Consider the following 57,671-nt stretch of genomic DNA (forward strand, 5'->3'; position numbering starts at 1 on the left):
GTAGAAATGCAACTTCCTGTTTCTGTAGGAGATTATACCGATTTTTACGCAAGTAAAGAGCATGCAACCAATGTAGGAAGCTTATTTAGAGATCCTGAAAACGCTTTACTACCAAACTGGTTACAAATTCCTATTGGTTACCACGGAAGAAGTTCTTCTATTATACCATCTGGAACTCCAGTTCGTCGTCCTATCGGACAACAACGTCCTAGTGAGGGAGAAACTACACCTAACTTTGGTCCTTCAAAATTATTAGATTTTGAATTAGAAATGGCGTTCATTACTACCGTTGCTAACGATTTAGGAGACAGAATTCCTATTGAAGAAGCTGAAGAATATATTTTCGGATTAGTATTATTTAACGACTGGTCTGCTCGTGATATTCAAGCATGGGAATATGTTCCTTTAGGACCTTTCTTAGGAAAGAGTTTTGCTTCAACAATTTCACCTTGGATTGTTACTTTAGATGCTTTAGAGCCGTTTAGGGTAGATAACCCAGAACAAGTATATGAACCTTTACCTTATTTAAAGAAAGAAGGAAAAGACAGTTACGATATTAATTTACAAATGGCTATTCAACCTGAAGGTAAAGAGGAAACTGTAGTTTGTAACTCTAACTTTAAATATATGTACTGGACAATGGTACAACAATTAACACATCATACTGTAAACGGGTGTCCTATTAATGCAGGTGATATGATGGGTAGTGGTACTATTTCCGGGCCTACTCAAGACAGTTTTGGTTCTATGTTAGAATTAACTTGGAGAGGTCAAAACCCAATAAAAATGAATGATGGTAGCGAGCGTAAGTTTATCAATGATAACGATACCGTTATTATGCGTGGTTACTCTAAGAATGAAAAAGTTAGAATTGGTTTTGGTGAATGTTCAGGTAAGGTATTACCTGCTAAATAAACACTTTAATCAAATATAATTATAAAAAAATCCAGTTCGTACGAACTGGATTTTTATTTTATATCAATTTCTACTCTTCTTCTGGTGGTGGGTGACCGTGAATTTGTTCATACACTTCATCAAAATTACTTCGTAAATAACTGTTTAATTTTTTACGATAATCATCTTGCAACCAGTCAATAAAATTATGTGTGCTTTTTGATATACATTTTGAATATCTAAAAATTCTATCATCAATATCGCCTCCTAATTTTTTAGCTAAAATAAGCGCATCAAAAACATCTTCACTATTTTCAACACACATTTTAGCATGATGTTCTATTGATTTTTCTAATACTCTTTTTGATGATTCTCCTCCTTGTATGGTATCTCTATATACTTTTTTAACATCAAAGTATAGATCTTTAGAATTTGCAAACTCAGCTTTTACATCCGCGGGTAGTTCATATTTAAAGTCATTTTCTATTTCTTCATCAGATAATAAGTTATCTAAATAGAAGTTTGGAGCTCTAAACATTTTTTGCCAATCTAAATCAGCACCCCAAGGTCCAAAACGATGGAAGTTATTACCTAAATCAATTACATTAAATTCTGACTTCCCTGGTAAAATACGAGAACCACGACCAATCATCTGATAATACAGTGTTAAAGACTTCGTAGCTCTATTTAATATAATAGATCCTACTGTAGGCTCATCAAATCCTGTTGTTAAAATACTAACCGAAGTAATAATTGCATTGGGTGTTTTATGAAACCACTTTAAAATAAAATCACGTTCTTTTTTAGTATTCGTGTTATCTAAATGGGCAATTGGATATCCTGCTCTTTTAAAGGTATCATATACATGTAATGATGTATTAATACCATTATTAAAAATTAAAGTTTTAGTTCCTTTTGCTCGTTCTTCATAAGCTTGTAAAAGCTTAGAAAGCATATCGGTATTCGTATATAAATCTTCTGATGATTTTACTGTATAATCTCCATTTGCTCCTACTTCTAACGAAGTTAACCCTACATTGTAAGAGTAAATATTTGCTTTCGCTAAGTATTCATTTTGAATTAAGGCTCCAATACTTTCCCCATCAATAAGTTCGTCATAATTATCTTTCATAGGAAGCTTAATATTTGAACTTAAAGGAGTTGCTGTTACCCCTAGTATAAAAGATCTATCAAAAAACTTAAATAGTTTAGTAAATGAGTTATAGTGAGCCTCATCAATAATTACTAAACCAACGTCTGAAATATCTAACATATCGTCATTTAAACGATTGTTTAGGGTTTCAACCATGGCCACAAAGCAATCAAACTCATCTTGGTCCTCTAAACTTGCTTTGCTATCAATAATTTTATTAACTACACCAAATTCTTTAAGCATTTTCGCGGTCTGTTTGCACAGTTCTATTCGGTGCGTCATTATCAATACTTTCTTTTGATAATGCTTTAAGTATTGACGTGTAATTTCAGAGAAAATGACTGTTTTTCCTCCTCCAGTAGGTAGTTGATAAAGTAAATGGTAATTTTCGGGGGCATTCTCAAAACTTTTGAAAATCTTGTGCAATGCTTCTTTTTGATAATCGTATAAATTTTTTCCTTTCTTTGGTTGTGAAGTTGCTGTTTCGTTACTCAAATCTCTATAATTTTGAAATATGCAAAAATACGAGGTATTTAAGGAAATCCCATTAAAAATGGCATCTTTTTTAGATTTTTTTTAAATTAATACGAGCAATATCATAATGAGAAGCATGTGAAATCACTTCTCCATTTTTAACTACCAACAACTGAGGAGATTGATGTAAAACCTGAAAAGTATGCCCTATTTCATTAGAAATCTCTCTATAACTAAGCAAGTCAAGATAATACACTTTAAAGTCTTTTAACTCTTCATCAAAACTGTTTACAAAACGTTTAATTACCATACTGCTAATACCACATCTTGTTGAATGTTTAAAAATAGCTACGGGCTCTTTTTTTGATAATTCTTTTATCTCTTTTATTTGCTCTAATGAAGTTAATGATATCCAGTTGATAAACGATTTATCTTCTCCTCTATTTATCTCTTTTCTTCCAAAAATAGTACTTAATACTCCCATAAAATCCTTATTTTAATAACATATTTTACTCTTAACTATTACAATACCAGTCAAAAAGTCATGATAAATTCATTTTTAAAGACAAAATGTCTTTTTTCTCTTTAAAAAATCAATTGGTATTGAATTTGACTTTTATTTGAGAAAAATAAAAACGATATGAATTTTAACAATTATACAATAAAATCACAAGAAACCATACAGCAAGCGCAACAATTAGCGCAAAGCTATGGCAACAACCTTATAGAAAATGAACACATTTTCAAAGCTTTATTTTTAGTCGATGAAAATGTACTTCCTTTCATACTAAAGAAGTTAAACATTAATATTGATGTTGTACAACAGGTATTAGATAAACAATTAGAAAGTTTTTCTAAAGTTACTGGTGCTGATTTAATGCTTTCTCGCGAAGCTAACAAAACATTAAATGAGGCTTCCATCGTTGCTAAAAAAATGAACGATGAATACGTTTCTATTGAACATTTAATTTTAGCTATTTTCAACTCTAAAAGTCAAATAACACAAGTATTAAAAGACCAAGGTGTTACTGAGAAAAGTTTAAAAGCAGCTATTGAGGAGTTACGTAAAGGAAATCGTGTTACCTCCCAAAGTGCTGAAGATACTTACAACTCTTTGAATAAATATGCTAAAAACTTAAATCAATTAGCACAAGACGGAAAATTAGATCCCGTAATTGGTCGTGATGAAGAGATTAGACGTTTATTACAAATTTTATCGCGTAGAACAAAAAACAACCCTATTTTAGTTGGTGAGCCTGGTACTGGAAAAACAGCTATTGCAGAAGGATTGGCACACCGAATTATTCGTGGTGATGTTCCTGAAAACCTGAAAGAAAAGCAAATTTTCTCTTTAGATATGGGAGCGCTAATTGCTGGAGCCAAATATAAAGGTGAGTTTGAAGAACGTTTAAAATCTGTAGTAAAAGAAGTTACAAAGTCTGAAGGAGACATCGTACTATTCATTGACGAAATTCATACTTTAGTAGGCGCTGGAGGAGGTCAAGGAGCTATGGATGCTGCTAATATTTTAAAACCAGCTTTAGCTCGTGGAGAACTAAGAGCTATTGGAGCAACTACGCTAGATGAGTATCAAAAATATTTTGAGAAAGACAAAGCTTTAGAGCGTCGTTTTCAAAAAGTAATGGTAGATGAACCAGATACCGAGAGCGCTATTTCTATTTTACGTGGTATTAAAGATAAATACGAAGCACACCACAAAGTTCGTGTTAAAGATGAAGCTATTATTGGAGCTGTAGAGTTGTCTCAACGTTATATTACCAATCGCTTTTTACCTGATAAGGCTATTGATTTAATGGACGAAGCAGCTTCTAAATTACGTATGGAAATCAATTCTAAACCAGAAGAATTAGATGTGTTAGATCGCAAAATAATGCAATTGGAAATTGAAATTGAAGCAATTAAGCGTGAAAATGATGAAACGAAACTAAAATCATTGAATGCTGATTTAGCTAACTTAAAGGAAGAACGTAATGAAATCAATGCCAAATGGCAGTCAGAAAAAAGCGTCGTAGATACTGTTCAGAGTTTAAAAACTGACATTGAAAACTATAAACTTGAAGCTGAAAAAGCTGAACGTAATGGTGATTATGGTAAAGTAGCTGAGTTACGTTATGGTAAAATAAAGAATGCACATGAAGAACTTGACAAACAACAAGAAATTTTAGCCAATCAAAGTGAGAATGCATTGATTAAAGAGGAGGTTACTTATGATGATATCGCTGAAGTTGTAGCTAAATGGACGGGAGTTCCTGTGACTAAAATGTTACAATCAGAGCGTGAAAAATTATTAAAATTAGAAGATGAATTACATAACCGTGTAGTTGGTCAAGAAGAAGCTATTGAAGCAGTTTCTGATGCGGTACGTCGTTCTAGATCAGGATTACAGAACCCAAATAAACCTATTGGTTCGTTCTTATTCTTAGGAACAACTGGGGTTGGTAAAACAGAATTAGCAAAAGCTTTAGCTGAATATTTATTTGACGATGAAAATGCGATGACTCGTATTGATATGAGTGAATATCAAGAGCGTCATTCCGTAAGCAGATTGGTTGGAGCACCTCCAGGATACGTAGGTTATGACGAAGGTGGACAATTAACAGAAGCTGTTCGAAGAAAACCTTATTCAGTTGTGCTGTTAGATGAAATTGAAAAAGCGCACCCTGACACCTTTAATGTCTTACTACAAGTATTAGATGAAGGTAGGTTAACTGATAATAAGGGTCGCATTGCTGATTTTAAAAACACCATTATTATTATGACCTCTAATATGGGAAGTCATATTATCCAAGAAAAATTTGATACTATGAAAGGTGATATTCATACAACTATGGATTTAGCAAAAACAGAAGTTTTAGGTTTATTAAAACAATCGGTAAGACCTGAGTTTTTAAATAGAATTGATGATATTATTTTATTTACTCCGCTATCCGAAGAGAATATTAAAGAAATTGTAAAACTACAATTGAATAGTGTTAAAAAGATGATTGCGAAACAAAACATCATTTTTGATGCTACTGATGAAGCTATTGCTTATTTAGCTATAAAGGGATATCAACCAGAATTTGGTGCACGTCCTGTAAAGCGAGTGATTCAAAAAGAAGTTTTAAATCAATTATCTAAAGAAATTTTATCAGGTCAAGTAACTACTGATAGTGTTATTTTACTAGACGCTTTTGATAATGAATTGGTATTTAGAAATCAATCTGATTTAATAGAAAGCTAACTATTTATTTTATAGTTAGTTTATAGAGAGCGGTGTTTAAAAAAGCACCGCTTTTTATTTTTAACTATATTGGCTCTTCAAAACAATTACTTATCGTGAAAAAATATCTTTTAGCTTGTATTCTTGCCCTTGGTACATTAATTTCTTACTCACAAAAAGAAGTTAATACTACTTATTACTTAATTCGTCATGCTGAAAAAGATAGAACAGATCAAACAAATAAAAATCCGAACTTAAACGAAATTGGATTACAGCGAGCTGAAAAATGGAAAAATTATTTTGAAGACATTCATTTAGATGCTGTATATTCTACTAATTATAACAGAACAATACAAACTGTGACTCCAGTAGCAAAAAGTAAAAAATTAGACATCATTATCTACGATCCAAATAAGATGTACGATGATGGTTTTAAGAAAAACACAAAAGGAAAATCTGTTTTAATAGTTGGTCATAGTAACACTACTCCTTCTTTTACTAACAAAATTTTAAATCTAAAAAAATACAACCAAATGGATGATAATGACAATTCTAGTGTATTTGTTGTTTCAGTTAAAACTTCTTCTGACAAGAAAAAAACATCCTCAGAAAGATTAAAAATTGATTAGTTTAATTCAATATTATTTAAAATAATTTCAGAAAGTTTTTTCAGCTTACCTTCTTCATATAATTTATCAATAGTGTAAAAGTTAATATCCTTATCTAAAGGCTTATAATTGTTATAGTCTACAAAACGGATTCCGTTTACTATTTTTTCCTCTTTTACATCTCTAAAACGTACTCCTCCTCCATTTGTATGGTATTTATACGCTAAATAATCTACTTGAAAACTATCTTTTGCAAACCAATATATAAACACATCATCAAAATCTTCTCCTCCGCCCTCTTCTGCAAAAGTGACTCTAATTTTATAATACTCCTTTCCTTTTATAGTAACAGGTTCTAATAACTTTTTTTGAACTGCTTTATCATTTAACCCAAAAGGTAAGACAGAAAAATAATGAACCGAATTCACAGAATTGCTATAGCGATTTTTATCTTTTTCTGTTAGTTCAACTAAGCTATCATTTACAAAGCGTCTGAAATTCTCATTCGATAACACATCTTTTATTGTTACTGAGTCATTTTTTATAGTTCTAACTAATTTAAAAGTACCATTATTTCTAGTCGCTTTATAATGATTTTTTCTAAAGTTAAAGGAAATTGTAGCGTTTCCTATTTCATTTAATTTAGAATACTCTATTGACTTATCTATTATTTGTTGGGCAGTAAATTTTGGCTTGCATGAAACAACTAATAATAGTAGTGAAATGTATAAAAATCGCATAAAATTTTGTTTGTTTTGGTCGTTAAATCGTAAACAAATTTACAAGTATTCATTAATTTTACTTGTTAAGTTTAACATAAAAAAATAGAGCTACAATTACGTAGCTCTATACAAGGGGATTAAAACTTATTGGTTTAAAACCTCATACCTACTCCAAAACCAATTAGTAACGGGTTAATATCTACTTCAGCTGGTACTGTTGCTACACCTGCATTTACAGAAACATTAGTACTTAATCCAATATACTTACCATCTACGTTTAAAAACCAAGTATCGTCTAAATCATAATCGAAACCTAATTGAAGTGCATATCCAAAGCCATTTTCATAGTCTACATCAACCACTGCTCCTGGATCAGCATCATAAAAAATAGTATAATTTACACCAGCTCCTACATAAGGTTTAAAATCACTTATATTAAAATGATATTGCAACGTTAATGTTGGAGGTAACAACCAAACATCACCTAAATTAACATTTCCTAAAGCCGTGTTTACAGCTTTTACATCATGGTTAGTCGTTCCTAAAATTAATTCAGCTGCTATATTTTCAGTAAAATAGTAGGTAAAATCAAGCTCAGGAATAAAGTTTTTACCTATTTCAACATCACCACCAATAGTACCAATTGTTGCTGATTCATTAGGTAAAACAGTTACCCATCTAAAACGCGCTTGCCATTTTTTAAAATCATTTTTTTTAGAAGTCTCTTGTGCATTTACACTACTAAAAAACAATGTTCCTAATACAATACTTAATATAATTTTTCTCATGATTATAAATTTAAGTTTTGAGCAAAATTACACTCCACTCTTCTCTAAAAACATGACTTAAATCATAGCCTAATAATTTTATTTAACAACTTAAAATTATAGTTATATTTGTGTTCTATTTTATGCAAAAAAAAATTAACATACAGAATAAAAAGGCTCGTTTTGAATACGAGATACTTGATAGATACACAGCAGGAATTCAACTTACTGGTACTGAAATAAAATCAATACGACAAAGCAAAGCTCGAATTACTGAAAGTTTTTGTGAGTTTAATGATAAAGGTGAACTTTTTGTAGTAAACATGTACATTGAGGAATATGCCTTTGGACATCATTACAACCATAACCCTAAAAGTGAGCGCCGTTTATTGCTAAATAAACGTGAATTAAAAAAACTTGAAAGAGAGGTTGAAGCTAAAGGTAGTACAATTGTGCCTTTACGTTTATTCATTAATGAAAAAGGTTGGGCTAAATTAGATATTGCTCTTGCGAAAGGAAAGAAAACTCATGATAAGAGACAAAATATTAAAGACCGTGATAATAAACGTGATTTAGCCAGAATTAAAAAGGCTTATAATTAATGAATGATACTTTTTTAAATATCATACAGTGGAAGAAAATTGTATACTTTATTTTTATTTTATTCTTATTTAAGTTTTCTTTTTTACACGGTTATGGTTTTAAAACAACCCTTTCTTTTCTTGATTTAGGACTATTATCTATTTCTAGCGCTTTTTTATTAGCATCTGGTTATCTAACAAGTTTTTACTTCAGAAGTCCACAAAAAAAAACTAAATTCCCTTTACAAAAAGCAAAAAAAACATCTATCTACTTAATGTTTATAGGTATTATAATAGGTTTATTTTTATCTGTTAAAATAAGTAAGCCATGGTATGGTTTTATTTTTATTACTTGCCCCATCATTGTATACTTATATTCTAAAAATAATATTCAAAAAACTTTTTTCAGTAATATTGTCACTTCTTTCCTAAAGCCTTTTGCTTTACTAACACTTTTATGGTTTGATTTTCCTCTTAACTTATCTATAAAACAATGGGAGCTTTTTTACGACCTGCAACTAATAACTATTGGTTACGTAGTTATCTCTTTTTTGAGTAATATCGTTATTGAAATAATTATTGACATTATTAACGTAAATCAAGATAACTTAAACAAACAAAATACCTTACCAGTTTTACTAGGTAGAAAAAGAGCTAAAAATATAGCTTTGATGCTATCTGTGATAGGTTGTTTTTTTGTGTTTTCTATAGCAATTGCTTTTATTAAAAATAAATTCATTTTTTCAACCATTATGTTATTAGGAACAATTCCTGAGCTATACTTTATTTACCGTTTAATGGTAGCTTCTGAAACTAAAGATTACCAAATATTACATAAAATTAGTTACTTTAACTTCTTTTTTGCCCTCTTAAGTGTTCCTACCATAGCTTACTATATTAAATATGTTATCAACTAAACTATCAAAATACTCTATTATTCTTGCTTCAAACTCTCCTAGAAGACAAGAATTAATAAAAAGCTTAGATATTCCTTTTTCTATCAAAATAAAGGAGGTAGAAGAGATTTACCCAAAAGAGCTAAACCATACAGAAATAACTGACTTTTTAGCCAATTTAAAAGCTTCCCCTTTTAAAAAAGATTTAAAAGAAAATGAGTTATTAATAACATCGGACACTATCGTATGGATACATAGCAAAGCTTTAGGGAAACCTAAAAACTACGAGGAAGCATTTCAAATGCTCAAAGAACTATCCAATACTACACACGAAGTTATCACCTCTATATGCATTACTAGTAAATCATTTCAAAAAACTATAAATGACACTACCATTGTTAGCTTTAAAAAGTTATTAGACGAAGAAATTGACTACTATATAAACACTTATAAGCCTTTTGATAAAGCTGGAGCTTATGGAATTCAAGAATGGATTGGTAAAATAGGAATTACAAAAATTGAAGGAAGTTATTTTAATGTGATGGGATTTCCTGTTCATAAACTTTACAAAGAATTATCAAATTTGTAGCTTTACATCTATATAAAAGATTATTTTTGACGCGTATTTACACAACACAAACTGATGAAAAAATATACTTACACAGAAAAAAAAGATACCCGATCTGGGTTTGGTGATGGTTTAACCGAATTAGGGAAAAAAAATCCTAATGTTGTAGCTTTATGTGCAGATTTAACTGGTTCATTAAAAATGAATGAATTTGCCAAAAACCACCCTGAGCGTTTTTATCAAGTAGGAATTGCTGAAGCAAACATGATAGGAATTGCAGCTGGATTAGCTATTGGAGAAAAAATTCCTTTTACGGGTACATTCGCAAACTTTTCAACTGGTAGAGTTTATGACCAAATTCGTCAATCAGTTGCTTATTCTGATAAGAATGTAAAAATTTGTGCTTCTCACGCAGGATTAACTTTAGGTGAAGATGGAGCAACACACCAAATTTTAGAAGATATTGGATTAATGAAGATGTTGCCAGGAATGACTGTAATAAACACTTGTGATTACAGCCAAACAAAAGCTGCAACTTTGGCTATAGCAGAGCATAAAGGACCTGTATATTTACGTTTTGGTCGTCCAAAAGTACCAGTGTTTATGACCGATCAACCTTTTGAAATAGGAAAAGCTATCCAACTTACCGATGGTAACGATGTGACTATTGTTGCTACTGGTCATTTAGTATGGGAAGCTTTACAAGCTGCTGAGCAGTTAGAAGCTAAAGGTATTTCTGCTGAAGTAATAAACATCCATACTATTAAACCATTAGATGAAGAAACTATTTTAAAATCTGTTGCTAAAACAGGTTGTGTAGTTACTGCAGAAGAACATAACAAATATGGAGGTTTAGGAGAAAGTGTAGCCCGTTGTTTAACTACCAATGCCCCTACTCCACAAGAATTTGTTGCTGTAAATGATAGTTTTGGGGAATCTGCTACTCCAGATCAGTTAATGAAAAAATACGGTCTAAATGATGAAGCCATAGTAAAAGCAGTTAAAAAAGTTATTTCTAGAAAATAAAAAACATAAACAACTAAACAATAAATACATCACTTTTAAGGTTTAAAGTGGTGTATTTTTTTATGTAAAAGTAAATATTTAACCCAATTATAATAGTGTAAATTAATAACAAATGAAAAAAGCAATTTTTATCTTATGCCTTCTAGTTGGAGGCTCACAGTTAGCACAAAGCCAAATACAAGGCGGTATTAAAGGTGGTATTAACTACAATTCTGACTCTTTTTCTGATGTAAAAAATGATGTCTTTGATGGAGCAAAAAGCAAAACAGGTTTTCATGCTGGTGCTTGGTTACGTATAAAACTACCAGCTACTGGTTTATATATTAGACCTGAACTGGTATACACACAATTGAATAATAATGTTGTTTATTATCCAGAAGGAAAATCAATCAACTCAACAAATAATCAGAATGTCTCTTACGAGATTCAAAAAATAGATATTCCTGTTTTATTAGGTTTAAATTTTTTAAAAGTAGGACATGTTTTTGCAGGACCTTCTTTTCAGTATATTTTAGATTCTGATTTTGATATCGAAGATCTTAAACAAGTAAATTCTGATGGATTTTCTGTTGGTTTACAACTTGGTGCTGGTGTTGAACTTGGTAAACTAGGTTTAGATGTTCGTTGGGAAAGAGCTTTATCTGATACTGAGTCTAAATTTGTAGATAATAACATTAGTGAAAATGTGAATTTTGACACTCGTGTAAACCAAATTATTGTAGGTTTATCATACAGGTTTTAAACATCTAAAATTTTAAGCATAAAAAAAACCGAAGTTTAATAAACTTCGGTTTTTTTATATGTTTTTTTTAACTCTAAAAAATATCTCTGTTTAGATAATCTGGTATCGTAGGCTTATTTGGATCACTAAAATCGTTTGCTGGATTTCCATCCCCGTTTTTATCCTCATCTTTTGATAAGACTCCATCTTCATCATCATCTGTATCTAAATAATTAGGTACACCATCTCCATCTGTATCATCATTTTTAGGATCACCATCACCATCAGGATCTTCATCAATTGAAGCAACCCCATCTTGATCATCATCTGTACCAGGAACCAAATCCCATAATTCAATGTAAAATAATAAAATTGAATTCGGAGCTATAGAAGTAGTCCCTCCATTTGCATAAGCTAAACCTGAAGGAATAAACAAAATTCCTTTTCCACCATTTTCATAGTTAATAGGTCCCCCATTAGTTACATTATTCCCTCCCTTAAAATGGACAAAACTGTGAGTCCAGCCTCTAATAACTCTATTTAAAGAAAACCAAGCAATATTATTATCAAAATCGGGACTTAAACTATCTTTTCTAACTATTCTTTGTCCTCTATATTTAGCATAAACAGAATCCATTACTGTTGGAAAACCTTTATCTACATCAGGAGTACCAACGCTATTTACATAATAATACAACTTATAGTTAATATCATTTTCAGTTACTTCTTTAGTTACTAATTTATCATCATCAAATAATGGTGTTTCCCCACTAGTAATTGGCCTCACTGAGTCTAAAGCCTCATTATAATAGTTGTTCTTTAAAAATACAACTAAAGAGTCGTTATCAATTATAGCCTGTGCTTCATGGTCAAAATTGTCAACTACTGAGTTGCTATCACTTCCACAAGCATACAAAAGAGTACCTACAATGGCAGTATAAAATAGATGTTTAAATTTTATCATTTAATTCTGAAATTTTAACGTGCAATTTACCATTTTTATACCTTTGTAAAAAATGAAACGATAAAAATTAACTTTTTATATGAGAATTGACAAATATTTGTGGTGTATTCGCTTATTTAAAACCCGTAGTATTGCCACTGATGCTTGTAAAAAGGGACATGTTAAAATAGAGGGTACTAACCTAAAACCATCAAAAGAAATATTTGGTAATGAAGAAATAATTATTCGAAAAAACCAAATCAATTATAAAATAAGGGTTTTAGACCTTCCTCCTAGTCGTGTAGGTGCTAAATTGGTTAATTTATACAGAAAAGATGTAACTCCTAAAGAAGAGTTTGAAAAAACGGAATTACTAAAGTATTCCAAAGATTACTATCGTAAAAAAGGGACGGGACGTCCTACTAAAAAAGATCGCCGTGATATTGACGATTATTACGATGATTCTAATAAAAATGATGTTAATTTGTAATCCTAAAGTAAGTTTAAACCAGTGAATAAAATGACAGACGTAAATAATATCATCTTAAATAATACTCAAGTTGAACAAAAAATTCGTCGAATAGCTTTTCAAATTTATGAAAGTAATAGTAACGAAACAGAAATTATTATTGCTGGTATTGCTGATAATGGGTATTTTTTAGCAGAGAAAATTTCTACTGTCTTAAGTGAAGTTTCACCTATAAAAATAACTTTATGTAAGGTTTCAATAGACAAGAGAAACCCTATCAGCCCAATCACTACTTCTATTAATAATAAAGAGTACCAAAATAAAGCGTTAGTTTTAGTTGATGATGTTTTAAACTCAGGAACTACTTTAATATACGGTGTAAAGCATTTCTTAGAAGTTCCTTTAAAAAGATTTAAAACAGCGGTGTTAGTTAACAGAAATCATAAAAAATATCCTGTAAAAGCTGATTTTAAAGGTATTTCTCTATCCACTTCTATTAAAGAACATGTAGTTGTAGAATTTAAAACTAATGAAACAATAGCTTACTTAACCTAGTAACTCTTGTAGATCTCCTATTATTTCATAAACACTTTTATTATCAACTACTAATTTATATGTTGCTTGATTATAAAAATAACTTCTCTCAAATAAATGTTTAGCAACAAATTCAGCTAATTCTTCTTTATTTAAACGAGCTACTAGTGGACGTTGACTTTTTTCGTTCGTTAACCTGTCTACAATCGTATTTATACTTGTTTTTAAGTATACAGACTTCACATTTTTAAAGTTTAATAGCACATCCATATTTCCTGCGTAACAGGGAGTACCACCTCCCAGAGATAGTATAAAATCTTCTTTTTTTTCTAAAAGTTCTTTTAAAAATACATGTTCCTGTTTTCTAAAATAAATTTCTCCTTTCAACTCAAAAATCTCAGAAACCGTTTTTCCTTCCCTTTTTTCTATATATTCATCTAAATCAATAAACGGAATATGCTTCTTTTCTGCCAAAAACCGTCCAATTGTCGATTTACCGCTAGCCATATACCCTAATAATATAATTTTCATAAACTAGTAATTAAGCAGTTACAAATATGGGTAAAAAATATTACAAAAAAGCTTTTCAGATTTAAAGAACAGTTGTATATTTGCAACCGCTTTCACAAAGAAGCAATGACCGGGTAGCTCAGTTGGTAGAGCATCTCCCTTTTAAGGAGAGGGTCCTGGGTTCGAGCCCCAGCCCGGTCACAAAAAGTTAAGCATATGCTTAACTTTTTTAGTTTATGCACGTATGGCGGAATTGGTAGACGCGCAGGCTTGAGGGGCTTGTTTCCAACGGAAGTGCAGGTTCAAATCCTGTTACGTGCACCAAAAAAAGCACAATACAAAATGTATTGTGCTTTTTTATTTCTGTAGAATTCAAAAAAATATAAGAACTGAATTCAAATAATCTAAATTTTATAAAAAAACAAAGAGACTAAAAAGCCTCCTTGTATTAAATCAAATAATTAATTTATTTAGTTTAAAATGTATGTATCATAATCTAAATAACAAGTATCTCCTTGAACGATGGTTCTTACACCGTTCCACGTTTTGTTATGAAGACCATCTCCTACCGTATAATTATCTACATACGGATTGTGTCTTGTATAATCTTCCCATTTCTTTGAACTAAGATTATATTCATACTCATTATAAGCCTTTGCTCCATCTCTATAAACATAACATCCAGAGTCACACTCCCCTATTACAGAAACTATCCTAAAACGTTCACCTGCTTTTGCTTTTACCATAAAATCAATTACTTTTCCATCAGCTACACTTCTTTTTTGGTTAAACTTATAATAATCTAATCCTACATGATCTTCAATTCCGTATCCCCAGTAAATTTTATTCCCTGTTAAATACCAAGTTCCTAATTCTTGATCATACTTTTCTACATAAAATCTACCAAAAAGCTCTCCTCCACTAGTTCCATGATCACTACCATATAGTGCCACATTAGTTGGGTCTACTCTTATCTTATCATAATACACTAAATCACATTCTTTAATAGTATATTCTAAATTTGAACTTACTTTGAAAGGTCTATTATCATATGTATAATTTACTTTATAAGAAATAGGATATCCCGGATTATCAACTGATACTTCTGCTCCTTCTTTCAAAAAATCAACAACCCTATCTAAATTGTTAGCCATAGCTGCTAAAGATGATGCTATTCCAGAAGTAGCGTTTCCTCCTAATTGCTTTACTTTAACAGTAGATTCACTAAAAATTGATTTATATCTAGCTTCTAATTCTGCATTTACTTCTGTTCCTACTGATTTATAAGCAAAATTCAGTGCTGCTTCAACTTCTTTAGCACTACTACTAGATTCATAAATTAACGTATATAATTTACCATAAGTTACTGACTCTATATACGAAGACGGGTTTTGTTGATCTTCACTTACCTCTAAATAGTCAGTAACATAAGGTTTTAACCTCTCTGGGGAAACATTGTTATTTAACCAACTATTCTTTCCTATAATTCCTTCTTTAGGAGATACTGAAGCTGTAAAAAAACGTTGTTTCAAAGTAACTGCATATCTAGTTTTTTGGGTAGAGAAGTCTAACCCAAAACTACCTGACACATTTACACTAGGTCCAGAATATCCTGCATTTAAAGATAATTGAAATTGTTTTTCATCATGAATTCTTTGAATACTAATATCAAAACTAGCGGGAAAATTAGCTTCACTCTTATAGTAAGCATTTAAAATAGAATTTAAATTATCTTGAACTTTTCCTGGTGTTGGTTCTTCAATTGTTCTTGATGTAGAAGCAGATGTTCCTGACAACACATTTACTCTTACTTCTAAAGGATTCCTATCTTCTCCAAAAATAGGTATAGACACTGGGGCACCTTCTTGTATAGATCTCGCAGCTACCAAATTACCAGGCCATAATAAAGAACTATTGGCATCTAGAATAAAGAAATCTGAATCTGTTTGAGTAAATGATACTTCTTTATCTACACAATTCTCTTCTACAGCTACTCCTTTAGCTTTCGAGGAAGTGTTACCATACAGTTCACTAATATTTAAATTATGAATACCATCAGATGTATCTGGTGTTATAAATTGAGCTATCTGCTCTTTACTAGAATTTATTTCAGAATTATGTAATAAATCGTCTTTTTGACATGAAATAATTGAAAAAAGGGTTAATCCAAGTATTTTTAGATTTTTCATTTATTTATTTTTAAATTTAACATTGTACTAATTATGACCTCGAGGAGTAATTAAACATCCTTAAATACATTTTCCCTACTTATTTATTTATTTTTTTTTATAATCACCACATACATCTATTGTTATTTTATGCTTTTACTAAGTAACAACACACTTCTTTAAAGAACGATTAATTTCACAAAATATTAACGAGTGCAAAGCCTATTATTCTTATTTTCGCCTTATGCAAAAACAATTATTATTCCTAATAGCCATAGTATTTAGTATATCTATTCAGGCGCAAGACAAATTAAAAGGACAAATAATAGACTCCGAATCTAAAAAACCTTTAAGTGCAGCTCATATACTAAATCTTAATAGTGTTGTAGGTACTATTACAAATGAAAAAGGACTCTTTGACCTTGTAGCTCAAGCAAACGACACTGTATTAGTATCCTACTTAGGATATGCTTCTATTAAACTGAAAGTTACCAACGACCTTTTAAAAGGAAATGAAGTTGTTATATCTTTGGAAGAAAAACCTGAGGAGGTGAAAGAAGTTGTAATTAAGTCAACTGAATTGATAGGTGTTTTAGAAGTCGATGTAAAACAAGTTCCAAAAGATCGTTTTACTAGAATCCATATTAATGGATTACCACAAACGTATGAAGTTGGAAGGCCTCAAAAAATATCTTCCCCTATAGCTAAACTATTAAACCCTGTTGATTTGGTATATAACCTCTTTGGTAAAAAGCCTAAACAATTAAAAAAACTTAAAAAACTTAAAAAAGAAGATGACTTGCGTAAAATGTTAGCAGGTAAATTCGATCGTGAGGTAATGATGGAATATTTAGAAATGGATAGAGCAGAACTAAATAAATTATTATCAGACTGTAACTATTCAGAATACTTTATAAAAAAAGCTAGTGATTTGCAACTCATTGAAGCCGTTTTAAACTGCTACGAAAATTATAAAACAGTGAAAAAAGGGAAAATAGAAAGAAATAGAATCCCTGATAAAAAGTAACTTTTTGTTAAAAAAGTAGGGTAAATGATATTTTATCTGTTATATTGTTTGATAGATTAACAAAAAACTCCTTTAAATAATGAGAAAAATTATATTACTATCTTTTATTTTTACAATTCTTTTAAGTTGCAGTAAAGATGATAAGATAATACCTAAAGATGGGGCTGAACCAGTAGATGAAGTTAAACTAAACAATAAAGAAAATAACTTTGTGTGGAAAGCTATGAACTCATGGTACAATTGGCAAGAAGATGTTCCTAATTTAGTAGATAGTAAAGATGATAATACCAATAATTATTATACTTACTTAAATTCATACGGTACCCCTAATGATTTATTTGAAAGCTTACTATACCAATACGGAGAGGTAGATAAATTCTCTTGGTTTATTGAAGATTATATTGAGCAAGAAAAGGCTTTTCAAGGTACAAGCACTAGTTTTGGGTTTAGACCAGTATCTGTAAAAGTTAGTGAAACCACTATTATCTTATTAGTTACTAAAGTATCAGAAAACTCTCCTGCTTCTGAAAAAGGATTAAAGAGAGGTGATATTATAATTGGAATTGACGGCCAAAAATTTACTGCTGATAATTTTAATACAGTTGTAAAAAACTACTCTAATAATACAGTCGAATTTATTCTTGGAGAAAGTGACGGAGTTACTGAGAAGTCAAAAGTATCACTAACTAAAAGAGAAGTTAATGATAACGCTATACAATTAGCAAAAGTTTTTAATGATATTAATGGTAAAAAAGTTGGGTATTTAGTATACAATGGTTTTAGATCTTCTTATGATAAAGAACTTAATAATGCTTTTGCAGATTTTAAAGCAGAAGGAATACAAGAATTAATATTAGACTTCAGATATAATGGAGGTGGTTCTGTATTGACTTGTGGATATTTAGCTAGCATGATTTACGGTGAAGGAACTGCAGAGCAAGATGTTTTTGCGAAAACTGTTTATAATAAAAAACATACTGACAGAGGCTTTACATTACCTTTTTTAAATGGTATTTTTCAGTATGACTCTGATGGAAATTACTTACAGGGTCAAGACATTCCTTTAAATAGACTTACAGGACTTTCAAAAATTTACGTAATTACTTCTAGTAGTACAGCGTCAGCTAGTGAAATGATAATTAACGGGCTAAGGCCTTATATTGATGTAATAACCGTTGGTAAAACTACTTATGGTAAAAATGTTGGTTCAATCACATTATACGACTCTCCTACTACAGATTACACAGATAAAAGTAAAGCTACTACTACTCACAAAATGGCTATGCAACCTATTACTTTTCAAATATTCAACAAACAAAATCAAAGTGATTATGTAAATGGTTTTTCTGCCAATATAGAAGTTAATGAGTTTTCTAGCTGGAATAACTTCTTACCTTTTGGAAATGAAAACGAAATTTTACTAAAAACTATTTTAGATAACATAAAAGGTGTAGCTTCAAAACCTCAGAGACCTTCTAATATACAGGTAATAGATAACTTACAAGAAAATCGTTTTGAACAAGAAATGTATTATGAAAGTGATTTTTTAAAAAATATTAATCATCTTAACTTTTAAACGAAAAAAGCAGCAAAATTTTGCTGCTTTTTTTATGCTTATATTTCATGCAAAAGAACTAAATTTACACCTTTCAAAAACACACACAAACACAACTAATAATGATTCATTTCTTTGGAAACGTAAACAGCAAGGTTTTTGCTGTTCAAACAATAGAAGAATTAACATCTGAAACAATTTCGAAGTTAACTTGGTTATTTGGCAACCAACCGAAAATAAATGCGGCGTCTCTTGACGCCTTTTTTGTTGGTCCAAGAGCAGCAATGATTACTCCATGGAGTACCAACGCTGTAGAAATCACTCAAAATATGGGAATTTCTGGAATTATCAGAATTGAAGAGTTTGAAGCGGTAGCTGATGATTTTTCTAATTTTGACCCGATGATTTCTCAAAAATTCAATGGTTTACATCAAGAAACATTTACTATTGACGTTCAACCAGAACCTATTTTAGAAATTGATGACATCGCAGCTTATAACGAGCAGGAAGGTTTAGCCTTAAACGATGAAGAAGTTACCTATTTAGAAAAAGTAGCTACTAAAATTGGCAGAAAACTAACAGATTCTGAAGTATTTGGTTTCTCTCAGGTAAATTCAGAACATTGTCGTCATAAGATTTTTAATGGAACCTTTGTTATTGATGGAGAGGAAATGCCTACATCTTTATTTAAATTAATTAAAGAAACATCTAAGAAAAATTCAAACGATATAGTTTCTGCTTATAAAGATAATGTAGCTTTTGTTAAAGGTCCAAAAGTAGAGCAATTTGCCCCAAAAAGTGCTGATAAACCTGATTACTACCAAACAAAAGAATTTGAATCTGTTATTTCATTAAAAGCTGAGACACACAACTTCCCTACTACTGTAGAACCTTTTAATGGTGCTGCAACAGGTTCAGGAGGTGAAATTCGTGATAGATTAGCTGGCGGAAAAGGTTCATTGCCATTAGCTGGAACTGCTGTTTATATGACTTCATATTCTCGTTTAGAAGAGAATCGTCCTTGGGAAAAAGGAATGGAAGAGCGTAAATGGTTATACCAAACACCAATGGATATCTTAATCAAAGCTTCTAATGGAGCCTCTGATTTTGGTAATAAATTTGGGCAACCTTTAATCTGTGGTTCTGTCTTAACTTTTGAACACGAAGAAGATGCTCGCAAACTTGGTTTCGATAAAGTAATAATGCAAGCAGGTGGTATTGGATATGGCAAAAAAGAACAAGCTTTAAAAGATACTCCTAAAGAAGGAGATAAAATAGTAATTCTTGGAGGTGAAAACTACCGTATTGGTATGGGAGGAGCTGCGGTTTCTTCTGCTGATACTGGAGAATTTTCTTCAGGAATCGAATTAAATGCAGTTCAGCGTTCTAATCCTGAAATGCAAAAACGTGCAGCCAATGCTGTTCGTGGTATGGTAGAGAGTGATGAAAACTATATTGTTTCAATTCACGATCACGGAGCTGGTGGACACTTAAACTGTTTATCTGAATTAGTGGAAGACACAGGTGGAAACATCGATTTAGATAAATTACCAGTAGGTGACCCTACGCTATCTGATAAAGAAATTATCGGTAATGAATCACAAGAACGTATGGGATTGGTAATTGCTGAGAAGCACATCGAAACCCTAAATAAAATAGCTGAACGTGAGCGTTCACCAATGTACACTGTTGGTGATGTTACAGGTAATCATCGTTTTACTTTCGAATCTAAAACCAATGGAAACAAACCAATGGATTTAGCTTTAGAAGATATGTTTGGTAGTTCTCCTAAAACAATTATGACTGATAAAACAGTTTATAGAAACTACGCTGACGTAAATTATTCAAAAGAAAATTTTACCAATTATTTAGAACAAGTATTACAGTTAGAGGCAGTTGCTTGTAAAGATTGGTTAACCAATAAAGTTGACCGTTGTGTTGGTGGAAAAGTAGCGAAGCAACAATGTGTTGGTTCTTTACAAATTCCATTAAACAATGTTGGTGTAATGGCGTTAGATTATAAAGGTAAAGAAGGAATTGCTACTACAATTGGGCACTCTCCTATTTCTGGATTAATTAATCCAGAAGCTGGAAGTAAAAACTCAATTGCTGAAGCTTTAACAAATATTGTATGGGCTCCTTTAAAAGATGGTTTACAATCGGTTTCATTATCAGCAAACTGGATGTGGCCTTGTAAAAATGAAGGAGAAGATGCTCGTTTATACAAAGCTGTAAAAGCTATTTCTGAGTTTTCTATTGATTTAGGAATCAATGTTCCAACAGGAAAAGATTCATTATCAATGAAACAGAAATATCCAAATGAAGAAGTTATTTCTCCAGGAACTGTAGTAATTTCTGCAGCGGCTAACTGTAACGATATTACAAAAGTAGTAGAACCTGTTTTACAACCAAATAAAGGAAACATCTATTACATCAACTTATCTCAGGATGATTTTAAATTAGGCGGAAGTTCTTTTGCGCAAATAGTAAACAAAATAGGAAACTCTACTCCTACTATTACTGACAACGACTTCTTTAAAGCTGCTTTTGATGTAATTCAAAACTTAATTAAAGAGGGAAAAATTGTTTCAGGTCACGATGTTGCTTCTGGAGGACTTATTACTACCTTATTAGAATTATGTTTTGCTAATGTAAACATAGGTGCAAACCTAGATTTATCAAGCTTAGATGAAGCAGACAGTATTCAATTATTATTTGCCGAAAACTCAGGAATTGTATTCCAAGCTATAGATAATTCAGTAGAGCAAGTTTTAACTGATAATAATATTGAATTCTTTACTATCGGTTCTGTAACAGAATCTGATCGATTAAATATTAAAAATGGTTCAGATGTTTTTGCTTTATCTATTTCTGAATTAAGAGATACTTGGTACAAAACATCATACTTATTAGATCAAAAGCAAACGGCGAACGATTTAGCTAAAGATCGTTTTGATAATTATAAAAATCAGCCATTAAAATATACATTCCCAACTCACTTTACAGGAAAATTAGCTGATACAGTTGGAGTTGTAACCAATAGACCAAAAGCTGCTATCATTCGTGAAAAGGGTTCTAACTCAGAGCGTGAAATGGCAAACGCTATGTATTTAGCTGGGTTTGATGTAAAAGATGTTCACATGACTGATTTAATTTCTGGTCGAGAAACCTTAGAAGATATTCAGTTTATAGGTGCTGTTGGAGGATTTTCAAATTCTGATGTATTAGGTTCTGCTAAAGGATGGGCTGGAGCATTTTTATATAATGAAAAAGCAAATACAGCTTTAAAGAAATTCTTTGATAGAGAAGATACACTTTCTGTAGGTATTTGTAATGGTTGTCAATTATTTATGGAGTTAGAATTGATAAATCCAGAACATAATGAACACGGAAAAATGCTTCATAATGAATCTAAAAAACATGAAAGTTCGTTTACATCTGTAAAAGTTCAAGAAAATAATTCAATAATGTTATCCAGTTTGGCTGGAACAGAGCTAGGAGTTTGGATTTCTCATGGAGAAGGTAAGTTTAATTTACCTCAAGCTGAAAATAATTATAATATTGTTGCTAAATATGGATATGAAGGATATCCTAACAACCCTAACGGGTCAAATTATAATACGGCAATGATGTGTGATAAAACTGGACGTCATTTAGTAACAATGCCTCATATTGAACGTTCTACTTTCCAATGGAATTGGGCTAATTATCCAGATAGACAAGATGAAGTTTCTCCTTGGTTAGAAGCTTTTGTAAATGCTAGAAAATGGATAGCTAGTAAAAAGTAAGTATAAATACTAGTTCTTAAATAATACTAAAGCACTCTGATACAGAGTGCTTTCTTTTTTTACAAATGTAAACTATTACAGTCTAATTACATTTGTGAATGTAGTTGTTACACTAATTCTACACAAGCATTATAACAATTTCCTTTCATTATTCAATCTTCTATAATATTATATAACTATGTAGTATTATATACATTCAACTTAAAGAGTATTCAAGTAATTAGTTAAGTACTTCCTTTATTCCATACTGATAAACAATAAGATATTTAATAGATTAAAGCCTTTTGTTTAATTATACATTAATTCTCTAATTAAGTTGGTTATTTAGTGTTTATGAGTGTAAATATTACTATTCACATACAATTATTATCTAAGAAGATTTTATGTTTGTATTTGTAAACACTTAAAAAAACACACACAAACAGTTACATTTGTAATTAACCGAAGTAAAGAGCTTTTTCTTTTTTAATAAGTTTTTCTTATATCTTTAACTTAAACATCTTATTTACAGTAGTTTAATGACTTTTATTTAAAGTTTTTATTCGTTAAACTTAAGGAGTGTTTAAAATATTTTGTCTTTTTTCTTGTTTACAATTATAAAATGGCATATATTTACAATCGTGAACAACCCATGCAGTTTACAATTATAAACAAATGATAGAAAGACTAAAAAAAATATTAGATTACTACAATTTATCAGCTTCTAATTTCGCAGATACAATTGATGTTCCAAGGTCTAGCATTTCTCACCTATTATCAGGAAGAAATAAACCTAGCTTAGATTTTATTATAAAAGTAGAAAAGGCATTTGAAGAAGTAGAATTAGAATGGTTAGTTTATGGTAGAGGTAATTTCCCAAAAAATACTGTAAACCATACAAAGGAGGAAAATATTGAAAAAAACAAAGCTCCTTCTCTGTTTACTGAAAATATTGTATTTGACCAAGAACCCGAAAAAAAATCAAATACGCAATTCTCAGAAAGTCATAAAAAGAGAAAAGAATCGGATTCTTTCAGAGAAGTTAAGAATATATTGGTTCTATACGACGATGGAACCTTTGAAGATTACAAAAAAAAATAATGACATAATTGATTCCCTGATAATTTAATGATTTGTAGAGTTCAAACAATCCCCCTTAGTATTTATTTCCCCACAAACTGTTTCAATTTTATAAATCATTAATAACTAAACTCTCCCCTAAAGCTTATTTCCCTGTAAGTTGAGTTTCTTGCTTTGTCCCCCAAAGACAATCCCTCTTAAATAAAAAAAGCCTGTATTATTTTTTAATACAGGCTTTTTTACTTATAAATATCGTAATCTTTTAGGTCAGCATTCCTCCGTCTACAGATAAAGTCTGTCCAGTAATATACGAACTCATGTCTGATGCTAAGAAAACACAAGCGTTAGCAATATCTTGTGGTGAACCTCCTCTTTTTAAAGGAATTTCATTTCTCCAACCTTCAACAACTTTTTCATCTAACTTTGCAGTCATTTCAGTTTCGATGAAACCAGGCGCAACTACATTACTACGAATGTTACGCGATCCTAATTCTAATGCTACTGATTTTGAGAATCCTAAAATCCCTGCTTTTGAAGCTGCATAATTTGCTTGACCAGCATTTCCTTTTAATCCAACAACAGAACTCATATTGATAATTGAACCTGCACGTTGTTTCATCATTGGACGAATTACGGCTTTTGTTAAATTGAAAACAGATTTTAAGTTTACTTCAATAACTTTATCAAAATCGTCTTCAGAAATACGCATTAATAAATTATCTTTAGTAATACCTGCATTGTTTACCAATACATCAATTGTTCCGAATTCTTCTAAAACATTTTTTGCTAATTCTTGTGCTGCATCAAACTCTGCCGCATTTGATTGATATCCTTTAGCGCTTACCCCTAATTCTTTTAATTCATTTTCTAAAGCAGTTGCTGCCTCAACAGAAGAGTTATACGTAAATGCAACATTACATCCTTGGTTTGCAAACTCTAATGCAATTCCTCTACCAATTCCTCTGGTAGCTCCTGTAATAATTGCTGTTTTATTTTCTAAAAGTTTCATTTATTAGTTGTTTTAATAGGTCAAATATAAAAAGAAAATCCTGCTAAAGATTATTTTTTAGCAGGATTTTAAATCAAAAAAAATATTATTATTTATCTTATTTTGGTTTATTATATTAACTATTCTTCAATAGGTCTAACAAAGTTTATCCTGTATCCTCCTCCACAAAAAGATTCTATCTCGGTAGCAATATTAATAGCCTCGCCTGTGGCTACTCCCATTATTCCATTATTGCATGTATATCCCACTCTTTTCCTACCTCCGTGAGTTCTTTTCAACTCTTTCTTTGTTAATTCTTTTCCTAACTGTTTTACTTGATCCAATTTCATTTTATATATTTTAAATTAATAATTGCTTAAATATATAAAAATCCGTTGAATTTGCAAATTCAACGGATTTAATAAAAAAATATTATAAAATTTTAACATGAACTGTTAAAATTCTTCATCTATAATTTATGCTAAAACCTTAGCTACCATTTCTCCAATTTTAGCAGGAGACTCTACAACGTGTACTCCATTTTCAGCTAAAATCTTCATTTTTGCTTGCGCAGTATCATCAGCACCACCAACAATAGCACCTGCATGCCCCATTGTTCTACCTGCTGGAGCAGTTTGTCCTGCAATAAAACCAACTACTGGTTTACGATTTCCGTCAGCTTTAATCCAACGTGCAGCTTCAGCTTCTAAGTTTCCTCCAATTTCACCAATCATTACGATTGCTTCAGTTTCATCATCATTCATTAATAATTCAACTGCTTCTTTAGTAGTAGTTCCAATAATTGGGTCTCCACCAATACCAATAGCAGTAGTAATTCCGTATCCTTGTTTTACAACTTGATCAGCAGCTTCATATGTTAAAGTCCCTGATTTAGAAACAATACCTACTTTACCTTTTTTGAAGATAAATCCTGGCATAATTCCAACTTTTGCTTCTTCTGGAGTAATAACACCTGGACAGTTAGGTCCTACTAAAGTACAATCTAACTGATCGATATATGCTTTTACTTTTACCATGTCAGCTGTGGGAATCCCTTCAGTAATACAGATAATTACTTTAATTCCTGCTTCAGCAGCTTCCATAATAGCATCAGCAGCAAATGCTGGTGGTACAAAAATAATTGAAGTATTAGCTGCTGCTTTTTTTACAGCTTCATCAACTGTATTAAAAACAGGCTTACCTAAATGCTCTTGACCTCCTTTACCTGGTGTTACACCTCCAACTACGTTTGTTCCGTAATCGATCATTTGGCCAGCGTGGAAAGTTCCTTCGCTTCCTGTAAAACCTTGAACTATAATTTTTGAATCTTTATTTACTAAAACACTCATTGGTTTGCTTTTTATTATTTTTTTAAGACAGACAAAAATAACTTTTTAATTGTGTTTTCACAATTAATTTCACGTTACTTTTTTTGTTTATTTGTTTCGTTTTTTAAATAGATGACTTCACGCATTTTTTGACGATATTCTTTTTGAGGTGTGCCAAAATAGACTCCCTTTTTTAAAGATTTCATCACACCTGTTTGCGCCATTAAAACCGTTCCTTTCTCTATAGTCAAACCGCTAACAACTCCTACCTGCCCCCAAATCGTTACTTCATCCTCAACCACTGTACATCCTGCTATACCTGTTTGGGCAGCTATTAAACATTTTTTACCTATAACAGTATCGTGTCCAATATGAACCTGATTATCAATTTTTGATCCTTTACCTATTATAGTATCACCCGTTACTCCTCTATCTATAGTGCATGAGGATCCCAAATCTACATTATCTTCAAGTATCACCCTACCTCCAGATATCAATTTATCAAAACCTTCTGGTCTGTTTTTATAATAGAATGCATCTGCTCCTAAAACTGTGTTAGCATGAACGGTTACATTATCACCTATCACACAATTACTGTTAATTGATACATTTGCATGAATTAAACAATTTTTACCAATTGTTACGTTTTCTCCTATAAATACATTTGGTTGTATAATAGTACCTTCTCCTATGATTGCTGATTCAGCAATACTCTTTTTTGAAGCTATAAAAGGGTTAAAGTACTTAGTTATTTTATTGAAATCTCTAAAAGGATCATCAGAAATCAATAATGATTTTCCTTTTGGACAATCTACTTTTTTGTTTATTAATATTGTAGTTGCTGCTGAGTTTAATGCTTTGTCGTAATATTTTGGGTGATCTACAAAAACAATATCTCCTTTTTCAACAACATGAATTTCATTAATACCTGTAATAGGAAAGCTATTCTCTCCAACAAATTCAACATTTAATAAAGCTGCAATTTGCCCTAAAGTTTGAGGTTGTTTAAATTTCATCTTTAAAAAGATATTCCCGCTAAGGCGGGAATATTAAATTTATTCTTTGATACGCTCTGTATAAGCGCCTTTTTCTGTATCTATCTTTATTTTGTCTCCTTCATTAATAAATAAAGGTACATTAATTCTCGCTCCAGTTTCAACAGTTGCTGGTTTTGTGGCATTTGTTGCAGTATTACCTTTTACACCTGGCTCAGTATGAGTTACTTCTAAAATAACGTGCGATGGCATTTCTACTGATAACGGCATATTATCTTCAGTATTAATTAAGATAGTAACCACTTCCCCTTCTTTCATTAAATCTGGCGCATCTAATGTTGACTTTTGAAGTGTTATTTGATTATAATCTTCTGTATTCATGAAGTGATACGTATCTCCCTCTGGATATAAATACTGAAACTTGTGTGTTTCTACACGTACATCATCAATTTTATGACCTGCTGAAAAAGTATTGTCTATCACTTTTCCTGAAGTAACACTTTTAAGTTTTGTACGAACGAAAGCAGGTCCTTTACCTGGTTTTACGTGTAAAAACTCAATAATTTTAAATATATCGTGATTATATTTTATACATAATCCTTTTTTAATATCTGATGTTGATGCCATTTATTTGATCTTTTATAGTTGCTCTTATAAGTGCAATTTTAATAATTAATTTGTTTTAAAATATCCTTTCATGATTCCGCGATGTGAATCTTTGATAAACTGAATAATTTCATCACGCTCAGAAGTTGCTTCCATTTCAGCTTCAATAATATCTATAGCTTGGGAATTGTTATAGTTTTTTTGAAATAAAATACGATAAACATCTTGAACCTCTCTAATTTTTTCAGTCGTAAAACCTCTTCTCCTTAGCCCTACTGAATTAATTCCCACGTATGATAAAGGTTCTCTTGCTGCCTTTACAAAAGGAGGCACATCTTTACGAACCAAAGACCCTCCAGTCACAAAAGCATGATTACCTACAGAGGCAAATTGGTGTACTGCTACCATGCCTGCAAGTACTACATTATCTCCAACAGTTACATGCCCCGCTAAAGTTGAGTTGTTTGAAAAAATACAATTATCTCCCACTTTACAATCGTGTGCAATATGACAATACGCCATAATTAAACAATTGTCACCTATAACAGTTTTCATTCTATCTGAAGTCCCTCTGTTAATAGTAACGCATTCTCGTATAGTAACATTATCTCCTATTTCTACAATTGTATCCTCATCATTATATTTTAAATCTTGAGGAATTGCTGAAATAACTGCTCCTGGGAAAATTCGACAGTTTTTACCGATGCGCGCACCTTCCATAATGGTTACATTAGAACCTATCCATGTTCCTGAACCTATCTCTACATTCGCATGAATCGTTGTAAAAGGTTCTATAACTACATTACGAGCTATTTTTGCTTGAGGGTGTACGTACGCAAGTGGTTGATTCATATTTTTTTTACTTTACTTTTGAAATTTGTGCCATTAACTCTGCTTCACACACTAACTTTCCGTTAGCATAGGCGTAAGATTGCATATGACAAATACCTCTACGGATTGGCGCAATTAATTCTGCTTTAAAAATTAATGTGTCTCCTGGTAATACTTTTTGTTTAAATTTAACATTGTCCATTTTCATGAAATATGTTAAGTAATTTTCAGGATCTGGAACTGTATTTAAGACTAAAACTCCTCCACATTGTGCCATTGCCTCTACTTGAAGAACTCCGGGCATTACTGGTGCTCCAGGAAAATGTCCTACAAAAAAATTCTCGTTCATAGTAACATTCTTCATTCCAACCACATGTTGATCAGACAGCTCTATAATTCTATCAATTAACAAAAACGGTGGTCTGTGAGGTAAAATATCCATTATTTTATGAATATCCATTAATGGCGGCTGATTCAAATCATAAGAAGGAACATTATTTCTCTTTTCCTTTTTTATAATTTTAGCTAGCTTCTTCGCAAATGTAGTATTTACTGAGTGTCCTGGCTTGTTTGCTATTACTTTTCCTTTTATTCGAGTACCCGTTAAAGCTAAATCTCCAATCACATCTAACAATTTATGACGTGCAGCTTCATTAGCCCAATGTAGTGTTAAGTTATCTAATACTCCATTAGGTTTTACAGTAATATTATCTTTTTTAAAGGCTTTTTTAAGCTTTTCCATTGTACTCTCAGACAATTCCTTATCTACGTAAACGATGGCATTGTTTAAATCTCCTCCTTTAATTAAATCATTTTCCAACAACATTTCAATTTCATGTAAAAAACTAAATGTTCTTGCCGCTGATATTTCTTCTTTAAAATCAGTAATTGTATTTAATGTAGCATTTTGAGTTCCTAAAATTTTAGTTCCAAAGTCTACCATAGTAGTTACTTGGTACTCATCTGCTGGCATCAAAATAATTTCACTTCCTGTTACTTCGTCTTTGTATGAGATAATTTCTTTTACCACATACTCTTCTATTTCAGCTTCTTGTTCAATAATTTCAGCTTTTTCTAAAGCTTCAATAAAAAACTTAGAAGACCCATCCATAATAGGAGGTTCAGAAGCGTTAATTTCTATCAATAAATTATCAATATCTAAACCAACTGCTGCTGCTAAAACGTGTTCAGAAGTTTGTATTTGAACTCCGTTCTTTTCAAGGTTTGTTCCTCTTTGCGTATTCGTTACATAATCCGCCTTTGCTTCTATTATTGGTTCTCCTTCTAAATCAACTCGCTTAAAAGCAAATCCATGATTTTCTGGTGCTGGTTTAAAAACCATGTTAACCTCATTACCTGTGTGTAATCCAACACCTGATAATGTAACTTCTTTTTGTATTGTTTTTTGTTTCTTACTCATTTTTTACTTTTTGAGCCTTCAACTCTTTTTCTATTTTATGTACTGTAGATGCTAATTTTGGTAAATTCTTAAAGTGTACGTAAGACTTACTATAGTCTGAATAGCCAAAAGCTGGAGACCCTTGTACAACTTCTTCATCTTTTAAATTTTTCCCTATTCCTGATTGAGCTTGGATTTTTACGTTGTTTCCAATAGTTATATGGCCAACAATACCTACTTGCCCCCCAATCATACAGTTCTCCCCTATTTTGGTAGATCCTGCAATTCCTGTTTGAGAAGCTATCACGGTATTTTTACCTATTTCAACATTATGAGCTATTTGAATTTGGTTATCTAACTTTACTCCTTTACGAATTATTGTTGATCCTAGAGTAGCTCTGTCGATAGTTGAATTAGACCCCACATCAACATTATCTTCTATAATAACATTTCCGATTTGTGGTATTGCCTTATACTCTCCATTTTCATCTGGCACAAACCCAAAACCATCTGCCCCTATTACTGTTCCTGAATGAATCTTACAGTTCTTTCCTATCACAGTTTCTGAGTATATCTTTACTCCTGCAAAAACAACTGTATTATCTCCAACTGTTACATTATCTCCAATATAAGAATTAGGGTATATTTTTACATTGTTCCCTAATACCACATTCTCTCCAATATAGGCATAAGCTCCAATATACTCATTATCGCCTATAGTTACTGAATTAGCTATGAAGTGAGGTTTTTCTCTTCCTACTTTATTGTTCTTTACCTCGTTATAAAAATCTAAAAGTTTTGAAAATGATTTATAAGCATCTTCAACTTTTATTAAAGTTGTTTCTATTTCCTTTTCAGGAACAAAACTCTTATTTACAATAGCTACTGATGCTTGGGTTGTATATATATATGAGTTATACTTAGGATTAGATAAAAAGGTTAATGAACCTGTTGTCCCTTCTTCTATCTTAGAAAGTGTAGATACTTCAGCTTCCGGATTCCCTTCAATCTCTCCTTCTAAAATATCGGCTATTTGTTTTGCTGTAAATTTCATTATCTGCAAAAGTAATTATTTTTGTTCAAATACTTCTTGATTAGAGTTTGTTTCTAAGTATTCATCTACTTTATTTTCTTTGGGTAACACAGGTAATATTTCACTACAGGCTTTGTTAATGCTTTAAGGTTTAACTGGTCAGATGCTTTTGCTATATCTTTTAACTTGCCTTTTTTTGTGTAAATTTTTATAGGCTTCTTTGTATTGTATGCTTGATGTTTTATTTTATTTGAAAAAACAAAATACTCAAGTTCTTTTTCGCTTAACTCTACAAGCTTTCTAAGCTTTCCACGCCTTTTCTCAATATACTCCTCAGTAAATGGTTTCTCTTGAATTTCAATCTTTAACAAACTTCTGTCTATAATTTTTGTTGCTAATGTAGATAATACAAAATCCTCATGATTTTTCCATTCTTTTATCGCAGATAAAACATCATAATCATCTAACTCAGAAAATATCTGTAATGTTTTACTTGAAAAATTTTCTTTATTTATTGGATTGTATAAAAAATACTTTAAAGCTCTACTAGAAGGAAGCTCTCCCCCTTTCGTAGCCAACTCTTTTGCTCTTTTTAATATACTAACTAAAAGGTTTTCTGCCACCAAACCTGTTTTATGTAAATACACTTGCCAATACATTAAGCGTCGTGCTATAACAAATTTTTCTACCGAATAAATTCCTTTTTGTTCAATAACCAATTCATTATCTATTACATTCATCATTGCTATTAAACGGTCTGATGATATGTTTCCTTCAGCAACGCCTGTAAAAAAGCTGTCTCTTTTTAAGTAATCTAATCGATCAATATCTAATTGACTTGATATTAATTGATATAAAAATTTACGTGGATGTTTCCCTTCAAATACTTGAATGGCCAAACTCAACTTTCCTTCAAATTCATCATTCAAAGCTTTCATAAATTTTAATGAAATTTCTTCATGAGTAATTTCATTTACAATACTATGTTCTAATGCATGTGAATATGCTCCATGACCTATATCGTGTAATAAAATAGCTATATACAAAGCATTTGCTTCCTCTTCTGAAATTTCAACATTTTTCATTCGTAACACATGTACTGCTTTTTGCATTAAATGCATACAACCTATTGCGTGATGAAAACGTGTATGGTTAGCTCCAGGATATACTAAATTTGATAATCCCATCTGTGTTACTCTACGTAACCTTTGAAAATATGGGTGCTCGATAATATCAAAAATTAGTGAGTTTGGTATAGAGATAAACCCATAAATAGGGTCATTAATTATCTTTAATTTGTTAGTTTTTGATTTCTTCAAAATGTATAAATCCTTGAATTTTAAACAAAAAAATCATAATTTATCTACAAAACCAAATTAACCAGCGTTTAATTAACGTATTTTTAGCTTTTAAAAACACAACAAAACTACTTTCAGTCGTTATTTAAGTAGAAAACAAGTTGAAAATTATGATGAGAAACATACACATTCTATGGGTAGATGATGAAATAGACCTATTGAAACCACATATATTATTTTTAGAGAAAAAAGAGTATAAAGTTACTACATGCACCAATGGTACTGATGCCATTGATTTGGTCAGTGAAAATAATTTTGATATTGTTTTTTTAGACGAAAACATGCCTGGTATTACCGGTTTAGAAACGCTTTCTGAAATCAAACAAAAAAACGCAAACCTCCCTGTGGTTATGATTACCAAAAGCGAGGAAGAATATTTGATGGAAGAAGCTATTGGCTCTAAAATTGCAGATTACCTAATTAAACCCGTAAACCCTAATCAGATATTGTTGAGTTTAAAAAAGAATTTAGACCACTCTCGTTTAGTTTCAGAGAAAACCACATCCAGCTACCAACAAGAATTTAGAAAAATTTCTATGGATTTAGCTATGGTTAATTCTTATGAAGAGTGGGCTGAACTTTACAAAAAACTTGTTCACTGGGAACTTGAGTTAGAAAATATTAATGATACTGGAATGTTAGAGATTTTGGAATCTCAAAAATCTGAAGCTAACTCGCAGTTTTTTAAGTTTATTAAAAAAAACTACCAACGTTGGCTAACAGGAGACAATAAACCTACTTTTTCACATACTTTATTTAAAGATTATGTGGTCCCGAACTTATCAAAAGACCAAAGTGTTTTATGGGTCATAATTGATAATCTTCGTTATGATCAATACAGAGTCTTAGAGCCTTTTATTAATAATTATTTTAAAAAGGAAGACGAATATTCTTACTACAGCATTTTACCTACAGCAACTCAATACGCACGTAATGCTATATTTTCTGGATTAATGCCTTCAGAAATGGAAAAAAGACACCCAAACTATTGGAGAAATGATACAGAGGAAGGAGGTAAAAACTTATTTGAGGCTGATTTTTTAGATGAGCAAATAAAACGCTTGGGACTAAATATTACACACGAATATTACAAAATCGTTTCTCTAAAAAGTGGTAAAGAATTAGCAGATAACTACAACGGAACTAAACAAAACGATTTAACAGCTGTTGTATATAATTTTGTAGATATGTTATCGCATGCTAAAACAGAAATGGAAGTTATAAAAGAATTGGCTGGCGATGATAAAGCTTATCGTTCTTTAACTGTAAGCTGGTTTAAAAACTCTCCGCTTTACGACATTATTCAAAAAGCGCAAAAATTAGGACAAAAGCTTATAATTACAACAGACCATGGTACTATAAACTGTAAGCACCCTACAAAGGTTATTGGTGACAAGAACATCAGCTCAAATTTACGTTATAAAACGGGTAGAAGCCTAAGTTATGAAGATAGAGACGTGTATGCAGTTAAAAATCCAAGAGACATTTTTTTACCAACGATAGCTATTAATAGTCCTTTTATTTTCACTAAAGAAGATTTGTTTTTTGCGTACCCAAACAATTATAATCATTTTGTTAAGTATTATAAAAACACGTATCAACATGGAGGAATTTCATTAGAAGAAGTTATCATTCCTTGTGCTGTTTATAATCCAAAATAGTTTTTAACTTATTTTAAAAATTGTCTTGAAATGAAAATTAAGTTTATACTGTTTTTCGCTTTTTTTACTTATTTTTATTCCTTACAAGCTCAAGAAAATAAACTTTCTTTTGCTGCTTTAGAACTAACAAAAAATAAAGTTACTTATGACCCAAGTTACTTTTCTATACCTTATCCCAAAGGAGATGTTCCTAAAGGCAAAGGAGTTTGTACTGATGTTATTATTCGTGCTTACCGTAAATTAGGGATAGACTTACAGCAAGAAGTTCACGAAGATATGAAAGCTAACTTTTCTTTATACCCTAAAATATGGGGACTTAAAAGAACGGATACTAACATAGATCATAGAAGGGTACCTAATTTAATGACTTTTTTTAAGAGAAAAGGAACAGTTAAAAAAATCACTTTAAACCCCAATAATTATTTACCTGGAGATATTGTTTGTTGGAGCTTGGAAGGAGGTTTAACTCATATTGGCATAGTTTCTTCTAAAAAATCACCAACCAATAATAAACGATATTTAATTGTTCATAATATTGGACTAGGTCAAGTTTTAGAAGATTGTCTATTCAATTTTAAAATTATTGGTCATTATAGGTATATGACCAATATAGGTATAATGACCAAATAAACTATAGTAATTAATCATCTTCTTTCCTATTTTTGCTATTTATGAACAGAAATTATTCTCTAAACGAATTAACAGCAATAGCTGAAGAGATTATTGCTACTACCCAACATAAAATATTGCTTTTTTATGGAGAAATGGGAGTTGGTAAAACAACCCTAATTAAAGAAATATGCAACGTTTTGGGGATAGAAGACATTGCCCACTCTCCTACCTTTTCATTGGTTAATGAATACAAAACTATCTCAAACAAAACAGTATATCATTTTGATTTTTATCGTATTGAAAACGAAGAAGAAGCGTATGATATGGGAATTGAAGATTATTTATACAGTAATAATTGGTGTTTAGTTGAGTGGCCTGAAAATGTTAAAAATTTACTACCTTTAGATACTGTTTCAATATCAATTAGCTTGCTAGAAAATGGGCTACGAAACATTCAATTAAAAACTAACTAAATTTAGATGGGTTCTATTTCACCTTTTACCAAAGAGCAGTTAATGCCACAAACCGAAATGCTTGAAATTAAAAAGCAAAAAGGAGATTTATTTATAGGGTTGCCAAAAGAAACTCATTTTGAAGAAAAACGAATTAGTTTATCTCCCGATGCTGTAGCTGCTTTAGTAGCCCATGGACATAGAATTGTAATTGAAACTGGTGCTGGTGAAGGAGCTAATTATAGCGATAAAGAATATTCTGACGCTGGTGCAAAAATATCATACGACGTAAAAGAAGCTTTTACTTGTAATATTGTACTAAAAGTAGAACCACCATCTTTAGAGGAAATTCAGATGTTAAATCCCCAAACAGTTTTAATTTCTGCCTTACAATTAAAAACACAAGATAAAAAGTATTTTGAAGCGCTCGCTAAAAAACGGGTAACTGCAATTGCTTTTGATTATATCAAAGATGAACATGGCGTATTTCCTATTGTAAAGTCGTTAAGTGAAATTGCTGGAATTGCCTCTATGCATATAGCTGCAGAACTTATGACAGCTTCTAACGGAGGTAATGGTTTATTACTAGGAAATATTGGGGGCGTTCCTCCTACTGATGTTGTTATTCTGGGAGCAGGAACTGTTGGAGAGTTTGCTGCTAAAGCAGCAGTAGGCTTAGGTGCACGTGTAAAAGTATTTGATAATTCAATAACAAAGCTTCGTAACTTACAATCGTGTGTACAAGCCCCTATTTATACGTCAACTATTCAACCTAAAACATTGCATAAAGCTTTAATGCGTTGCGATGTTGCCATTGGAGCTCTTAGAGGAAAAGATCGTTCTCCTGTAGTTGTTACTGAAGAAATGATTGAACAAATGAAAGATGGAGCTGTTATTGTTGATGTAAGTATAGATAGAGGTGGTTGCTTTGAAACTTCACAAGTTACTACGCATAGTAAACCTACTTTTGCTAACCATGGAGTAATTCATTATTGTGTTCCTAACATTCCTTCTAGATACTCTAGAACAGCATCTGTATCTATTAGTAATATCTTTACACCTTATTTATTAGAAATTGCAGAAGAAGGAGGTTTTGAAAATGCAGCTCGGTTTGATAAAAGTTTACGTAACGGAATGTATTTCTACCACGGAATTTTAACCAATAAAACTGTAGCAGACTGGTTTGACCTTCCTTACAGAGATATTAATTTATTGATTTTGTAATTTGATTTTACTTACTTTTGCATTTCAATTTTAAAATATGCATTTGTTAAAACGTTTTGGGTATTATTTAATAGGAATTGCCTTAGGGAGTTTAGTGGTACTTTTTATTTGGAAAGGTAAAGATGTTTCTTTTGATTATGGAATGGATGCTCGTACTTTAAAAACCATTAGAATAAAAAAACGTTTGTTTTCTGACAGTGCTCAACAAACATTAGCTACTTCAAAAATTGATACAGCTACTATTTCTACTATTTTAAACCATGGAGATGTTGCTTTTGGAAAAAGCAAGCCTCGTTTAAAACCATGTGCTGAGTACTTTATTACTGGAAAAGACAGCTTAAGTCACATTAACTTATATATTATACGTTGTGACTCAACTGCTACAATTAATAAAATTACGATTAACTAACAGTTTTTATACTTATCATACAAACCTACTCTATTTAATATCATCGGAATTATTTTTTCGAGTCGTTTTACCTTGGTAGCTTTCCTTTTTGCTTCAGAAATATAATCAGTAAATTCTCTTTGTTTACTTAAAGTAAACTCACTAAAAGTATCTTTTAACTTGTCACTTTTATCTAATGCTAACTGTAACTCCTCAGGAATAATTAAAGGTTTTGTGTTCTTTTTAGGTTTTAACTCTTTTCCTTCTTCAGAATTTTTAATAGCTTCTAATACATATTGCTTAACCAAATCTATATTAATTTTATCTAATTCATTAAACCTCCATTGACGCATTGCTTGGGTTTTTCCTTCTTGAGCATTTACCAATACCTTTTCTTTATCAGTTAAAAAACTTCCCTGAAAAAACCACAAACCACAATAGTTTTTAAAGGCTGATAAGCCTACTATATTTTTCCCTTTATACACATAAACAGGAGATCCCCATTTAATAGTTTCTTCAAGAGGGAGTTCTAGAAAAACAGAACGCAAGAGGTTTAACTCTTGCGCCCAATTACTTTTATCTTGTATATATTGTGTTACTTTAATATTCATTATACTATTTGTTCCTCTAAAGATATCATCCAATTTATACCGTATTTATCTCGTAACATTCCAAACTTACCGCCCCAAAAAGCTTCCTCAAAAGGCATCATTACGAAAGCTTCACCAGTAGAAAGTCCATCAAAAATAGCAACCGCTTCATCTTCATCTTCTGTATTTATATTTACTGCAAAATTATTTCCTTTAGTAAATTCCTCTTTTTCATTAAAAAAATCAGATGCCTTAAGAGAAAAATTACCTGCTTCTACAGTACAATGCATTGTTAATTCCATTGCTTCTTTTGGAATATTTTTACAAACCTCTTCTGGAGCGTCTTTAAGCTGCATTAATACCGTCATTTCACCTCCTAATACATCTGCATAAAAAGTCATTGCTTCTTTACAGTTCCCATTAAAATGTAAATAAGTACTTGCTTGCATATCTTTTTTGAGTTTTTTAGTTAGCTATATCACTTGTAAATTTAATACGCATTAATCGCAATTCATCATCATCGTAATCACCATCAAACTCATCTAAAGCTTCTTGAATCTTATCTGTCTCAGCTTCCATAAAATAATCATGAATCTCTTCTTGTTGATCTTCATCTAACAAATCATCAACAGCATAATCAATATTTAATTTAGTTCCTGAAAAAACAATAGCTTCCATTTCTTTTATTAACTCAGACATTTCCAAACCTTTTGATTTAGCAATATCATCTAAAGGTAATTTTCTATCTGTATTCTGAATGATATAAAGTTTTAATCCAGAATTAACTCCTGTGCTCTTAACTATTAAATCATCCGGACGCATAATTTCGTTGTCTTCTACATATTTTGTAATAAGTGCAACGAAATCTTTACCATATTTCTTAGCTTTACCTTCTCCAACACCATGAACTTTTCCTAATTCATCTAATGTTACCGGGTATTTAAGTGCCATATCATCTAGAGAGGGGTCTTGAAAAACTGCAAATGGCGGAACTCCTAAACGTTTTCCTACTTTTTTTCTTAAGTCTTTCAACATAACTACTAACTTATCATCTACTCCTCCTGCTGATTTTTCGATAGTTAGAATTGTACCATCATCTGCAGTTTTATATACATGATTTTCAGTCATCATAAAGGAAATTGGGTTACTAATAAACTCCTTACCTTCTTTAGTTAGTTTTAAAACACCATATTGTTCTATCTCTTTCTTTATTAAGTCAGCTACTAATACTTGACGAATCAAAGCCATCCAATAATGATTATCTTTTGCTTTACCTATTCCAAAAAAAGGCTGAGCAGTTGTTTTGTGAGACTTTAACAATGCATTTTCTCTACCAATTATGGTGTTTACAATTTCTTTTGGTTTATACATTTCGCTAGTATCTCTTATAACAGAGAGTAAGGTTACAACTTCATCTTTAGCTTCATTCTTTTTCTTAGGATTTCGCATATTGTCATCCATTTCGGCACCATCACCATTAACATCATCAAACTCCTCTCCAAAGTAATGCAGTAAATATTTACGCCTGTTCATTGAAGTTTCTGCATACCCAACTACTTCTTGTAAGAGTGCATGCCCTACTTCTTGCTCCGCTACAGGCTTGTTTGCCATAAACTTTTCAAGCTTTTCAATATCTTTATACGAGTAGAATGTTAAACAATAACCTTCTCCTCCATCACGACCAGCCCTACCTGTTTCTTGATAATAACTCTCTAAACTTTTAGGAATATCATGATGTATTACAAAACGAACATCTGGTTTGTCAATACCCATACCAAAAGCAATTGTAGCTACTACAACATCGCAATCTTCCATTAAAAACATGTCTTGATGCCTTACACGTGTTTTAGCATCTAAACCTGCATGATAAGGAACTGCATTGATTCCATTTACTTGTAAAACTTGTGCTATTTCTTCTACTTTTTTGCGACTCAAACAGTATATAATTCCAGATTTTCCTATTCGCTGTTTTATAAAGCGAATAATATCTTTTTCTACATCTTTTGTTTTTGGTCTAACTTCGTAGAATAAGTTTGCTCTGTTAAAAGATGCTTTAAACACGTTAGCATCTGTCATTCCAAGAGTTTTAAGAATATCCTCTTGTACTTTTTCCGTTGCAGTTGCAGTTAAACCAATAATTGGTACATTATCAATTTGTTTAATAATGTTTCTTAGATTCCTGTACTCAGGTCTAAAATCGTGTCCCCATTCAGAAATACAATGTGCTTCATCAATTGCTACAAACGATATTTTTTGCCTTCTTAAAAATTCAGCATATTCTTCTTTAATCAAAGATTCAGGAGCTACATACAATAATTTTGTAACCCCCGCTTCAATATCTGATTTTACTTGGGCAATCTCCGACTTGTTTAAAGAAGAATTTAATACATGGGCAATCCCATGATTTTCTGAAATTCCTCTAATGGCATCTACTTGGTTTTTCATTAAGGCAATTAATGGTGACACCACAATTGCTGTACCTTCCTTCATTAAGGCAGGTAATTGATAACATAGCGACTTACCACCACCAGTAGGCATTATAACAAATGTGTTTTTATTTTCTAAAACACTGTTAACTACATCTTCTTGTAGCCCTTTAAACTGGTTAAATCCGAAGATTTTTTTTAATGATCCATATAAATCCGTCTGCTCTTTATTCATCTTCTAATATCAAAAATTAAAAACGAGAACTAATTTACAAAAATTCCCAACAATATATAACGTAAACTTTCTTTTTATTAAAAAAGATTTTCTTCTCAAATATTCCTATTTTTACACTTTAAAAATATACTTAAAACTTTTTTAACTTGAAAGACGCAAACGCTATTCTCTCAACAGCAAAAGAAACTATCCTTTTAGAAAGTAATGCTATTGCTAATTTAGCAAATTTATTAAATAGCTCGTTTACGGACGCAGTTAATTTTATATTTAATTCAAAAGGTCGTGTTATTGTGACTGGTATTGGAAAAAGTGCCAACATTGCTACTAAAATAGTAGCTACGTTTAACTCAACGGGTACACCAGCCGTTTTTATGCATGCTGCCGATGCTATACATGGTGATTTAGGAAATGTACAGGATGATGATGTGGTGATTTGTATTTCTAAGAGTGGTAATACTCCTGAAATAAAAGTGTTAGTCCCTTTAATTAAGAATTCTAAGAATAAAATTATCGCTATAACAGGAAACCCTGATTCTTTCTTAGGAAAAAACGCCGATTTTTTACTAAACTCTTATGTAAGTAAAGAAGCTTGCCCTAATAACTTAGCTCCTACAACTAGTACAACGGCTCAGTTAGTTTTAGGAGATGCTTTAGCTGTTTGTTTATTAGATTTAAGAGGTTTTTCTAGTAGTGATTTTGCTAAATATCATCCAGGTGGAGCTTTAGGAAAACGTTTGTATTTAAGAGTTTCTGACCTTATTAAAAATAACGAATTACCAAAAGTAAAAAGTACCGATAAAATTACTCAGGTAATTGTTGAAATTTCTGAAAAACGTTTAGGAGTTACCGCAGTTATTGATAATAATGACAGAATCACAGGAATTATTACCGATGGTGATATTCGTAGAATGTTAAGTAGAACAACTAAAATAGACGAGCTTACCGCTACTGATATTATGAGTACTACACCAAAAACAATTGATGTAGATGCCATGGCTGTTGAAGCTTTAGATGCTTTAGAAAATAACAATATCACTCAAATTTTAGTTACTGACATAGATAACAATTATGTGGGTGTAGTACACTTACATGATTTAATTAAAGAAGGAATATTTTAAGATGGTAGAAAAAGAAATGTCTTTTTTAGATCATCTTGAAGAGTTAAGGTGGCATTTGGTGAGAAGTTTTGTTGCAATTTTTATTGTTGCAATTGTAATTTTTGTAAACATTAATTTTGTTTTTAATGAGATACTTTTGGCTCATCTAAAACCTGATTTTGCAACTTATCAATTCTTTTGTAAAGTATTTTCTTCTATCGGAATTGATAGTAGTTTTTGTGCAATTAAATTTAAACAAACACTACAAGCTTTAAACCCTACTCAACAATTAATGACTGGGATTTGGTCTTCTTTAATTTTAGGTTTTGTAGTAGCCTTTCCTTATATTTTATGGGAGTTTTGGCGTTTTATAGCCCCGGGACTACACGAAAGTGAGCGAAAAAAATCAAAAGGATTTATTTTCACTTCCTCTTTCTTATTCTTTTTAGGAATTTTATTTAGCTATTACGTTATTTTACCTATGTCTGTATATTTCTTTTACAATTTTGAAATATCAGACGCTATACAAAACAACTTTAAGTTGGAGGCTTACATTAGTCTTATAACAAATACATTACTAGGTGTTGCTATATTTTTTGAGCTTCCTGTTGTAATTTTCTTCCTAACAAAAATAGGGTTAATTACCCCAGAGTTTTTAAGAAAGTATCGCAAACACGCATTAGTGGTGGTATTGGTATTATCTGCAATTATTACCCCACCAGATGTGGCTAGTCAGGTTATAGTATCAGTACCTATCATGATTTTATATGAAATGAGTATTTATATTTCAAAATTTGTCTTAAAACAACAACAAAAAAATGTCACAAAAAGTCCAAGAGTTTAACGACTACCGTGCTAGAATGAATGAAAAAATTTTAGCATCAGATAATAAAGTAATCAAACGTATTTTTAACTTAGATACCAATGCTTTTACAGAAGGGCATTTACCTGTTAAAACTAAAGAATTACTAGGTTTAGTAGCATCTGCAGTGCTACGTTGCGATGATTGCATTGCTTATCATTTAAAAACAGCTTACGAAAACGGTGTAACCAAAGAAGAAATGATGGAAACCATGAGTATTGCTACATTGGTTGGCGGAACTATTTTAATCCCACATTTACGAAGAGCTGTAGAGTTTTGGGAAGCTTTAGAAAAAAACGCCTAATTTATACCTATATTGATTTAAGAAGTTTTTAAGAAACAGTTTTATTACTTTTATACTTTAAACAATTCCATTTTCAACAATAATAAATGAAGTTAAGAGCAGACAACATACAAAAGATATACGGTAGTAGGAAAGTAGTAAAGGGAATATCTCTGGAAGTTGAACAAGGTGAAATTATTGGGTTATTGGGTCCTAATGGAGCTGGTAAAACAACTTCTTTCTATATGATTGTAGGTATGATTAAACCTAACGATGGTCATATTTTTTTAGATAATGAAGAAATTACTACCGATGCTATGTATAAACGTTCTCAAAAAGGAATTGGTTATTTAGCCCAAGAAGCTTCAGTTTTCAGAAAACTTTCTGTAGAAGACAACATTATGTCGGTTCTTGAATTTACTGATAGAACTAAAACTGAAAGAAAACAGCGTTTAGAGGAGTTAATCGATGAGTTTAGTTTAGGACACGTACGTAAAAACCGTGGTGATTTATTATCAGGTGGTGAACGTCGTAGAACAGAAATAGCACGGTGTTTAGCTTCTGATCCTAAATTCATTTTATTAGATGAGCCTTTTGCTGGTGTAGACCCAATTGCTGTAGAAGATATTCAAGGAATTGTAGCACAATTGAAGAATAAAAATATTGGTATTTTAATTACCGATCATGATGTACAAGCAACCCTAGCGATTACAGATAGAACTTACTTAATGTATAATGGAGGAATTTTAAAAGAAGGAACTCCTGAAGAACTTGCTGAAGATGAAACTGTTCGTAGAGTGTACCTTGGAAAGGATTTTGAGCTTAAAAAGAAAAAATTTGATAATCAAGCTGTAACACAAAACCATTTCATTATCGAAAATGCTAAAGAAGATGATCTTTTCTCTTCTTTCTCTGAAGTTTATCATAACCATAACTTAAAAGAAGGGTTTAAACTATACAGAAAAAAAGGAAATATTAACTCATTTCTTGTAGTACCTGCAGATAATATGAGTTTTGTTGATTTCTGCAATTTATGTATTGATATTAAAAATATAAACGTAAAAGGCAACATCAAAGTATCTGATCATAGTTACAAAAAAATAGCAAATTATAATGATTGGTGTAATTTTGAAATAGACTCTGATAAAGTCGTATTAACCAATAGAAACAACGAAAACTGGGATGTGTATAAAAATGGAGAGTTTTCAAAAAACAAGCTTATGGATAAAACCTTTGTTGAAGATAAAATATCTTTAGACAATTACCATTTTATAAGTAACATTTTTGAACCTCAAAAAAATACCTAAAAAATAACTTTCAAAATCAAAACAAAAAAGATGTTGATAATCAACGTCTTTTTTGTTTGTTTTTTGTCAAATAAATCTAGACTCCTCTTTCAAACTCTATTTTGATGACAGTTTTTTATCTGAATTACTCACAATAGACAACACCACATAAGAAAGAATAATCATTGGGATTGCTACTATTTTTAAGGTGACGATTAATATTATTGATAAAACCAAAAACACATACTTAATCACATTATTTTTAAAATAAAAATTTTTAAACTTCAAGGAAAATAACGGTATTTCAGCATTCATTAAATATGTAAATAATACTGTAATTAGTATTAAAAAGTATTGATTTTCGATTAAACCTATTAAAAACGACTCTTGATCAAACTGAGCAATCAAAGGTAGAGAGATAACAAACAAACTCATTGCTGGTGTAGGTACTCCTATAAAACTATCCGACTGTCGTTCATCAATATTAAATTTCGCTAAGCGATATCCTGCTCCTAATGTTAACAACAACCCTAAATAAGGCAAATTACTTCCTGTTACTCCATATTCATCAACTCCAAAGTATCCAACAGCATCAATATCTAAAGCATTTACTAGCATTTGCATCATTACAATCCCTGGTACTACCCCACTCGTTACCATATCCGCTAGACTATCTAACTGTTTTCCTAGTTCACCTTGTACTTTTAACATACGCGCAGCAAATCCATCAAAAAAATCAAAAAGAATCCCTAACATAACTAAAACAGCTGTTGCAAAAAAATCGCCTTTTATTGCAAAAACAGTAGCAATGGTACCACATAATAAGTTTCCTAAAGTCAGTAAATTGGGGATGTATTTTTTGATATTCATAGTATTCTTAATTTATAGCGAAAATAAGAAATCATTTAATCAGTTTTACATTTAAGTCTTTTTTTATCATATTTGTTAAAAACCGCTAGTACGAAAAACATGCCTATAATTACCAAAACATTTTCTCCCAGTTTACCTTTTAGAAATGCACATTTTAATACTGTATATCGTCCTTTGTTTATGAAAGACACAATTAATTACCAACGAAAAAGAATTACTACTTGGGATGCTGATTTTATCGATTTAGACTTTTCTTTCATCGGTTCTAAAACTTTAATTTTACTAATCCATGGATTAGAAGGTAGTTCAGAGTCAAATTATATGATTACGACATCTAACCATTTAAATAATATAGGTTTTGATACGGTTTGTATGAATTTAAGAGGATGTAGCGGAGAAGATAATTTACTTTTAGAAACTTATCATAGTGGAAAAACAGACGATGTTGATTTTGTCATTAAGTACATAAAAAGTAGTTATAATTATGAAAACATTATAATCATTGGCTTTAGTTTAGGAGGAAACTTAACTTTAAAATACTTAGGAGAATATAGCGACATACCTTCAGAAGTAAAAGGAGGTGTCGCTGTTTCTGTTCCTGTAGATTTAACTTCTTCTCAAGCAGAACTAAACAAACTAAAAAACAAAATTTACTTAAGTGAGTTTTTGCGAACTATGAAATTAAAACTATTGCAAAAAGCAGAAGAGTTTCCAGAATTTAAACTCAACAAAGAATTACTATTTAAAGCAAGCAAGTTTAGACATTTGGAAAAACAATATACAGTCCCTGTTTTTGGCTTTAAGAGTTCGGAAGATTATTGGCAAAAAGCAAGCGCTAAACCTTTTATTCCGGAAATAAAAGTCCCTACATTACTTATAAATGCCTTGAATGATAGTTTTTTATCACAAGAGTGTTACCCTATAAAAGAAGCAAAAGAAATGAAGAACTTCTATTTACTAACTCCTAATTATGGTGGTCATGTTGGGTTTATGTCTTCTTTTTCTAGCACTGAGAACAGATGGCTTGAACAACAAATAGCTCAATTTATTCGAGAGACTATCGGAATAACACACTAAAACAATAACATTAAAAAGCTTTAGTTATGTTAATTGTATTTATGATATTTGTAAAACACCAATACATATCTTGTTAGAATTTATGACGATAAAAAAATATATTTTTTTTCTTTTAGTTTTACTTACTATAAACACTGGTTTTTCTCAAAAAGCAAACTCATTAGGGTTATCTAAGTTCTCTCAAATAAGTATTATCACTTCAGGTCCTGGAGAAGAATTATACGAAAAATTTGGCCATACTGCTATTCGGGTAAAAGACCCCGTTTTACAATTAGATTTACTTTACAATTATGGTATTTTTGATTTTGACGATCCAAACTTTTATGTAAACTTTACGAAAGGTTTTATGAAATATAAATTGGCTCGTTACCCTTTTTATTTATCATTAAAAAGTGCACAACAAGACCAGCGTTGGGTTAAAGAGCAAATTTTAAATTTAACGCAACAACAAAGAAATGAGTTTTTTCAGTTTTTAGAAACAAATGTGTTGCCTGAAAATGCAAGTTATTTTTACGATCCTTATTTTGATAATTGCGCTACCAGACCCCGTGATATTATTCAGAAAATTACAGGTGATAAATTAGTTTTTAAAGATGATTTTGTCAAAGAAAATTTATCATTAAGACAATTGATGAATAAAGAAATCAATCCAAATACTTGGGGTAGTTTAGGAATTAATATTGCACTTGGTAGTAAGTTAGATAAAATCGCTACACCTTCAGAATATTTATACCTTCCTGATTATGTTTTTGAAGCCTTAAAAACTTCTAGGATAATTAAAAATGAAAAAGAAGAAGATTTAGTACTAAAGACAAATATATTACTCGATTTCAATGAAAAAGAATCCAAAAGTGATTCTATTAGTCCGTTTTTAGTAATTTTACTATTTTCTTTACTAGGAATATTTATTACTTATAAAGACATTAAAAGCTCTAAGAGAACCAAATGGTTAGACTTTATGTTGTTTTTTACAACAGGTATTTTAGGGCTACTAATTGTTTTTCTATGGTTCTTTACCAATCATTCAACAGCTCCTAACAACTTTAACTTTTTATGGGCCTTTGCTCCTAACCTACTTATTTCTTTCATTTTATTAAAGAAAAATTCACCAAAGTGGGTTAATATATATATTAAGTTTCTATTAGCCTTTTTAGTAGTCATTCCTATTATTTGGCTTACTAAAGTACAGCTACACACATACCCTATAATTCCTTTATTTATATTATTGGGAGTTCGCTATTGGTATTTACAGAAAACTTTGAATCGCTAGTTCATATCCCTGTAAACCAAAGCCAAAAATAACTCCTTTAGCGTTCGGAGCTATATAACTAACATGACGAAACTCCTCACGTGCATGTATATTTGAAATATGTACTTCAACCACAGGAGTTTCTATACCTTTTACAGCATCACCAATACCAACAGAAGTATGGGTGTAAGCTGCTGCATTTAGAATGATACCATCATAATCAAAACCAACCTCATGCAATTTATCTATAATTTCTCCTTCAATGTTCGACTGAAAATATTCTAAAATCACATTTTTGTAATTATTCTTTAGTTCCTTAAAAAAATCTTCAAAAGAATTTGATCCGTAAATTTCAGGTTCTCTTTTTCCTAACAAGTTTAAATTAGGCCCGTTGATTATAATTATTTTTTTCATCCTTCATATTTATAAGGTAAAAATACTCTTTTTAACTTTTAAACATAAAAAAAGGAAGCAAATTTGCTTCCTTTTTCTTCTTATTGTAAAATTTCTTACTATAAAGAGAAAGAATAAGTTCCTCCAATTCCAATTGTAGCTGGAGTTATATTAGCATAATCAGTATCTAATACAACACCTGTATAATCTACATGTAAGTTAATTTTTTCAGTTAATTGGTAACCAACGATTGGTCTGAAGTAAAAACCACTTTCAGTGTTTCCTGAAGGTCTTACACCAATACCATAACCTAAGTCAGCTCCTACTGAAAATTTATCAGCAAAACTATAACGACCTGCTACAGCTACAGGAATAAAAGCTAAGTCAGCTCCTTCTCCTTGAAAATGTAAATAAGATACAGATGGTCCTACTTTAAAACCTTCAGCAACATTAAATAAATAATTAGCTTCAATTGCTCCAGTTACATTAGCTTCATCAGCATCTCCAACAGGTAAACCAATAGTACCACCAACGTTTAATTCTGTTTCTTGTGCGTTAACAGCTAAACCGAAAGCCATCATAGCAACTACTAAAAATTTTTTCATAATTTTTGTTTTATAAGTTTTGTTTTGAGCCGGCAAAGATACATTTAATTAAGAATCTAGTTGCTCTTTTTTTTAAAAAAAAGTCTTACAAATCTATTTTAAAACTTAAAACACTAAAAACAAAACACTTATATTTAAAATAAAAAAAAAGGAAGCAAATTTGCTTCCTTTTTTTTTATTTTACTTTTTTGTTTATTATTAGAAATACAAAGCAAAACCTATAAGCCCTTGAAAAACACCATCTTGATTATCTAAACCTACATTATATCTAACAGCTGGTTTCAAGCTTACATTTTCTCCTAAAAACCATGCATAACCTGCTTGTAAACCTAACCATCTTAAGTCACTATTAGTATCTCCTGTGAAATCTACACTTACCGGAAATTGACTATCTATATAATATTCAGCACCTATTTTATATACAAATGCATCACCAAAACCGTTGTCTTGATAACCTAGTCCTGCTTTCACAGCTAAATCATCAGCTACAAAATAACCTCCATCTAAACCTAAACTCCATTGCGTATTTCCATTCGAAGTAGCCAAAGAAAAAGAAGTGTTTCCTGTAGTTGCTGAACCTGTGTTCGCTTCAATAACCCACTTTCCTTTTGCTGTTTGTCCGTTAGCTTCTTGTGCATTCGCTGTAAAACCTACAGCTACCATAGCAATTACTACTAATAATTTTTTCATAATTTTTAATTTTATAATTTTAAGTTTGAGCTGCAAAAATAATTTTATTTTTACATTTATCAATAATGTTTTTAACAAAAAACAGTTTTCAACATAATGAACTGGAACCAAGCAATATCCGATTATATTAATTTTTTAAAAATAGAAAGAGGACTTTCAAAAAATTCTATTGATAGCTATCAAAGGGATATAAAAAAACTTATTTTATTTCTAGATACATTAGACCCAGTACCCTCTCCAATTCATATAAATTCTGAAATACTACAAAATTTCATTTATGAAACAAGTAAAGTAATCAATGCTCGTACTCAAGCACGATTGATTTCTGGATTACGTAGTTTTTTTGGCTATTTAATTTTTGAAGATTATCGACAAGATAATCCAACCGATTTAATTGAAAGCCCAAATATTATAAGGAAACTCCCTGACACTTTAGAAAAAGAAGATATAGATGAATTAATTGCCGCTATCGATTTAAGTCATCCACAAGGAGAACGTAATAAAACTATCATCGAAACCATTTATAGCTGTGGTCTTCGTGTAAGTGAGTTAATCAACCTACAACTATCTGATTTATTTTTTGAAGAAGGTTATATACAAATACTGGGTAAAGGAAATAAATACCGTTTCGTACCTATACACATCACAACAATTCACAGACTTACTTTTTATATAAATGAAATTAGACCTCAAATAACACCTAAAAAGGAGGATGAAGATACTGTTTTCTTAAACAGAAGAGGAAAACGATTAACACGGCAAATGATATTTATTATTTTAAAAGAATTGGCTCAGAAAATAAATCTAAAAAAAAGTATTGGTCCACATACATTAAGACACTCCTTTGCTACATATTTACTAAAAAATGGAGCAGATTTACGTGTTATTCAACAATTATTAGGACATGAAAGTATTACTACAACAGAAATATACGTGCATTTAGATAATAGCTATCTTAAAGAAGTTGTTGAACTACACCATCCTAGAAGTAATTTGAACTTAACAGAAGAAGAATAAACGAAACTTTTGGGTACAAAAAAAGGCAAGCTACCTACATCACACCGCTACAACCTAATACCCTTGCTGCGTTCCCGCCCTGGGGGATTCAAAGGGAGCTGGTTGTGTAGGACTTGCCTATGCAAATTTACAACCATTTTTTCGTAAAAAACAATAAAATTTGCATAAAAATTTTGTAACATTTCTAAGTTTTTGAATACTAATAATTTGTTGTCTATATTTTTTGCTTTTAGCAGTAAAAAATAAACATAACAGTAAAAAGAATATATTTGTATCACTAACTAAATTCACACAATGGAAAATCAAGCAAACAGTAAAAACATTATTTTAAATTACGGATTATACTTAGGTCTTATTGGCGTTTTTATTCATTTAGCATTTTATGCCACAGGAACATTAATAAAATTTGGATGGTTAAGTGGTATAATTGGTTTTATTGCAATGATTATACTTATTATACTAGGTATTAAAAAGTTTAAAACTGATAATAATGGCTTTCTAACTTTTGGTCAAGCTTTAAAAGTAGGTGTAGGTATAGCAGTAATTAGTGCTGTAATTTCAACTATTTACACATTAATCTTCACTAATATAATAGAGCCTGATTTTCAAGCACAAATGATGGAAGTACAAAAACAAGCTTGGATTGATGCTGGTATGACGGACGAACAAATAGAAGCTTCAGAAACAATGGCTAAAAAGTTTAACAGTCCAGTGATAACAGCTCCTTTAGCTTTAGTAGTTTCTGCTTTTTTCGGATTTATTATTTCTGCAATTGGAGGTGCCATTATGAAAAAAACAGAAGAAGAACAATATTAAGAATAGTTTAAAGAGGTAAAAGTTTTACATAAACTCAATACTTCGTAACTTTACCTTTTTTTAAACACTGAACAAAATATATGGATATATCGGTAGTAATACCACTTCTTAATGAAGAGGAATCTTTACCAGAATTATATGATTGGATTGCAAAAGTTATGCAATCCAATCAGTTTTTATATGAACTTATCTTTATTGATGATGGAAGCACTGATAATTCTTGGAAAATAATAGAAGGGCTATCACAAAAACATCAAGAAGTAAAAGGATTGCAATTCCAAAAAAACTATGGTAAATCTCAAGCATTAGATGCTGGCTTCGGTTTGGCTCAAGGACGAGTAGTTATTACCATGGATGCGGATTTACAAGATAGCCCTGACGAAATCCCTGAACTTTATAAATTAATTACTGAAGAGAACTTCGATTTAATATCTGGATGGAAAAGGAAACGATACGATAATGTTGTAACCAAAAATATTCCCTCAAAATTGTTCAATTGGGCTGCTCGCAAAACATCTGGATTAAAACTACACGACTTTAACTGTGGTTTAAAAGCCTACAAAAACGAGGTTGTTAAAACAGTAAAAGTAAGCGGTGAAATGCATCGATACATTCCTGTGTTAGCTAAAAATGAAGGTTTTAATCGTATTGATGAAAAAGTAGTGCAACATCAAGCTCGTAAATACGGAGTTACTAAATTTGGTATGGATCGTTTTGTAAACGGTTTTTTAGACTTAATCACCATTTCATTTCTTTCAAAATTTGGAAGAAGACCAATGCACTTTTTTGGTTTATGGGGAACATTAATGTTTATTTTTGGTTTTTTCTCAGCTTTCTTCATAGGAGCTATGAAAATATACCAACTTTCTACAGGAATAAAAGCCATATTAGTAACAAGCAACCCATGGTTTTACATTGCCTTAACCTCAATGATTTTAGGTACTTTACTTTTTTTAGCTGGTTTTTTAGGTGAGTTAATCATCAAAAGTAATCCACAACAAAAACATTATACAATCAAAGAAAAACTGAATTTTTAAACCCGTATCTTTGTACGTTTTTAAATTTTACATATGAAAGAGATTTTAAACAACGCCAAACAATGGTTATCTGATACATTTGATTCAGAAACACAACAAGAAATTCAGCAGCTAATTGATATTAATGCTGACGATTTAGCCGATCGTTTTTATAAGAATTTAGAATTTGGGACAGGTGGAATACGTGGTATTGTAGGAGCAGGAACCAACCGAATAAATAAATACACTTTAGGAAAAGCTACTCAAGGTTTAAGTAATTATTTACATAAAACACACTTAAATAAAGAATTAAAAGTAGCTATTGGGTACGATTGTCGTCATGATAGTGAATGGTTAGCTAAGGTGGTAGCTAACGTATTATCTGCTAACAATATTCAAGTGTTTTTATTTGAAGATATGCGTCCTACTCCAGAATTATCATTTGCTGTAAATTATTTAGGTTGTGATGCAGGAATTGTACTAACTGCTTCTCACAACCCTCCTGAATACAACGGTTATAAAGTATATTGGAATGATGGTGGACAAATTGTTCCTCCTCAAGATCAAGAAATTATTAATGAAGTAAACTCTTTAGCTTTTGCAGATATCAACTTCAATGCTAATGAAAATTTAATTAGCTCTGTTGGAAGTGAAGTTGACGAAGCTTTTTGGGAAGCTTCCTTAAAAAATGGAGCATTCGATGTTAAGGGGCGAGAAAATTTAAAAATAGTATTTACCTCATTACACGGAACTTCTATTAAACTTATTCCAGAAGTTTTAAAACGGGCAGGATATACTCAAGTTCATATTGTTGAAGAACAAGCTACTCCTGATGGGGACTTTCCTACAGTTAAATCTCCAAACCCTGAAGAACCAGCTGCTCTTAAAATGGCTGTTGATTTAGCAAATAAAATTGACGCTGATATTGTATTAGGAACCGATCCTGATTCAGACAGAATAGGTGTTGCTGTAAGAGATTTAGATGGAAATATGACCTTGTTAAACGGAAATCAAACTATGAGTATGATGACCGACTTTTTAATTAATGACTGGAAAAAACAAGGTAAATTAAACGGAAATCAATTTGTGGGTTCTACGATTGTTTCCACTAATTTAGTGAATGAAATTGCAAATTCATACGGAGTTGAAACTAAAGTTGGATTAACTGGTTTTAAATGGATAGCTAAAATGATAAAAGACCATCCTGAACTTAACTTTATTGGTGGTGGTGAAGAAAGTTTTGGTTATATGGTAAGTGATTTTGTTCGTGATAAAGATGCGGTTACCTCTGCCCTACTTGCCTGTGAAATAGCCGCTGATGCGAAAGCTAATAACAGTTCTTTCTATAAAGAGCTATTGAATTTATATACACGTCATCATTTTTATAAAGAGCATTTAATTTCTTTAGTAAAAAAAGGAATGGATGGTGCGCAACAAATCAAACAAATGATGGTTGATTTACGTTCCAATCCGCTAACAGAAATTGATGGCTCTAAAATTGAGTACTTGTATGATTATCAATCTTCAACAAGAAGAAATTTACTAACTGGTGAAGAAACAACAATTGATATTCCTAAATCAAATGTATTGATTTATCATACCGAGGATGGAACAAAAATCGCAGCTCGTCCGAGTGGTACTGAACCAAAAATAAAATTTTATTTTAGTGTAAAAACAAAATTAGATACTGTAAATAAAATCAATGATACAGAAGTTAATTTAGACGCTAAAATTCAACGTATTATAAAAGAATTAAATCTATAATGGACTATTTTAAAAAGATTATTAGATATGCTATTCCGTACAAAAAGTATGGATATTTAAACGTATTATTTAATATCTTATATGCCCTTTTTTCTACGCTTTCTTTTTTAGCATTGATACCAATGCTAGATGTCATTTTTAAGCCTGACGCACCTAGGATTACTAAAAAACCTGTTTTTGAAGGAATTACAAAAATAATAGAGTATTTTAAAGGTAATATTTCTTTTTATATAAATGAAGTTGCCGGTGATGACAAATCCAAAGCTCTAATGGTTGTAGTTGGTTTAGTTATTATTACTTTCTTCTTTAAAAACATCTTTAACTACTTAGCGATGTACTTTATTACATTTTTAAGAAATGGTGTTTTAAAAGATATTCGAAACGATCTATATAAGAAAACAATAGAGTTACCTATTGCCTATTTTTCAGAAAAAAGAAAGGGTGATACTATGGCGCGAATTGGAACTGATGTATTAGAAATTCAGCATTCATTTTTATCGGTTTTGGAAATGTTGGTAAGAGAGCCTTTAACTATTATATTTACTATTACAGCAATGATAGCCATTAGCTTTAAACTTACCCTTTTTGTGTTTGTTTTTATCCCTATTTCCGGATATGTTATTTCTCTAATTGGTAAAAGCTTAAAGCGAAAGTCAGATAGTGTACAAAAAGAGCAGGGATATTTTTTATCACTTTTAGAAGAAACTTTAGGGGGATTAAAAGTGATTAAAGGCTTTACCGCAGAAAAAGAATTTCAACAAAAATTTGAAAAATCAACCAATCGTTTTTACCACTTTTCTAATACACTACTTAATAGAACAAATTTAGCAAGTCCAGCTAGTGAGTTTTTAGGAATTGGTGTTATTGCTGTATTACTTTGGTATGGAGGTATATTAGTTTTAGAAGAAGGTACCTTACAAGGAGAAGATTTCATTGCTTATATGGGATTAGCTTATAATATTTTAACACCTGCTAAAGCTATTTCTAAAGCTAGTTACGGGGTTAAAAAAGGAAACGCTGCTGCCGAACGTATTTTAGAAGTTTTAGAAACTGAAAATCCTTTAAAAGATATTCCTAATGCTGTTGACAAGAAGACTTTTGATACTAAAATCATAATGGAAAACGTTTCTTTTAAATATGAAGATCATTATGTTTTAAAAGATTTTTCCTTAACTATTCCTAAAGGAAAAATGGTCGCTTTGGTAGGACAATCAGGAAGTGGTAAATCAACCATTGCTAACTTATTAACTCGTTTTTATGATGTAAACAAAGGCACTATTCTACTTGATGGAATAGATATAAGAGACCTTAAAATACATTCATTAAGACAACTAGAAGGCTTAGTTACACAAGACTCTATTCTATTTAACGACACCGTAAAGAACAATATTACTTTAGGAGTTGAGGGTAAAAGTGACGAAGAAATCATAGAAGCTGCTAAAATTGCCAATGCACACGAGTTTATAAAAGATTTACCAAATGGTTATGACACCAATATTGGAGATAGCGGAAATAAATTGTCTGGTGGACAAAAACAACGCTTAAGTATTGCGCGTGCTGTTCTTAAAAATCCACCAATCATGATTTTAGACGAAGCAACTTCTGCTTTAGATACTGAGTCAGAAAAACTAGTACAAGATGCTTTAGAAAAAATGATGCAAAACAGAACCTCTGTTGTGATTGCACACCGTTTATCTACCATTCAAAAAGCAGATATAATTGTAGTAATGAAAAAAGGCAAAATTGTAGAACAGGGAACTCACGAAGAATTAATATCTAAAAGCGGAACTTACAAAAAGTTGGTAGAAATGCAGTCTTTAGGGTAACAAGTAAAAAAGAGAAGCATATAATATGCTTCTCTTTTTATTTTGATGTATCTATTATTGTTGTTTACTCACTTATTTTCAACCCTAACTGTACTCCTTTTTCTAACATAAATTGATAAGAAGCTTCGTGTTCATTTGGAATTTCACCATCTAAAATTGCTTCTTTTATAGCTTCTTTTATTTGACCAATTTCTCTACACGGTTGTAGGTTAAAGGCTTTCATAATCTCTTCACCAGTAATTGGTGGTTGAAAATTACGAACTCTATCACGCTCTTCCACCTCTTTAATCTTTTGGCGAACTATTTCAAAGTTTTTGTGATAACGTTTAAATTTTTTAGGATTTTTTGTTGTAATATCTGCTTCACACAACGTCATCAATGCATCTACATCATCTCCTACATCAAAAATTAAACGACGTACAGCAGAATCTGTCACTTCACTTGCTAAAACTATTGGTCGAGAGCTTAACATTACCATTTTCTGAACAAACTTCATCTTATTATTCAATGGCATTTTTAAACGTTTAAATAACTTATATACCATTTTAGCCCCTACAAATTCATGTGAATGAAATGTCCAACCTATTTTTTTATGGTAACGTTTGGTTGGTGCTTTACCTATGTCATGTAATAATGCTGCCCAACGAAGCCAAACATCATCGGTATTTTGAGCGATATTATCAACTACTTCTAACGTATGGTAAAAATTATCTTTGTGTTTTTGCCCCTCTACCTCTTCTACTCCTTTTAAAGCTATCAATTCTGGCAGAATTCTTTCTAGTAGTCCTGTTTTTTCTAGTAGTAAAAAACCAATTGATGGAACTGGGGCCTCTAATATTTTATTCAACTCAACCACAATACGCTCACGAGTAATAATATCAATTCTCGTTGTATTTTTTGTAATTGCGTTTAACGATTTCTCTTCTATTTCGAAATTTAATTGTGTTGCAAAACGAATGGCACGCATCATACGCAACGGATCGTCAGAATATGTTATATCTGGATCTAGCGGCGTTCTTATAATTTTAGCCTCTAAATCAGCTATTCCCCCAAAAGGATCTAATAACAACCCAAAATTATCTTCGCTTAAACTCAATGCTAGTGCATTAATGGTAAAATCACGTCTGTTTTGATCGTCTTGTAACGTTCCTTCAGAAACTTTAGGGTTTCTACTATCTTCTGAATACGATTCTTTACGAGCACCTACAAACTCTATTTCAACGTCTTTGTAACGTAACATAGCTGTTCCATAAGTCTTAAATACTTGAACTTTTGGTTTCGTAGGTAACAAATCTGCTACTTTTTGAGCTAATTCTATACCACTACCTACAGCTACCACATCTACATCTTTGGCAGTACCACGTTGTAAGATAAAATCACGTACAAAACCACCAATTACATAACTTTCTAATTGTAACTCTTTGGCGGCTTGGGATATATATTGAAATATTTCGGCAGAAATTGCTTCTTTAAAATATTGTTTTTGCATACAAATTATTCTCTAATCACAATAACATCGTCACCTTCAATTTTTAAAATCGTTGAAGACTTTTCTGCTATTTTCTCTTGATGCAAATCTACCACATAATCTACATTCTTTAAAATTGCTTCGCTTATTTCTGAAAATGATTTTGGTGTGGGCTCTCCACTTACGTTTGCAGAGGTAGAAACAATAGGTTTTCCAAATTCTTTAATTAACTGAATACAAAATTCATCTTTCGGAATTCGTATAGCAATCGTGTTATCAGAAGCGATTGTATTAGTTGCTAACCTTTTTGGGTTATTATAAATAATAGTAGTAGGCTTTACTGATGTCCTTAAAGTTTCTAAAGCTTTTTCAGGGATACTTTCTACATGGTTTTGCAACATTTCAATAGAGTCAACCAAAATAATTAGACTCTTCGATTCTTCTCTATTTTTTAATTTATATATCTTTTTTACAGCCTCTTCGTTAGTAGCATCACAACCTAACCCCCAAACAGTATCTGTTGGGTATAAAACTATGTTACCTTGTTGTAAGTTATCTAGTATCTTGTTTAACATGATTTATAATGAATACTTCTCTTCTAACCAATTTAACACATAGTTTAGCTTTTCTTTAGGACATTGATCTAAACTCTGCATATTTAAAAATAATTTACTTTCTTTTTTAGTAATAATATTCAGCTTATATTTTAACCAAGTAAATGATTTTTTATAGTTCTGAATATACACCAATTGATAGTCATTTTTTAAAATCGCTGTTTTATTTCTAATTTCAATATGATTGGCTAATCCTTGAGGAGTGTATTGCTCAGCATTTCTAAACTTATGCTTTATGTTAAGGGTTTCAACTTCTTTATGCTCTTTGAAAAATTCTTTAAAGGTAAATTTCCTTAGAGGGTATGGTGTATGATGAAATTTATAATATTTGTTAAACCCAACTAATTTAGCGCTCATTTCCTGAGCTTTCTTATGTCCCGCTCGTTTCTTTTTCTTTTCAGAATTAAATAAACGTTTGTAAAAAATATCTTCGTTAAACTTTAACCACTTTCCTCTGACAACTGGTTTACCTTCAACAAAAAAATCTGATATTTTTACTTCTTTTAATAAAAACATATCATCATTAAAATAGATAAAATGCTCTGATAAATTCGGAATATCATACAGTTTTGTTTCTATCGGGCGGCAATTAAAAACTGGTAAAAATTGAGTATCTTCTTTAAAAACAGCTTGATGATCTACAACAAAAACATTTTTATATGCTCCTTCTTTCTTGTTTTTCAGAAACTTTGGGGTTTGATTGTCCGTTACTACAAATATATTTCTAATAAAAGGGGCAAACTTAAGAATTGAATTAACAGTAAATTTAATCTCTTCTACTTGATCAAACCTTGTTCTAAAATTTTTGTCGTTTACCTTAGCTTTATCTTCAACATAAGGTAACATCTTTTTTTGATGATTTATATCATTACCATCTACCCAAGTAATTACTGCATCTACAGGGAAACTCATACTAATAAGAATAT

56 protein-coding genes, 2 tRNA genes, 1 other RNA gene and 1 pseudogene (2 of these 60 cut by a window edge) are annotated in these 57,671 nt (G+C 31.1%); 32 read left to right on the forward strand and 28 right to left on the reverse strand.

Annotation, left to right across the window (positions count from 1 at the left end; genetic code table 11):
* Nucleotides 1-915, forward strand: partial view of a fumarylacetoacetase gene (gene fahA / locus C7448_RS10470; RefSeq protein WP_115901331.1) — the 3' portion only. 363 nt of this gene lie to the left of the window's left edge; only the last 915 of its 1,278 coding nucleotides appear in the window; the start codon falls outside the window, past its left edge; the stop codon is at nt 913-915.
* A 70-nt stretch (nt 916-985) separates the two neighbouring features.
* Here fahA and C7448_RS10475 read toward each other — a convergent pair whose 3' ends face one another.
* Nucleotides 986-2,542, reverse strand: a complete 1,557-nt coding sequence (locus tag C7448_RS10475) for a DEAD/DEAH box helicase (protein ID WP_115901332.1) — start codon at nt 2,540-2,542, stop codon at nt 986-988.
* A gap of 70 nt (nt 2,543-2,612) precedes the next feature.
* Complete coding sequence (ytxJ, locus tag C7448_RS10480) at nt 2,613-3,005, reverse strand: bacillithiol system redox-active protein YtxJ (protein ID WP_115901333.1); 393 nt, start codon at nt 3,003-3,005, stop codon at nt 2,613-2,615.
* Between the two features lie 156 nt (nt 3,006-3,161).
* On the opposite strand from ytxJ, the gene clpB reads away from it, so the two are divergent.
* Nucleotides 3,162-5,765 carry an ATP-dependent chaperone ClpB gene (clpB, locus tag C7448_RS10485; RefSeq protein ID WP_115901334.1) on the forward strand — a complete coding sequence of 868 codons (2,604 nt, stop codon included), beginning with the start codon at nt 3,162-3,164 and terminating at the stop codon, nt 5,763-5,765.
* Between the two features lie 95 nt (nt 5,766-5,860).
* A complete protein-coding gene (locus C7448_RS10490; RefSeq protein WP_115901494.1) occupies nt 5,861-6,373 on the forward strand; it encodes a histidine phosphatase family protein in 513 nt (170 codons plus the stop codon).
* Here C7448_RS10490 and C7448_RS10495 read toward each other — a convergent pair.
* Complete coding sequence (locus C7448_RS10495) at nt 6,370-7,092, reverse strand: DUF6503 family protein (RefSeq protein ID WP_115901335.1); 723 nt, start codon at nt 7,090-7,092, stop codon at nt 6,370-6,372. The genes C7448_RS10490 and C7448_RS10495 overlap by 4 nt on opposite strands.
* A gap of 134 nt (nt 7,093-7,226) precedes the next feature.
* Entirely contained in the window at nt 7,227-7,862 is a 636-nt protein-coding gene (locus C7448_RS10500; protein ID WP_115901336.1) for an OmpW/AlkL family protein, read from the reverse strand.
* A 122-nt stretch (nt 7,863-7,984) separates the two neighbouring features.
* On the opposite strand from C7448_RS10500, the gene smpB reads away from it, so the two are divergent.
* The 5 genes from smpB (at nt 7,985) to C7448_RS10525 (ending at nt 11,654) form a co-directional block, all read left to right on the forward strand.
* Nucleotides 7,985-8,443, forward strand: coding sequence for an SsrA-binding protein SmpB (smpB, locus tag C7448_RS10505; protein WP_115901337.1), 459 nt, complete (start codon nt 7,985-7,987; stop codon nt 8,441-8,443).
* Nucleotides 8,443-9,339, forward strand: coding sequence for a UbiA prenyltransferase family protein (locus C7448_RS10510; RefSeq protein WP_115901338.1), 897 nt, complete (start codon nt 8,443-8,445; stop codon nt 9,337-9,339). Before smpB ends, C7448_RS10510 begins: the two co-directional genes overlap by 1 nt.
* Complete coding sequence (locus C7448_RS10515) at nt 9,326-9,907, forward strand: Maf-like protein (protein ID WP_115901339.1); 582 nt, start codon at nt 9,326-9,328, stop codon at nt 9,905-9,907. Before C7448_RS10510 ends, C7448_RS10515 begins: the two co-directional genes overlap by 14 nt.
* Before the next feature lie 54 nt (nt 9,908-9,961).
* On the forward strand, nt 9,962-10,912 hold the full coding sequence (locus C7448_RS10520; RefSeq protein WP_115901340.1) for a transketolase family protein: 951 nt from the start codon (nt 9,962-9,964) through the stop codon (nt 10,910-10,912).
* A gap of 112 nt (nt 10,913-11,024) precedes the next feature.
* Nucleotides 11,025-11,654, forward strand: a complete 630-nt coding sequence (locus tag C7448_RS10525; RefSeq protein ID WP_115901341.1) for a porin family protein — start codon at nt 11,025-11,027, stop codon at nt 11,652-11,654.
* A gap of 73 nt (nt 11,655-11,727) precedes the next feature.
* On the opposite strand, the gene C7448_RS10530 is transcribed toward C7448_RS10525, so the two are convergent.
* On the reverse strand, nt 11,728-12,597 hold the full coding sequence (locus C7448_RS10530; RefSeq protein WP_115901342.1) for an FKBP-type peptidyl-prolyl cis-trans isomerase: 870 nt from the start codon (nt 12,595-12,597) through the stop codon (nt 11,728-11,730).
* Between the two features lie 79 nt (nt 12,598-12,676).
* Between C7448_RS10530 and C7448_RS10535 the strand changes: the two genes are divergently transcribed.
* Nucleotides 12,677-13,066: an RNA-binding S4 domain-containing protein gene (locus C7448_RS10535; protein ID WP_115901343.1), complete on the forward strand. Its 390-nt coding sequence runs from the start codon at nt 12,677-12,679 to the stop codon at nt 13,064-13,066.
* A gap of 30 nt (nt 13,067-13,096) precedes the next feature.
* Nucleotides 13,097-13,600 (forward strand): phosphoribosyltransferase family protein, encoded by a 504-nt coding sequence (locus C7448_RS10540; protein WP_115901344.1) that lies wholly within the window; start codon nt 13,097-13,099, stop codon nt 13,598-13,600.
* Here the strand turns inward: C7448_RS10540 and C7448_RS10545 are convergent.
* Nucleotides 13,592-14,110, reverse strand: a complete 519-nt coding sequence (locus C7448_RS10545; protein ID WP_115901345.1) for a shikimate kinase — start codon at nt 14,108-14,110, stop codon at nt 13,592-13,594. The two genes, C7448_RS10540 and C7448_RS10545, sit on opposite strands and share 9 nt — an antisense overlap.
* 107 nt (nt 14,111-14,217) lie before the next feature.
* Here C7448_RS10545 and C7448_RS10550 point away from each other — a divergent pair.
* Both C7448_RS10550 and C7448_RS10555 read left to right on the forward strand, forming a co-directional pair.
* A tRNA-Lys gene (locus C7448_RS10550) sits at nt 14,218-14,290 on the forward strand.
* A gap of 37 nt (nt 14,291-14,327) precedes the next feature.
* Nucleotides 14,328-14,413: transfer RNA gene (locus C7448_RS10555), tRNA-Leu, on the forward strand.
* A 146-nt stretch (nt 14,414-14,559) separates the two neighbouring features.
* Here C7448_RS10555 and C7448_RS10560 read toward each other — a convergent pair.
* Complete coding sequence (locus C7448_RS10560) at nt 14,560-16,278, reverse strand: thiol-activated cytolysin family protein (RefSeq protein ID WP_115901346.1); 1,719 nt, start codon at nt 16,276-16,278, stop codon at nt 14,560-14,562.
* A gap of 223 nt (nt 16,279-16,501) precedes the next feature.
* On the opposite strand from C7448_RS10560, the gene C7448_RS10565 reads away from it, so the two are divergent.
* The 4 genes from C7448_RS10565 to C7448_RS10580 all read left to right on the forward strand — a co-directional run bounded on the left by C7448_RS10565 (nt 16,502) and on the right by C7448_RS10580 (nt 23,707).
* Entirely contained in the window at nt 16,502-17,284 is a 783-nt protein-coding gene (locus C7448_RS10565) for a carboxypeptidase-like regulatory domain-containing protein (RefSeq protein WP_115901347.1), read from the forward strand.
* 79 nt (nt 17,285-17,363) lie between these two features.
* Nucleotides 17,364-18,860 (forward strand): S41 family peptidase, encoded by a 1,497-nt coding sequence (locus C7448_RS10570; RefSeq protein ID WP_115901348.1) that lies wholly within the window; start codon nt 17,364-17,366, stop codon nt 18,858-18,860.
* Between the two features lie 101 nt (nt 18,861-18,961).
* Nucleotides 18,962-22,627, forward strand: coding sequence for a phosphoribosylformylglycinamidine synthase (gene purL / locus C7448_RS10575; RefSeq protein ID WP_115901349.1), 3,666 nt, complete (start codon nt 18,962-18,964; stop codon nt 22,625-22,627).
* Between the two features lie 654 nt (nt 22,628-23,281).
* A complete protein-coding gene (locus C7448_RS10580) occupies nt 23,282-23,707 on the forward strand; it encodes a helix-turn-helix domain-containing protein (protein WP_115901350.1) in 426 nt (141 codons plus the stop codon).
* Between the two features lie 241 nt (nt 23,708-23,948).
* Here C7448_RS10580 and fabG read toward each other — a convergent pair whose 3' ends face one another.
* From fabG to C7448_RS10625, 9 genes are all read right to left on the reverse strand, one after another.
* Entirely contained in the window at nt 23,949-24,695 is a 747-nt protein-coding gene (fabG, locus tag C7448_RS10585) for a 3-oxoacyl-[acyl-carrier-protein] reductase (RefSeq protein WP_115901351.1), read from the reverse strand.
* A gap of 119 nt (nt 24,696-24,814) precedes the next feature.
* The gene (locus C7448_RS10590; RefSeq protein ID WP_115901352.1) at nt 24,815-25,024 is read right to left on the reverse strand and encodes a hypothetical protein; all 210 of its coding nucleotides are present in this window, start codon (nt 25,022-25,024) and stop codon (nt 24,815-24,817) included.
* 126 nt (nt 25,025-25,150) lie between these two features.
* Nucleotides 25,151-26,023, reverse strand: coding sequence for a succinate--CoA ligase subunit alpha (gene sucD, locus C7448_RS10595; RefSeq protein ID WP_115901353.1), 873 nt, complete (start codon nt 26,021-26,023; stop codon nt 25,151-25,153).
* A 74-nt stretch (nt 26,024-26,097) separates the two neighbouring features.
* On the reverse strand, nt 26,098-27,018 hold the full coding sequence (locus tag C7448_RS10600) for a UDP-3-O-(3-hydroxymyristoyl)glucosamine N-acyltransferase (RefSeq protein WP_115901354.1): 921 nt from the start codon (nt 27,016-27,018) through the stop codon (nt 26,098-26,100).
* A gap of 39 nt (nt 27,019-27,057) precedes the next feature.
* Complete coding sequence (gene efp, locus C7448_RS10605; protein WP_115901355.1) at nt 27,058-27,624, reverse strand: elongation factor P; 567 nt, start codon at nt 27,622-27,624, stop codon at nt 27,058-27,060.
* A 45-nt stretch (nt 27,625-27,669) separates the two neighbouring features.
* Nucleotides 27,670-28,455 (reverse strand): acyl-ACP--UDP-N-acetylglucosamine O-acyltransferase, encoded by a 786-nt coding sequence (lpxA, locus tag C7448_RS10610; protein ID WP_115901356.1) that lies wholly within the window; start codon nt 28,453-28,455, stop codon nt 27,670-27,672.
* 7 nt (nt 28,456-28,462) lie between these two features.
* Entirely contained in the window at nt 28,463-29,854 is a 1,392-nt protein-coding gene (locus C7448_RS10615) for a bifunctional UDP-3-O-[3-hydroxymyristoyl] N-acetylglucosamine deacetylase/3-hydroxyacyl-ACP dehydratase (RefSeq protein ID WP_115901357.1), read from the reverse strand.
* Complete coding sequence (gene lpxD, locus C7448_RS10620; protein ID WP_115901358.1) at nt 29,847-30,887, reverse strand: UDP-3-O-(3-hydroxymyristoyl)glucosamine N-acyltransferase; 1,041 nt, start codon at nt 30,885-30,887, stop codon at nt 29,847-29,849. Before lpxD ends, C7448_RS10615 begins: the two co-directional genes overlap by 8 nt.
* A 65-nt stretch (nt 30,888-30,952) precedes the next feature.
* Nucleotides 30,953-32,185 carry an HD domain-containing protein gene (locus C7448_RS10625; protein WP_115901359.1) on the reverse strand — a complete coding sequence of 411 codons (1,233 nt, stop codon included), beginning with the start codon at nt 32,183-32,185 and terminating at the stop codon, nt 30,953-30,955.
* Between the two features lie 152 nt (nt 32,186-32,337).
* Here C7448_RS10625 and porX point away from each other — a divergent pair, with 152 nt between their 5' ends.
* The 5 genes from porX to C7448_RS10650 are packed head-to-tail and all read left to right on the forward strand — an operon-like array spanning nt 32,338 to nt 36,582.
* The gene (porX, locus tag C7448_RS10630; RefSeq protein ID WP_115901360.1) at nt 32,338-33,885 is read left to right on the forward strand and encodes a T9SS response regulator signal transducer PorX; all 1,548 of its coding nucleotides are present in this window, start codon (nt 32,338-32,340) and stop codon (nt 33,883-33,885) included.
* Nucleotides 33,886-33,915: 30 nt separating this feature from the next.
* Nucleotides 33,916-34,515: a DUF1287 domain-containing protein gene (locus C7448_RS10635; protein WP_115901361.1), complete on the forward strand. Its 600-nt coding sequence runs from the start codon at nt 33,916-33,918 to the stop codon at nt 34,513-34,515.
* A gap of 41 nt (nt 34,516-34,556) precedes the next feature.
* Nucleotides 34,557-34,970, forward strand: coding sequence for a tRNA (adenosine(37)-N6)-threonylcarbamoyltransferase complex ATPase subunit type 1 TsaE (tsaE, locus tag C7448_RS10640; RefSeq protein ID WP_115901362.1), 414 nt, complete (start codon nt 34,557-34,559; stop codon nt 34,968-34,970).
* A gap of 6 nt (nt 34,971-34,976) precedes the next feature.
* Nucleotides 34,977-36,173 carry an alanine dehydrogenase gene (locus C7448_RS10645; RefSeq protein WP_115901363.1) on the forward strand — a complete coding sequence of 399 codons (1,197 nt, stop codon included), beginning with the start codon at nt 34,977-34,979 and terminating at the stop codon, nt 36,171-36,173.
* A 37-nt stretch (nt 36,174-36,210) separates the two neighbouring features.
* Nucleotides 36,211-36,582, forward strand: a complete 372-nt coding sequence (locus tag C7448_RS10650) for a DUF4258 domain-containing protein (RefSeq protein ID WP_115901364.1) — start codon at nt 36,211-36,213, stop codon at nt 36,580-36,582.
* Here C7448_RS10650 and C7448_RS10655 read toward each other — a convergent pair.
* The 3 genes from C7448_RS10655 to C7448_RS10665 are packed head-to-tail and all read right to left on the reverse strand — an operon-like array spanning nt 36,579 to nt 39,812.
* Complete coding sequence (locus C7448_RS10655) at nt 36,579-37,172, reverse strand: YdeI/OmpD-associated family protein (protein ID WP_115901365.1); 594 nt, start codon at nt 37,170-37,172, stop codon at nt 36,579-36,581. The two genes, C7448_RS10650 and C7448_RS10655, sit on opposite strands and share 4 nt — an antisense overlap.
* Nucleotides 37,172-37,600 (reverse strand): VOC family protein, encoded by a 429-nt coding sequence (locus tag C7448_RS10660; protein WP_115901366.1) that lies wholly within the window; start codon nt 37,598-37,600, stop codon nt 37,172-37,174. Before C7448_RS10660 ends, C7448_RS10655 begins: the two co-directional genes overlap by 1 nt.
* Before the next feature lie 16 nt (nt 37,601-37,616).
* Nucleotides 37,617-39,812 carry a RecQ family ATP-dependent DNA helicase gene (locus C7448_RS10665; protein ID WP_115901367.1) on the reverse strand — a complete coding sequence of 732 codons (2,196 nt, stop codon included), beginning with the start codon at nt 39,810-39,812 and terminating at the stop codon, nt 37,617-37,619.
* A 146-nt stretch (nt 39,813-39,958) separates the two neighbouring features.
* On the opposite strand from C7448_RS10665, the gene C7448_RS10670 reads away from it, so the two are divergent.
* The 4 genes and pseudogenes from C7448_RS10670 to lptB all read left to right on the forward strand — a co-directional run.
* Entirely contained in the window at nt 39,959-40,930 is a 972-nt protein-coding gene (locus C7448_RS10670; protein WP_115901368.1) for a KpsF/GutQ family sugar-phosphate isomerase, read from the forward strand.
* Nucleotide 40,931: 1 nt separating this feature from the next.
* Complete coding sequence (tatC, locus tag C7448_RS10675) at nt 40,932-41,753, forward strand: twin-arginine translocase subunit TatC (protein ID WP_115901369.1); 822 nt, start codon at nt 40,932-40,934, stop codon at nt 41,751-41,753.
* Nucleotides 41,728-42,075 carry a carboxymuconolactone decarboxylase family protein gene (locus C7448_RS10680; RefSeq protein ID WP_115901370.1) on the forward strand — a complete coding sequence of 116 codons (348 nt, stop codon included), beginning with the start codon at nt 41,728-41,730 and terminating at the stop codon, nt 42,073-42,075. Before tatC ends, C7448_RS10680 begins: the two co-directional genes overlap by 26 nt.
* Before the next feature lie 86 nt (nt 42,076-42,161).
* Nucleotides 42,162-42,896: pseudogene (lptB, locus tag C7448_RS10685) on the forward strand (LPS export ABC transporter ATP-binding protein); the annotation flags it as partial.
* A gap of 561 nt (nt 42,897-43,457) precedes the next feature.
* Here the strand turns inward: lptB and C7448_RS10690 are convergent.
* The gene (locus C7448_RS10690) at nt 43,458-44,210 is read right to left on the reverse strand and encodes a CDP-alcohol phosphatidyltransferase family protein (protein ID WP_211321911.1); all 753 of its coding nucleotides are present in this window, start codon (nt 44,208-44,210) and stop codon (nt 43,458-43,460) included.
* Between the two features lie 99 nt (nt 44,211-44,309).
* On the opposite strand from C7448_RS10690, the gene C7448_RS10695 reads away from it, so the two are divergent.
* Both C7448_RS10695 and C7448_RS10700 read left to right on the forward strand, forming a co-directional pair.
* Nucleotides 44,310-45,287: a YheT family hydrolase gene (locus tag C7448_RS10695; RefSeq protein ID WP_115901371.1), complete on the forward strand. Its 978-nt coding sequence runs from the start codon at nt 44,310-44,312 to the stop codon at nt 45,285-45,287.
* Nucleotides 45,288-45,369: 82 nt separating this feature from the next.
* Entirely contained in the window at nt 45,370-46,557 is a 1,188-nt protein-coding gene (locus C7448_RS10700; protein ID WP_115901372.1) for a lipoprotein N-acyltransferase Lnb domain-containing protein, read from the forward strand.
* On the opposite strand, the gene aroQ is transcribed toward C7448_RS10700, so the two are convergent.
* The 3 genes from aroQ to C7448_RS10715 all read right to left on the reverse strand — a co-directional run bounded on the left by aroQ (nt 46,534) and on the right by C7448_RS10715 (nt 48,224).
* Nucleotides 46,534-46,950, reverse strand: a complete 417-nt coding sequence (aroQ, locus tag C7448_RS10705) for a type II 3-dehydroquinate dehydratase (protein WP_115901373.1) — start codon at nt 46,948-46,950, stop codon at nt 46,534-46,536. The genes C7448_RS10700 and aroQ overlap by 24 nt on opposite strands.
* 98 nt (nt 46,951-47,048) lie before the next feature.
* A complete protein-coding gene (locus C7448_RS10710; protein WP_115901374.1) occupies nt 47,049-47,534 on the reverse strand; it encodes an outer membrane beta-barrel protein in 486 nt (161 codons plus the stop codon).
* A gap of 198 nt (nt 47,535-47,732) precedes the next feature.
* The gene (locus C7448_RS10715; protein WP_115901375.1) at nt 47,733-48,224 is read right to left on the reverse strand and encodes a hypothetical protein; all 492 of its coding nucleotides are present in this window, start codon (nt 48,222-48,224) and stop codon (nt 47,733-47,735) included.
* Between the two features lie 96 nt (nt 48,225-48,320).
* Here C7448_RS10715 and C7448_RS10720 point away from each other — a divergent pair, with 96 nt between their 5' ends.
* Entirely contained in the window at nt 48,321-49,241 is a 921-nt protein-coding gene (locus C7448_RS10720) for a tyrosine recombinase (RefSeq protein ID WP_115901376.1), read from the forward strand.
* 20 nt (nt 49,242-49,261) lie between these two features.
* On the opposite strand, the gene ffs is transcribed toward C7448_RS10720, so the two are convergent.
* An RNA gene (ffs, locus tag C7448_RS10725) (signal recognition particle sRNA small type) lies at nt 49,262-49,360 on the reverse strand.
* A 175-nt stretch (nt 49,361-49,535) separates the two neighbouring features.
* Here ffs and C7448_RS10730 point away from each other — a divergent pair.
* The 4 genes from C7448_RS10730 (at nt 49,536) to C7448_RS10745 (ending at nt 54,663) form a co-directional block, all read left to right on the forward strand.
* On the forward strand, nt 49,536-50,057 hold the full coding sequence (locus tag C7448_RS10730) for a DUF4199 domain-containing protein (RefSeq protein ID WP_115901377.1): 522 nt from the start codon (nt 49,536-49,538) through the stop codon (nt 50,055-50,057).
* A gap of 80 nt (nt 50,058-50,137) precedes the next feature.
* On the forward strand, nt 50,138-51,094 hold the full coding sequence (locus C7448_RS10735) for a glycosyltransferase family 2 protein (RefSeq protein WP_115901378.1): 957 nt from the start codon (nt 50,138-50,140) through the stop codon (nt 51,092-51,094).
* Nucleotides 51,095-51,127: 33 nt separating this feature from the next.
* On the forward strand, nt 51,128-52,837 hold the full coding sequence (locus tag C7448_RS10740; RefSeq protein ID WP_115901379.1) for a phospho-sugar mutase: 1,710 nt from the start codon (nt 51,128-51,130) through the stop codon (nt 52,835-52,837).
* The gene (locus C7448_RS10745; RefSeq protein WP_115901380.1) at nt 52,837-54,663 is read left to right on the forward strand and encodes an ABC transporter ATP-binding protein; all 1,827 of its coding nucleotides are present in this window, start codon (nt 52,837-52,839) and stop codon (nt 54,661-54,663) included. Before C7448_RS10740 ends, C7448_RS10745 begins: the two co-directional genes overlap by 1 nt.
* Before the next feature lie 64 nt (nt 54,664-54,727).
* Here the strand turns inward: C7448_RS10745 and C7448_RS10750 are convergent, their stop codons facing one another.
* The 4 genes in view from C7448_RS10750 to C7448_RS10765 are tightly spaced (at most 13 nt apart) and all read right to left on the reverse strand, a layout consistent with a single transcriptional unit that may run on beyond the window.
* Nucleotides 54,728-56,152 carry a CCA tRNA nucleotidyltransferase gene (locus tag C7448_RS10750; RefSeq protein WP_115901381.1) on the reverse strand — a complete coding sequence of 475 codons (1,425 nt, stop codon included), beginning with the start codon at nt 56,150-56,152 and terminating at the stop codon, nt 54,728-54,730.
* A 5-nt stretch (nt 56,153-56,157) separates the two neighbouring features.
* The gene (locus C7448_RS10755) at nt 56,158-56,706 is read right to left on the reverse strand and encodes an L-threonylcarbamoyladenylate synthase (RefSeq protein ID WP_115901382.1); all 549 of its coding nucleotides are present in this window, start codon (nt 56,704-56,706) and stop codon (nt 56,158-56,160) included.
* A gap of 3 nt (nt 56,707-56,709) precedes the next feature.
* Nucleotides 56,710-57,657: a Stealth CR1 domain-containing protein gene (locus C7448_RS10760; protein ID WP_115901383.1), complete on the reverse strand. Its 948-nt coding sequence runs from the start codon at nt 57,655-57,657 to the stop codon at nt 56,710-56,712.
* Nucleotides 57,658-57,670: 13 nt separating this feature from the next.
* Nucleotide 57,671 carries a 1-nt sliver of an ATP-grasp fold amidoligase family protein gene (locus C7448_RS10765; protein ID WP_245939470.1) on the reverse strand. The gene runs 863 nt beyond the window's last position, so just 1 of its 864 coding nucleotides falls inside the window; its start codon lies beyond the right edge, outside the window; only part of the stop codon is in view: it crosses the right edge, with 1 base visible at nt 57,671.

Source organism: Tenacibaculum gallaicum (assembly GCF_003387615.1).
GTDB lineage: Bacteria > Bacteroidota > Bacteroidia > Flavobacteriales > Flavobacteriaceae > Polaribacter > Polaribacter gallaicus.

What these genes read in the sequence shown, in the direction of transcription:
- purL (WP_115901349.1), top strand. Translation starts at nt 18,962, where the DNA reads ATGATTCATTTCTTTGGAAACGTAAACAGCAAGGTTTTTGCTGTTCAA.
- C7448_RS10715 (WP_115901375.1), bottom strand. Translation starts at nt 48,224, where the DNA reads ATGAAAAAATTATTAGTAGTAATTGCTATGGTAGCTGTAGGTTTTACA.
- C7448_RS10730 (WP_115901377.1), top strand. Translation starts at nt 49,536, where the DNA reads ATGGAAAATCAAGCAAACAGTAAAAACATTATTTTAAATTACGGATTA.
- sucD (WP_115901353.1), bottom strand. Translation starts at nt 26,023, where the DNA reads ATGAGTGTTTTAGTAAATAAAGATTCAAAAATTATAGTTCAAGGTTTT.
- C7448_RS10520 (WP_115901340.1), top strand. Translation starts at nt 9,962, where the DNA reads ATGAAAAAATATACTTACACAGAAAAAAAAGATACCCGATCTGGGTTT.
- C7448_RS10530 (WP_115901342.1), bottom strand. Translation starts at nt 12,597, where the DNA reads ATGATAAAATTTAAACATCTATTTTATACTGCCATTGTAGGTACTCTT.
- C7448_RS10750 (WP_115901381.1), bottom strand. Translation starts at nt 56,152, where the DNA reads ATGCAAAAACAATATTTTAAAGAAGCAATTTCTGCCGAAATATTTCAA.
- C7448_RS10525 (WP_115901341.1), top strand. Translation starts at nt 11,025, where the DNA reads ATGAAAAAAGCAATTTTTATCTTATGCCTTCTAGTTGGAGGCTCACAG.
- C7448_RS10655 (WP_115901365.1), bottom strand. Translation starts at nt 37,172, where the DNA reads ATGAATATTAAAGTAACACAATATATACAAGATAAAAGTAATTGGGCG.
- C7448_RS10760 (WP_115901383.1), bottom strand. Translation starts at nt 57,657, where the DNA reads ATGAGTTTCCCTGTAGATGCAGTAATTACTTGGGTAGATGGTAATGAT.
- C7448_RS10570 (WP_115901348.1), top strand. Translation starts at nt 17,364, where the DNA reads ATGAGAAAAATTATATTACTATCTTTTATTTTTACAATTCTTTTAAGT.
- C7448_RS10515 (WP_115901339.1), top strand. Translation starts at nt 9,326, where the DNA reads ATGTTATCAACTAAACTATCAAAATACTCTATTATTCTTGCTTCAAAC.
- ytxJ (WP_115901333.1), bottom strand. Translation starts at nt 3,005, where the DNA reads ATGGGAGTATTAAGTACTATTTTTGGAAGAAAAGAGATAAATAGAGGA.
- C7448_RS10745 (WP_115901380.1), top strand. Translation starts at nt 52,837, where the DNA reads ATGGACTATTTTAAAAAGATTATTAGATATGCTATTCCGTACAAAAAG.
- C7448_RS10650 (WP_115901364.1), top strand. Translation starts at nt 36,211, where the DNA reads ATGCATTTGTTAAAACGTTTTGGGTATTATTTAATAGGAATTGCCTTA.
- C7448_RS10680 (WP_115901370.1), top strand. Translation starts at nt 41,728, where the DNA reads ATGTCACAAAAAGTCCAAGAGTTTAACGACTACCGTGCTAGAATGAAT.
- C7448_RS10590 (WP_115901352.1), bottom strand. Translation starts at nt 25,024, where the DNA reads ATGAAATTGGATCAAGTAAAACAGTTAGGAAAAGAATTAACAAAGAAA.
- C7448_RS10635 (WP_115901361.1), top strand. Translation starts at nt 33,916, where the DNA reads ATGAAAATTAAGTTTATACTGTTTTTCGCTTTTTTTACTTATTTTTAT.
- C7448_RS10565 (WP_115901347.1), top strand. Translation starts at nt 16,502, where the DNA reads ATGCAAAAACAATTATTATTCCTAATAGCCATAGTATTTAGTATATCT.
- C7448_RS10720 (WP_115901376.1), top strand. Translation starts at nt 48,321, where the DNA reads ATGAACTGGAACCAAGCAATATCCGATTATATTAATTTTTTAAAAATA.
- C7448_RS10495 (WP_115901335.1), bottom strand. Translation starts at nt 7,092, where the DNA reads ATGCGATTTTTATACATTTCACTACTATTATTAGTTGTTTCATGCAAG.
- C7448_RS10690 (WP_211321911.1), bottom strand. Translation starts at nt 44,210, where the DNA reads ATGAATATCAAAAAATACATCCCCAATTTACTGACTTTAGGAAACTTA.
- clpB (WP_115901334.1), top strand. Translation starts at nt 3,162, where the DNA reads ATGAATTTTAACAATTATACAATAAAATCACAAGAAACCATACAGCAA.
- C7448_RS10540 (WP_115901344.1), top strand. Translation starts at nt 13,097, where the DNA reads ATGACAGACGTAAATAATATCATCTTAAATAATACTCAAGTTGAACAA.
- lpxA (WP_115901356.1), bottom strand. Translation starts at nt 28,455, where the DNA reads ATGAATCAACCACTTGCGTACGTACACCCTCAAGCAAAAATAGCTCGT.
- C7448_RS10510 (WP_115901338.1), top strand. Translation starts at nt 8,443, where the DNA reads ATGAATGATACTTTTTTAAATATCATACAGTGGAAGAAAATTGTATAC.
- C7448_RS10580 (WP_115901350.1), top strand. Translation starts at nt 23,282, where the DNA reads ATGATAGAAAGACTAAAAAAAATATTAGATTACTACAATTTATCAGCT.
- C7448_RS10735 (WP_115901378.1), top strand. Translation starts at nt 50,138, where the DNA reads ATGGATATATCGGTAGTAATACCACTTCTTAATGAAGAGGAATCTTTA.
- C7448_RS10600 (WP_115901354.1), bottom strand. Translation starts at nt 27,018, where the DNA reads ATGAAATTTAAACAACCTCAAACTTTAGGGCAAATTGCAGCTTTATTA.
- C7448_RS10755 (WP_115901382.1), bottom strand. Translation starts at nt 56,706, where the DNA reads ATGTTAAACAAGATACTAGATAACTTACAACAAGGTAACATAGTTTTA.
- C7448_RS10615 (WP_115901357.1), bottom strand. Translation starts at nt 29,854, where the DNA reads ATGAGTAAGAAACAAAAAACAATACAAAAAGAAGTTACATTATCAGGT.
- C7448_RS10560 (WP_115901346.1), bottom strand. Translation starts at nt 16,278, where the DNA reads ATGAAAAATCTAAAAATACTTGGATTAACCCTTTTTTCAATTATTTCA.
- C7448_RS10695 (WP_115901371.1), top strand. Translation starts at nt 44,310, where the DNA reads ATGCCTATAATTACCAAAACATTTTCTCCCAGTTTACCTTTTAGAAAT.
- smpB (WP_115901337.1), top strand. Translation starts at nt 7,985, where the DNA reads ATGCAAAAAAAAATTAACATACAGAATAAAAAGGCTCGTTTTGAATAC.
- C7448_RS10500 (WP_115901336.1), bottom strand. Translation starts at nt 7,862, where the DNA reads ATGAGAAAAATTATATTAAGTATTGTATTAGGAACATTGTTTTTTAGT.
- efp (WP_115901355.1), bottom strand. Translation starts at nt 27,624, where the DNA reads ATGGCATCAACATCAGATATTAAAAAAGGATTATGTATAAAATATAAT.
- tsaE (WP_115901362.1), top strand. Translation starts at nt 34,557, where the DNA reads ATGAACAGAAATTATTCTCTAAACGAATTAACAGCAATAGCTGAAGAG.
- lpxD (WP_115901358.1), bottom strand. Translation starts at nt 30,887, where the DNA reads ATGAAATTTACAGCAAAACAAATAGCCGATATTTTAGAAGGAGAGATT.
- C7448_RS10740 (WP_115901379.1), top strand. Translation starts at nt 51,128, where the DNA reads ATGAAAGAGATTTTAAACAACGCCAAACAATGGTTATCTGATACATTT.
- porX (WP_115901360.1), top strand. Translation starts at nt 32,338, where the DNA reads ATGAGAAACATACACATTCTATGGGTAGATGATGAAATAGACCTATTG.
- C7448_RS10700 (WP_115901372.1), top strand. Translation starts at nt 45,370, where the DNA reads ATGACGATAAAAAAATATATTTTTTTTCTTTTAGTTTTACTTACTATA.
- C7448_RS10535 (WP_115901343.1), top strand. Translation starts at nt 12,677, where the DNA reads ATGAGAATTGACAAATATTTGTGGTGTATTCGCTTATTTAAAACCCGT.
- aroQ (WP_115901373.1), bottom strand. Translation starts at nt 46,950, where the DNA reads ATGAAAAAAATAATTATAATCAACGGGCCTAATTTAAACTTGTTAGGA.
- C7448_RS10665 (WP_115901367.1), bottom strand. Translation starts at nt 39,812, where the DNA reads ATGAATAAAGAGCAGACGGATTTATATGGATCATTAAAAAAAATCTTC.
- C7448_RS10545 (WP_115901345.1), bottom strand. Translation starts at nt 14,110, where the DNA reads ATGAAAATTATATTATTAGGGTATATGGCTAGCGGTAAATCGACAATT.
- tatC (WP_115901369.1), top strand. Translation starts at nt 40,932, where the DNA reads ATGGTAGAAAAAGAAATGTCTTTTTTAGATCATCTTGAAGAGTTAAGG.
- C7448_RS10645 (WP_115901363.1), top strand. Translation starts at nt 34,977, where the DNA reads ATGGGTTCTATTTCACCTTTTACCAAAGAGCAGTTAATGCCACAAACC.
- C7448_RS10710 (WP_115901374.1), bottom strand. Translation starts at nt 47,534, where the DNA reads ATGAAAAAATTTTTAGTAGTTGCTATGATGGCTTTCGGTTTAGCTGTT.
- fabG (WP_115901351.1), bottom strand. Translation starts at nt 24,695, where the DNA reads ATGAAACTTTTAGAAAATAAAACAGCAATTATTACAGGAGCTACCAGA.
- C7448_RS10660 (WP_115901366.1), bottom strand. Translation starts at nt 37,600, where the DNA reads ATGCAAGCAAGTACTTATTTACATTTTAATGGGAACTGTAAAGAAGCA.